This window comes from Paenibacillus sp. FSL R5-0473 (assembly GCF_038004565.1).
GTDB classification, from domain to species: domain Bacteria; phylum Bacillota; class Bacilli; order Paenibacillales; family Paenibacillaceae; genus Paenibacillus; species Paenibacillus amylolyticus.
The window spans coordinates 1,672,474-1,730,144 of sequence record NZ_JBBORL010000001.1; the positions used below are offsets into that span (position 1 = coordinate 1,672,474).

The window sequence follows — 57,671 nt, forward strand, 5'->3', positions numbered from 1 at the left end:
GATGACGTTTCGCTTCAAAAGCATCCTTGCCCCACGCATATATGCCGTGGTTACGCAGCAAAATTCCTGGTACGTTGGCATCAAGTACACCTGGCACCAATTCAGCGATAGATGGAATATCCGCAAAGTTAGGCAGGACGGGTACACGAATCTCCGCATTTTCTTCCCAGATGTTGAAAGCCTTGATCAATTCGATTCCTTGAATCGGTACGTGTCCATCTGCTCCAAAGAATTCACTGATCAGGTTGTTAAACACGGTATGCACGTGGAATACAGCACCACAACCCGTCAAACGATAGATTTCACAGTGAATCAATGTTTCGGCACTTGGTTTCAACGTTGTTGTTTCAATTGCTTTGCCGTGTTTGTCCACAAAAAGAAAGTCTTCCGGAGTGCGAAGTGATTTGTCTTTGCCTGAGGCGGTAACCGCAAAATAAAATTGCTCCGGGTCAAAGTCTCCTACACGCATCGACAGATTGCCACTTGTTCCGGGGAACCAGTTACGACCGGCAAACAACGCTTTAATATCAGCCAGTTCTTCAAGGACCTGACGTTTGTGTTCCAATGTAATCTTTTCAAAGCCCATCGTTTACAGCACTCCTTGTGTTTGCTTCTGTTTCATATCTTCGATGATATCGTAAAAGGTAGCGAATGGCACATGGTCTACACCCAGCTCAATACATTTGTCCGTTAAAATAGAGCGGGAGTAGACGAGGTCGGCAATTTTGGCACCTTCAAAATCCGTCAGACTGTCTCCAATGAGGATTCGATTGTATTGTTCTTCCGGGAAGGTACGAATGACTGTTGTTTTGCACATGCCGCAGCCATTCTCACAAGGAGGCTGGCAGGGATTCGGCCATTCAATCTTAATGGTTTCACCCGAGAAGTCAGCTCCGTTGCAATAGACATGATCCTGCGGGATATGAAATGGTGCGAGTAACGGTTCAATGAAAAAGTCCATACCACCGCTGCTCACATTGAATTCGATATCTTCGCTGCGAACGTAGTCAAGAAACTCGCTGAATCCTTCACGGATCCCCGCTTGTCCAAGCACAAATTCCACAATTTCATCTTTCTGCGATGCAGGCAACAGAGCAAACATGGCTCCAACACCTTCACGCAGCGAGATTTTTTGCTCAATTGTATCTTTCATAATCGCTTCAATGCCCTCAGGCTTGAAATGTTTCATGATTGCGACAATATTGTCCGAGAGCGTAATCGTACCGTCAAAGTCACAGAAAATGACTGTTTTTTTATCACTTCTCATCGTTCGCCACCCCACAGATCCAATGCACTTTTTAGCTCCGGATGCTCGGTTGCATACTGCGCGAGTGGAATGGAACGTTGAGCTGCCTCAATGGCTTGCAGGAATGCACGTCCGCCTGCCTCAGTGCCCATAGGATGTCCATGAATACCGCCACCAGCATTAACGATGACATCCGTGCCAAAGTCGCGCAAAATGAGCGGTACAAGGCCTGGATGGATACCGGCTGAAGGCACTGGCATACTGGTTCGTACTGGCAGATCGGCTGTCAGTAATTGCTCCGTGATCGCCATATTTTCTTCCTTCGGCATCGTAACCGAACCATAAGGAGAAGGGAAGAGCACCAGATCGGCACCTGCAAGACGCATCAACTGACCAAGTACAACCGAAGCCGACATGCCGTAATGTGGTGAAGGATACAGTGCTCCCGCAAGAGCAGGATGAGCCATAATTGGCACATTGATGTCAGGATCACTGCTGAGTTCATGCAGCACATCATATCCGTAAGACAATACGTTGAATAACAGGGCATTGGCTCCTGCACCAATAGCGCGTTCAGCTTGTTGCTTCAGACGAGATGTAGGTCCTGTAAGATTGGTTGCATACAGAAGTTTCTTGCCGGTCTCCTGGCGTGCCTGTTCGGCAGCTTTCATGCAGACCTCGACTCTTTTTTCGATAGGTGTCAATTTATTTTCGAACAGAATCTCATCGTCCTTGATCAGATCAACGCCCCCAAGGGCCTGACGAATAAATTGTTCACGCAGTTCATCTGCATCCAGTCCGATAACTGACTTAAAGATACTCATTAACAGTGGACGATCATGCACACCAAGCAGATCACGAACACCATTCAGTCCAAACTTGGGTCCCGGGAATGCACTCAGGAAGCCATCCGAGAAACCAAGCTTTGTTAATTTGATCCGGCCATCCATTGAGATTTTGCCAAAGACCGTCACGAGCAGGGCAGGGATATCACGGCTGAAGTTAACATCAGGATATCCGATGGTAATATCGGCGTAACGCTCACCCGCAGCCATTCCTTCAGCTTCATTTACTTCTACGTTGATTACTTCACCCAGATGTTTCTGCATCGCTTCACGCTGGGCTTGCGGCAACTCAGTCCAACTACCCACGGTCATGCCAATCGCGATAGACTGAGCCTTCTTGCGAAAGTCTGCATGATCATCATGCAGACGATATGTGGCTGTGCACATGTTATTCATTTTAAATCCCCTTCCAAAGCAGCTCCCATCTCCCGTGAGCGCTCTGCACAGCGGTTGACGGCTGCGATTACATTTTCAAAGAAATCTCCTTCGTCCAGCGTTTTCAGTGCTGCCTGGGTTGCCCCTCCCGGGGATGTCACATCACTACGAAGCTTCATCGGTTCCAAACCGGTTTGTTGTACCATACGTGACGCGCCCAGCACCGTCTGAACAGTAAGATCACGAGATTGCTGGCTGGATAAGCCACCACGAATACCTGCGGCAATCATGGCCTCCATTAAATAGTATACATAAGCAGGGCCGCTTCCGGAAATCCCAGTGAGCACTTCGAGTTTATCTTCAGGTACGATGGTTACGATACCAACCGCTTCAAACATGGTCATCACCGTACTGCGCTGTTCATCCGTAATCTCCGCAGAGAAGGCAAGCCCGGTTGCACCGAGTCCAATGGTACTGGATGTGTTCGGCATGGTTCTCGCGATCGGTTGTTTACGACCAAGCAAGGACTGCATCGTGCGGATTGATAATCCGGCAATGACAGATACGATCAGTTGATCCGGTGATAACAGTGGCCCAAGTTCGCGCAGCGCTGCAGCAGCATCTTTGGGTTTCATACAGAGTACAATGACCGGAGTGGAGGCAAGGTGATCCAAGGATTGCGAGGCAGTTCCGGTATGTACAGCATAACGGGTGCTGAGCTCCTCCTGACGTTTCTGGTTGCTGCGGTTCAGCATCGTAATATCCTGAGGACGAACGACTAGGCGGGAGATCAGTCCGCGCACGATGGCTTCAGCCATCGCGCCTGCTCCGTGGAAAGTAATCTTCTGTTGTAGTAACGTCTGTTGCTCTTGACTCATATTTATCGTTCCTCCTATATAACTGGTGCTGGGATATTATTGACGAATCTGTCCATTGCCTGTAATCCGATATTTGGTTGACGTGAGTGCTGGAAGTCCCATCGGTCCACGTGCATGCAGTTTCTGGGTACTGATTCCGATTTCGGCTCCATAGCCAAATTCAAATCCATCGGTGAAACGTGTGGACGCATTGTGATAGACGGCTGCTGCATCCACATCATGCATGAAGCGCTCTGCATGGGCTGTATCCCGGGTTACGATACACTCGGAATGTTTGGTTCCGTAATGTGCGATGTGCTGCATCGCTTCATCCAGGTTCTCGACCACCCGGATATTTAAAATATAGTCGTTGTACTCGGTCGCATAGTCTTCCTCGGTTGCCTCAAGGACAGAAGGAACAAGACGGCGCACCGTGTCGCAACCTTTTAAGACCACATTGGCCTCACGGAATTGCTCGGCAAGAGCAGGCAGATGCTCTTCCGCGTATGCGGTATGCAGCAGCAACGTTTCCATGGAGTTACATACGGATGGACGTTGTGCCTTGGCATTGATGGCAATTTCGGCTGCCATAACTGGATCGGCTGATTCATCCACATAGGTATGGCAAATGCCCGCTCCAGTTTCGATGACAGGTACCGTTGCGTTGGCAACCACATTACGAATGAGGGAAGCTCCTCCGCGTGGAATGATGACGTCCAGCAGTCCGTTCAACTTGAGCATCTCATCTACGGAAGCACGATCTGCATCTTCAACCAATTGCAAAGCATCAGCAGGCATGTCTGTCGTTGTGAGTGCCTGATGCAGCACCTCCACAATTTTACGATTGGAGGACAGGGCAGAGGAGCCGCCGCGCAGAAGCACTGCATTACCTGTTTTGAGACATAATCCGGCTGCGTCTACAGTTACATTAGGACGAGCTTCGTAGATGATGCCAATCAGGCCAATCGGCACTCTTAATTTTTCAACATGTAATCCGTTTGGACGGGTAAATGTCTCTAACACTTCGCCGACTGGATCAGGCAGATCCGCAATCTGACGTAACCCTTCAGCTATGCCTGCGATCCGCTCCTTATTAAGGGCGAGTCGATCCAGCATGGATTCCGGCGTGCCTTGTTCTCTGCCTCGTGCCAGATCTTCGGCGTTTGCCGTAATGATGGAATCCGTCTCCTTAATCAAAGCATCTGCCATGACACGCAGGGCCGTATTTTTCTGTTCTGTATTCAATCGGTTCAGCTGTGGAACCGCTGCTTGGGCTTTGCTGGCTTTTTCTCTGACTTCACTCATCGTAATTCCTCCTCATATATATAAAGTTGAGTATTCCAACCACTATATAGCTTCATGTTTATTTTAACGTAATCCATTCGTCTCTATGAATAACTTCAAGTCTGTGGATGCTAGCGAGTTGTTTCATCACTTCGCCACTGGGAAGTCCGGCAATGAGTCGAAGCTGGTCATCATCATAATTGACAATACCGCGACCGAGCAAGGTTTCATCCATACCAATGACCTCTACGACGTCTCCTGCATGGAAAGTTCCCAGTACCCGCTTGACGCCTACAGGTAGAAGACTGTGGCCCCCATGGACAAGTGCTTCTTCAGCACCATCATCCACAACGACGGTTCCCAGCGGAGTAGACATGAAGCCAAGCCACTGCTTTTTACGGGATAGCGAAGCGAGTCGTGTCTCAAAGTAAGTTCCTTTGCCCGTGCCCTCAACCGCCTTCTGCATATCTCCAGGTTCTTTCACACTTCCCACGAATACAGGTACGCCTCCACGTGTTGCAACCTTGGCTGCATCAACTTTGGATCGCATTCCGCCTGTACCAACCGATGATCCTGAACCACCGGCAAAAGCATAGATCTCCGCCGTTATCTCGGGGATGCGGTCGTAACGTACGGCAGAAGGATCTTTACGCGGATCTGCGGTGTACAGGCCGTTGGTATCCGTAAGAATGATCAGATGCTGTGCCTTCACCAGGTTTGCAACCAATGCGGACAACAGATCGTTATCACCAAACTTCAATTCGTCCACCGACACTGTATCATTCTCATTAAAAATCGGAATCACTCGCTGTTTAAGCAGTTCTTCTACGGTCATGCCTGCATTACCCATACGTTTACGACTGTGAAAGTCTGTACGAGTTAACAGAATTTGCGCCGTAGTAACGCGGTGCGCTGCAAAAGCCTGTTGATATGCCTGCATCAGTAATGCCTGCCCAACGGCCGCTGCGGCTTGTTTCTCATGTAGCAGTTTGGGGCGCTGAGGGTAGCCGATCTCCCGGAATCCGGCCGCTACCGCTCCTGAGGTGACCAGAAGTACTTCATGGCCCTGATCAGCCAATGCTGCAATTTCTCCGGCAAAAAAAGTAATCGAACTGCGATCCAGACCGCCTTCTTCCGTTGTAAGCGAGCTGCTTCCAATTTTAACTACAATACGTGAAGTCATGGTTTCACTTCCTTAAACATGATTAATAAGTGCTTCTGGAGCAGGCTTTAGCGGGTACAAAAAAAACTTCCGCCCTTTAGTTAAAAAGGACGAAAGTTCGTTACTTCCGCGGTACCACCTTTATTGATGATTAGATCATCCGGCTTCATGCCCTGTAACAGAAGGCACTGTCCTGCACGTAACAGGCCGCTCAGGGGTAGGTTTCAGAGAAGAGCCGCGGTAAATTCTTTCAGCAGGGTGGAATTTACTCTCTGGGCGCGACTGATATTCTCTTACTGGTCCCGTCATCACGTTTCGTTCAATATTTCTTATAACATACCATGGAAACTTGGCATATGCAAAGGGGGTATCGTCCTGTAAATTACTTGAATAAATTCAGCTTGCCAATCCGCTGGGCAGCTTCGCGTAATCGGTTTTCATCACTTAACAGCCCCGCGCGAACATAGCCTTCGCCATGCGAACCAAAACCAATACCTGGGGCTACGGCTACCTTGGCTTCTCGCAGTAACAAGTCTGCAAATGAAGCGGAGGTATAACCTGGAGGTACAGGTAACCAGCTGAAGAATGAACCTGCGGGTTTCGAAGCTTGCCAGCCAATCGAGGAAAGAGCGTCATAAAATGCATTGCGACGGGATTCGTAACGTGAAACGAGCGAAGTAACACATTCCTGAGAGCCAGTAAGTGCTTCCGTTGCCGCAGCCTGAATTCCACCGAAGAGACTGACATAGATATGATCTTGAAGCAGATTGATTTTAGAAACAATCTCCGCATTGCCAAGCGCGAATCCAACACGCCATCCAGCCATATTGTACGTTTTGGATAACGTATAGAATTCAATGCCCACTTCTTTGGCACCAGGGGCTTGCAGGAAACTTACGGGACGATGTCCGTCAAATCCAATTGCACCGTAAGCAAAGTCGCTGGCTACTACGATTTGATTTTGAATGGCAAATTCAACCGTATCTTCGTAGAACGAAAGGGGTGCCGTTGCTGACGTTGGGTTGTTGGGATAGTTCAGGAACATCAGCTTGGCCTTCTCCCGATCTTCGGCTGTAACAGCTTCGTAATCCGGCAGGAATGCGTTGGACTCCAGCAAAGGCATAAATGACATGTTTGCTTTAGCGAGTGCAACACCAGACCAGTAATCCGGGTAGCCGGGATCTGGAACGAGAACGGTGTCCCCGGGGTTAAGCAGGACCTGAGGTAACTGAACCAATCCGGTTTTTCCTCCGAACAGAATGGCTACTTCAGTCTCGGGGTCCAGATCAACGTTGTAATCTTCCTTATAACGTTTGGCGACAGCTTCCTTCAGGAAAGAGTACCCTCTAAAAGGGGAGTATTTGTGGTAGAGGGGATTCTCAGCCGACTCTTGCAGAGTTTTCACAATATGAGGTGGTGTAGGTGTATCCGGGTTCCCCTGACCCAGATTAATCACGTCATGTCCACTTGCGATTTCACGATTTACATTTTGAACAAGGGTAGCAAAAAATTGCGTTGGCAGCTGTGTCATCATATCAGAAGTCGGTATCTTAAAAGCTGAACGAGCAGATGTATGGTCTGATTGGGTCATTATATTCATCACTCCGGTTATTAATAATGGCAAATAGTTCTCATTAATTTATCACGCAAATCCCGAGCTGTATAGAGGGAAATGCACTTGAATATACAGTACATAGGAGCAAAGAGCGGAGTATTGTACAAAACTGAAAGTGCTCATTTAGTTTTGTCCATTGAGCTGAGAGAAGCCATGTTTTATGATAATATCCGATAATGATAATCAATATCATTAATTTCTAGCATAACGCACATGATATAGGGGGAGAAATAGAAATGAAAAAGGGCATACGAAATACGGGAGTATTATTAACGATCACATGGTTATCCATCCTGCTACTTGCTTGTGGAAATCAGGCTGCAACACCTGCTGCTGGCGCAGATGATTCCAAAGTAGCCACAGAAACCACAGAGACCACGACTGCAGTGGAAGAGACGAATGAGGGCGAGACCCGGATATTCAAAGACTGGACTGGCCACGAAGTTGAGATTCCTGTAAATCCGAAGCGAGTTATCTATCATGGAGAAGTTACAGGGGATCTGCTCGCGCTTGGTGTTGTTCCTGTCGGCATACTTCGTCAAGAGGGAACCGTATTTGATGATCAGGTTGCTCAGGCAGAAGATGTAGGATTTCCGATCAGTGTGGAAAAGGCGTTAGACCTGAATCCCGATCTGATTATTTTTTCCAACAGTGACAAGGCTCAATATGATCAGATCGCAAAGGTTGCACCCACGGTTACATTTGATTCATTTGGTTTAATAGAAGATCGCATGCGTATCCTTGGCGATTTGTTGAATAAGAAGCAAGAAGCGGAGGATTGGATTACGGCTCATCAAAAAGCGACGGAAGAGATGTGGACGCAACTTCATGAGAACGGATTAAAAGAAGGGGAGACTGCTTCGGTATTCACCATGTATCCCGGGAATCGTCTGTTTGTCATGGCGGGTGCAGGATTGCCACAGTTGTTATACGGAAAAGACGGGCTGAAGCCAACCGCGGAAATCCAGAAAGTATTGGATGAAGACATGGGATTTGTAGAGATTTCAACTGAAAAATTATCTGAATTTGCCGGTGATCGGATATTTATTCTGGATCCTGTGACCGACGATGCGAAGCAATCCACCAAGGAATTGCTGGATAGTACAATCTGGAAGAACCTGCCTGCGGTGAAAGAAGGAAAAGTATATCGTTTTAATATCGTAAAAGCTTCTAGTGATGCTCTTTCCAGAGAGTGGCTGTTACAAGAGCTGCCAAAACAGATGATTCAATAATGGTGACGAGCTAGTGAGGCAGCAGTAACACCTTTGAGTAATGCAGTTATAAAAAAAGTGAAAGGGGCCTTCAACATTTCGTTGAACGCTCTTTTTTGCTGATTAAACTCATATCTGGATTATTGACTATCGCTCGCTTATAATCAGACCATACAGAATGATTGATAATTATTCTCATTTTAGAAAAACGAGGTGAACCGACATGCAGGCTTTGGATGCCGATGGGGGAGCGTTGTTCTTTTCAGCATTCATGTTTCGGCTGGATCATCTGGAACGTCGAATTGAACGACCTGAACAGGTGATGCTGGAAGTTGCTTGCGAGAAACATACCTTCCTGATCTGTGAAGAAGGGGATGGGCGTTTATATATTGGACATGAACAGTTTCCGTTTACTACGGGATGTGTTTATCCGCTTTCTCCGGGAGAGGGGTACCAGATTGAACATCGTAATAACTCGGAATTAAAATATATCATAATGGCTTTTGATGTTATTCATGTGTTGACGGGTGATCCCGAACTCTTTACCCGCCCTGTATTTGAGCACAGAAACCAATTGAATGGTTATCCCTATGCTCCGTTAAGTGGGCTGCTGGAGCAGATGTATGTCATTCGGAATTATAAAACAGATGCCGAATACAGTCATTTGAATGCACAGTTCCAAAAATGGATGGAGATGATCATTACCCGGTACACTTCTCCAAAGACGGAACAGAGTATGGAGGCAAGACTACACAGTACGATTCAGTATGTAGACGACCATTATGCTGAAGAAATCACTGTACAGAAACTGGCACGTCTTGCGGAGATCAGACCTGTACAATATACGACCCTTTTCAGACAACTCACGGGTCACAAGCCGCTCGATTATGTGAATCATGTTCGCATCAAACATGCCAAGGACTGGCTTCGCAAATCAGATGAACCACTTCGGGATATAGCGAGCCGCGTTGGGTTTAAGGATGAGTATTATTTCAGCAGGCGTTTTCGCCAAATGACGGGATTATCTCCTCGTCAATATGACAGATCGATTCAGCAGCAGAGACTGGTACAGGATTGGTTGGGTCATGATGTGAATATTCCAGTAAATCCGGACCGAATTATGTATTACGGAGATTCCGCTGGGGATCTGCTGATGTTGGGCATTCAGTTACTGGAAGATCGGACATATGACGCGGTCGCTCCAGTTAATGTGGAAGCCGCTGTTATCATGAAGCCGGATTTGATTATTTTTGATAGCAGCAATGAACAGCAGTATGAACAACTTTACCGGATTGCACCGACGCTTGCTTACAATTCACATGCCACGTTGGAAGAACGAATGCGCAGATTGGGCAACTGGTTTGGCAGACAACCGCAGGTTGAACAATGGCTAACCTCCTATGCGGAGCGTACTGAGCAGATGTGGGCGAAGATCCATACTGTGATTGAAGAGGGGGAAACGGCATCCGTATTTACATACCATCGGGGTGCACGATTATTTGTTATGGGCAATATCGGTCTGGCGCCTATGTTATATCATCCAATGGGATTCAGTCCAGTTACCAAAGTGAAGGAAGCACTTGCGGCAGGTAGAGCCTATAAGGAAATTTCGGCTGAAGCGGTACGTCAGTACGCGGGAGATCATGTGTTTGTTATGCTGCCTGAGGAAGTTGTGGCAAGGCAGGCTACAGAGATGCTGATGAAAAGTCCCAGTTGGCAGGCCCTTCCGGCTGTGCAGAATGGACGGGTATATCCTGTGGAGGAGTCAACATGGAATGTGGGTGATGCACTCACGAGTGATCGATTGTTGACCCTGCTCCCTGAGTTGTTGTGTGCAAGTTCATAATAAAAACAGGCTTGCAGTCCTCAAGAGGATCAAGCTATGATAGCAGGTATTACGGTTCAGAGGAGTGCTTGTCATGACAGAAAAACAACAGGGAGAAATGCGTGTAGCCCTGATTCAGGGCGATATTCAGCTCGGAGACCCTGAGGCCAATCATAAACATATGCAGATGTTGCTTAAGCGTGCGGTAGAACAATATCCGGATCTGGGGCTGGCTGTGTTACCTGAGATGTGGAATACCGGATACGCTTTGACTCAAATTCATGAACTCGCTGACCCGGAAGGCCAGAAATCTCGGGAATGGCTGTCTGCTTTTGCTCAAAAACATCAAATTTCCATCGTTGGCGGTTCGATTGCCGAGAAACGGGATGGTCAAATATACAATACAATGTACGCTTATGATCGTGAAGGAAAACAGGTAACACGATACGATAAATTACATTTGTTCCGTCTGATGGACGAGGAGAAATATTTACAGCCTGGTGTGGAACCTGAAATTTTTGAATTGCAGAACGGTCTTACAGCGGGTGCTTCGATCTGTTATGACATCCGGTTCCCGGAGCTTGCCCGCACCCTTGCTTTGAATGGTGCCAAGGCATTGATTGTACCCGCCGAATGGCCGAAACCTCGTCTGCACCACTGGCGTACGTTGCTTACCGCACGAGCGATTGAGAATCAGATGTATGTGATCGCATGTAATCGTGTAGGTAAAGGGGGAGAGACCGAATTTTTCGGACATTCCCTCATCATTGATCCTTGGGGTGAGATTGTGGCTGAAGGTGGCGAAGGGGAAGAGATCGTGACCGGAATTATTCGTCCATCTCTGGTAGATGAGGTTCGCGGACGTATTCCCGTATTTGAAGACCGTCGACCTGGCGTTTATTTTGGCGGAAAATAAAAACTGAAATAAAATTCTTCAGAAAAAGTGTTTATTCTTCCAGGACGCGGGTAATGATAACTATCCCGTTACCAAGGAGATGATCAATCAATGGACAACCATGTGAAAGATACGCTCAGGAGACTGGAACAGGATAACACAAGGGAAGATCACTTAAGGGCATTCTTAGAGAATGGAGCAGGAGGGCTATCACCCCCTGATTCAACTGTTCAGGACGAAGGCCGTGTAATGAATCAGCAAAACAGGCTGACAAGCGATCGTAATTTGCGTAAATAAACCGCCAGACATGAAGTTTTCTTATGTACGTTTCTACGTTAACATTATAAATTAGCATTGTAGCTAAACAACTTAACAAGCAACATTGTACTGTAAACAGTTACTGTGATTGCAATGTAAGAACTCTATCCTGCGGATGCGGGAAACGAGTATATGACAAAGGCTTGGCCCATAAGGGTCAAGCCTTTGTTTTGGTTCAGTACCATATGTCTCCATATCCATAGGAGAAATTCCTTAGTCTCCCTTTGACAGTTCGGTCACGGTTTGTTGAAACGTATGGATGAATGCTTCGGCTGCCTTCGACAGCACTCTTCCTTGACGATAAGCCACAACAAGTGTTCTGCTAGGAGTAGGCTCAGCAAGTGGCACATACACAGGCACGAACTCACTGCGCGGCGCACGGGCGATAAAGCGTGGAACCAGTGTAATGCCCATACCAGTGGCGACCAGCGACTGAACGGTTTCAATATTTGTGCTCTCAAACACAACTTGGGGATCAAAACCAGCCTGCTCACAGAGATCAAATGTAAGTTTGCGGAAGCCCTGCCCTTTTTTCAACACAACAAAGGGTTCATCCCGAAGCTCTTCAATTCGCACAGGAAGCGGATGTTCCGGATCTGCCCTGCGTGCCAAAGGGTGATTCGGGGGAACTGCCAGATCAATCTTTTCCTCTCCAATGGCAACATAGGCGAGACTTGGCTCTTGTAAAGGAAGAGATAACAGACTGAGATCTGCTTTGCCACTTGCTGTCAATTTCTCAAGCGTAAGCCCGGAGTCTTCCAATAAGGTAACCTCAATCTCGGGATAAGCTTGTTGAAACGCAGGAAGCACGTGTGGGAGCAGGTGTGATCCCGTGATCGGCATGCTGCCTACAACGACTTTACCTTTGCGAAGCTGGGAGATATCGGACATTTCCTGACGCAATAGCTCCACGGCATCTACGATCTTCTGGGCTTGCTCGACAAACGTAACACCCGCATGGGTTAACTCCACGGTACTGGTATTACGCTGAAACAGTAGCACTCCCAATTCTTTTTCCAATTTGGATAATTGCTGGCTTAATGAAGGTTGAGCAATATGCAGCTTCTCTGCTGCCCGGGAGAAATTGCGTTCGGCCGCAATTTGCAGCGTATATTGAAGTTGTCTGAATTCCATCGTCATCGGTCATTCCTTTCGTTATGCCACCATTATATCATTACAGATGAAGAAATCATTAATTTCGCTTAACCGCTTGCACTCCATCAGAAGAGTTGTTATACTAATTTTGAAAACGCTTAATAAGAACCACTTACCCGGGTAAAACAAAATCAACGTTTTCATGTGTACCAGTTTCAAGTGTTAGCACAGAACCATTTCAAATGTTCATATTCTTTTTCGTTCATATAATTGAATAACATTCATCCAACGATGGCGTGTTACTGTTCGGCAGGCAAGACCTAGATTGGGTGGGAAGAGTTTCTCTTTTCCTACCCTTTTTAGGTCTTTTTTTGTTCCCATCAAGAAACGGAGGTGCACCATGAATTACAAACAATTAGCCCAATCGATTATGGAGCTGGTCGGTGGCAATGATAATATCAACACGTTAATTCATTGCTCTACCAGGCTCAGACTTACCCTGAAGAATCCGGATATGGCGAAGACCCAAGAAATTAAGAGCCTTGATGGTGTTATTGGCGCAGTGAATAGCGGCGGACAATATCAGGTTATTATCGGTAATGACGTCGCGTACGTCTACAATGAACTTGCCAAGATGATGGATACTCGGCAATCAAACGAAATTCAGGAGAAACAAAAAGCGGATTATAGCCCCAAAGGACTGTTTAATACTTTTGCCAGTGTCATTGCAGGCATTTTCCAACCTATTATCCCAGCCATTGCTGCCTCGGGCATGCTTAAGGCACTGTTGCTACTGGCGACCGTGACCGGCCTGATGTCTAAAGAGAGCCAGACATATACCGTTTTGAGTGTCATGTCTGATGCTGCCTTTTACTTTCTTCCGATTCTACTGGCCTATTCCAGTGCAAATAGATTTAAAACGAACCCCTTTGTTGCCGTTCTGTTTGGTGGAATCATGTTACACCCGAATATGATTGGTCTGCTTGGCGGTGAAGATCCGGTGTCCTTTATTGGCATACCTGTTGCATCCGTTCAATATGCGACATCCGTGGTACCGATTATTTTAACGGTCTGGTTCATGTCTTACATTGAAAAGTTCGCGGACAAGATCTCACCAGGACCAGTCAAAATTTTCCTTAAACCTTTGATTGTTATTCTCATTGTCGCTCCAGTTGCCCTGATTGTACTTGGACCTCTGGGGATGTATCTCGGAACGGGAATGTCCAACCTGATCTATTGGATTCAGGATAAGATTGGATGGTTGACCGTTGTCATTATGGCTATACTGATGCCTCTGATTGTCATGTTCGGTATGCATAAAGTATTTTATCCCATTATTTTCGCAGCCTTGGCTTCACCTGGATATGAAACACTGGTGCTGGTCGCGATGCTGGCATCCAATATGGCGCAGGGAGCAGGCGCACTGGCGGTGTCATTCAAAACCAAAGACATCAAGCTGAAACAAGTCGCTTTGTCTGCAGGAATTTCAGGTGTATTCGGTATCACGGAACCTGCTCTGTACGGTGTACATTTAAGGCTCAAGAAAACGCTGTTTGCCTGCATGATCGGCGCCGGAGTCGCTGGGTTGTTCGCAGGTATTGTGAATCTCAAGGCATATGCTGCCGTGGGTCCGGGGATTGCATCTATGCCTATGTTTATCAGTGAAGATCATATGAATATTATCTATGCGATCATTACCATGCTGATCTCTGCCATTGTCGCGTTTGTCGCTGTATATGTCATTGGATTTCAGGATGTTGTTCCAACAGCAGTGTCGATAGCAGGCAGTCCTACAACCAAAGCGAGAGGCGAATCTGAAATCCAGCCATCCAAAGGGATCAAATCGAAAAAGATCGTTTTTGCTCCATTGGAAGGTAAAGTTCTGCCATTAAGAGAGGTGAAGGACGAGGCCTTCTCGCAAGAAGCTATGGGACAAGGTATGGCCATTCAGCCAAGTGTTGGCAAGGTGTTTGCTCCGTTTGATGGTACCGTTGAGACGGTGTTCCGCACTAAACATTCCATCGGTCTGAGATCGGTAGAGGGGGTAGAACTTCTGATTCATGTCGGATTGGATACGGTGAAACTGAAAGGCCAGCATTTTGATGTAAAAGTGAACGAAGGAGAACAGATCTCTCATGGTCAGCTCCTGATCGAATTTGATCTTGAAGCTATACAAGCCGCAGGTTATGACACAACGACCCCTGTAATTGTGACCAATTCATCAGATTATCTGGAGATACTGGGCAATGAAACTGTGGCGACAACAGGACCGGGGAAACCATTAATTACGGTGTTATAACCCGCTGAAATATGAATGAAAGGCAGGCAGCCTGATATGGAAGTCATAAAAATACTGAATTCGAGCATTGTTCTTGCCAGACGTGGTGAGGATGACAAGGAAATTATTGTGATGGGAAAGGGCATCGGCTACAGGAGCAAACCGGGAGATGTCGTGGGGGAGGATGAGATCGAGAAGATCTATGTCCTTGAAAATGAAACGATCTCTTCGGATCTCACCGCCCTGATGAAGGAAACGCCAAAAGAATATCTGATTCTGGCTGACGAAATCATCTCCCATGCCAAACATACATTGTCCCGCCATCTGAGTGATCATCTCTATGTCGCATTAACAGATCACCTGTATATGGCCATGAAGCGATTCAAGGACAATATGACGATCCAGAACCGAATGTTGTGGGAAGTTAAAAAGTTCTATCCGCAGGAGTTCAGCATCGGGTTGCATGGTCTGTCTCTCATTCAAAAACAGCTTGGACTCTCCCTGCCTGAAGAGGAAGCGGCGAATATTGCCTTTCATCTCGTTAATGCGCAGCAGAATGATGACAATATGAATCAGGTCATGATGATGACCAATACCGTCAAGGATGTACTCAATATTATCAAAATTCACTATCACGTGGAGCTGGATACACACAGCATCAACTATTCACGCTTTTTGACCCATTTGCAGTTTTTCATTCAACGGCTTTTTGAGCATAAAACATTAAACACACAGGATCATGAGCTCTTTGAACAGATCGCGAATAAATACCCGCAGGAAGAAGCCTGCGTACTGCTAATCAAGGATTATATTGAAGCTCGGTTTGAACATACGATCTCCAATGAAGAGATGATGTATTTGATTATTCATATCAATCGGGTCATGAGTCGCAATTGAGCAAGAATGAAAGAATTACAGAGATAATCCAAGGAGGAATACACAATGACCAATACAACAAGAACGTTTCCAGAAGATTTTCTATGGGGAGGAGCGATTGCTGCCAATCAGGCAGAAGGAGCGTGGAATGTGGATGGCAAAGGTCTGTCTACAGCGGACATTGCTATCTATCGAAAAGGTGTAGCCAAGAGTGAGTATAAAAAGCATAATGCGATCAATGAAGAACAGATCAAAACTGCGATGGAGTCTAGCTCGGACAGAGAATATCCGAAACGCAGAGGCATTGATTTTTACCACCGCTATGAGGAGGATCTGGCCCTGTTTGGGGAGATGGGTCTCAAAACGTTGCGCTTATCTATTGCTTGGACCCGAATTTTCCCGAATGGCAACGAAACTGAGCCGAATGAAGCCGGTTTGCAGTTTTATGACCGCGTTATTGATGGTATGCTGAGACAAGGGATTGAACCTTTAATTACGTTGTCGCATTATGAGATGCCGATGTATCTGGTGAATCACCACGGTGGATGGACGGATCGGAAAGTCGTCGAGTATTTTGTTCACTTTTGTAAAACCGTGTTCACCCGTTATAAGGACAAAGTGAAGTATTGGATTACATTTAATGAAATTGACAGCATTGTTCGTCATCCGTTTACGAGTGGTGGTATTGTTCCGGAGCGTTTCGAAAATGTGGAGCAGGCTGTATATCAGGGGTTACACCATCAATTTGTAGCGAGTGCACTCGCAGTGAAATACTGTCATGAGATCATTCCCGGTTCCCAGATCGGATGTATGCTTACCAAACTGACAACGTACGCTCATACATGTAATCCCGAAGACGTACTTGTTGCTTCCCGGGATAATCAATTCAATCTTATGTTTACGGACGTACAGGTGCGTGGAGCGTATCCGTACTTTACGAAGAGATTTTTTGCCGAAAAAGGGATTAACCTGGATATGCTTGAGGGGGATGAAGAGATTCTGAAAGTACACACTGTGGACTTTATCTCATTCAGTTATTATATGTCCCTGGTATCAAGTGTGGATGGCGACCGATTGGAGCAGGTGAGTGGCAATACAACTGGAGGGGTGAAGAACCCGTATCTGCAAACGAATGATTGGGGCTGGCAGATTGACCCGGTAGGTCTGCGCATCTCACTGAATGAACTGTATAGTCGTTACGAGGTGCCTTTGTTTATCGTTGAAAATGGAATTGGGGCGGTAGACACGATTGAAGCGGATGGTAGCATTCAGGATGATTATCGTATTGAGTACTTCCGCTCTCACATGGAACAGATGCATGAAGCGATTCTGGACGGTGTTGAACTTCTGGGCTATACCAGTTGGGGAGTGATTGATCTGATTAGTTATTCTTCTTCAGAGATGGAGAAACGATATGGCTTTATTTATGTAGATCAGGATAATGACGGCAATGGAACACTGGAGAGAAAACGCAAGAAGAGTTTCTATTGGTACAAAGATGTGATTGCGAATAACGGTCTGTAATACAGTAGTCGGATAAGTACTCTCTATTAGAAGGCGTTGATATGATAATTTTCATTTCATAACAGAAACTAGCAAAGCAGCTCTGGATTCAGGGCTGTTTTTTATGTTCTAGATAAAAAGCATTGACAGCGAAGCAGCGGAAACGTAGTATAAGACTTATCTGATAATGATAATTGTTATCAATTGAAACCTCTGCGACGAGCAGTGGTTTATTTGTCTTTCTCTCATTATAGGTTAAACCTATTACATCTATAGATATTATATCTTGGAACAATGAAGGACAGGGTGATATATTTATGTCATTCAAGAGCTTCACTTTTTAAAGAAAACAGAGGCTCTTCCAAGGAACGAACTTATAATGAGGTGAAAATGATGAGTAAAAAAACGATGTTTGAGAAAATTTGGGAAAATCACGTAATTCATCAAGAAGAAGGCAAACCAAGCATTCTGTATATCGATCTGCATCTGGTGCACGAAGTAACTTCTCCACAGGCATTTGAAGGTCTTCGTCTCAGCGGACGTAAAGTTCGTCGCCCTGAACTGACATTTGCAACAATGGACCACAACGTTCCAACGAAAGACCGTTTCAACATTACAGATCCTATCTCCAAACAACAAATTGATACACTTTCGCAAAACTGCCGTGATTTCGGCGTGAAATTGTATGATCTGGACACGATTGATCAAGGCGTTGTGCACGTTATGGGACCTGAACTGGGTCTGACTCACCCGGGCAAAACGATTGTATGTGGTGACAGTCATACGTCCACACACGGTGCGTTTGGCGCACTGGCATTCGGAATCGGAACAAGTGAAGTTGAGCACGTTATGGCAACTCAATGTTTGCAACAAGCAAAAGCCAAAACGATGGAAGTTCGTTTTGTCGGCAAACGTAACCCGGGTGTAACCGCAAAAGACATGATCCTCGCAGTCATCGCCAAATACGGTACAGACTTTGCAACAGGTTATGTTATTGAGTACACAGGCGAATCCATCCGTGAGTTGAGCATGGAAGAGCGTATGACGGTCTGCAACATGTCCATCGAAGGTGGAGCAAGAGCAGGATTGATCGCTCCGGATGAAACAACATTTGAATATCTGCGTGGACGTGAATACGTACCAGCGGATGCCAAATTCGACGAAGCTGTAGCAGGTTGGAAACAGCTTGTAACCGATGAAGGTGCCGAGTTCGACCATATGGTTGAAATCGATGTAGAGACATTGATTCCGCAAGTAACTTGGGGAACAAGCCCTGGCATGGGAACCGACATTTCTTCGAAAGTTCCTGTTCCGGCTGAATTGCCTACAGAAAACGAACGCAAAGCGGCTGAAAAAGCGCTTGAATATATGGGACTTGAACCGGGAACACCAATCGCCGAGATTCCAATTGATTATGTATTTATCGGTTCATGCACCAACGGACGGATCGAAGATCTGCGTGCAGCAGCACAAGTGGCTAAAGGTCACACGGTATCTAGTCAGGTTACAGCAATTGTTGTACCAGGCTCAGGACGTGTTAAAATTCAGGCTGAACAAGAAGGTTTGGATAAAATCTTTACGGAAGCCGGATTTGAATGGCGTGATGCGGGATGCAGTATGTGTCTGGCGATGAACCCGGATGTATTGAAGCCAGGTCAACGTTGTGCTTCGACGTCCAACCGTAACTTTGAAGGACGCCAAGGACGCGGAGGACGTACGCACCTGGTATCTCCGGCAATGGCAGCAGCAGCAGCAGTTAAGGGTCACTTTGTGGACGTACGGGACTGGAATTTCAAAACAGAAGCAGCGATCTAATCTATAACAGACAGAAGGGAGAACGTTTAATATGGAAGAATTCAAAACATTACAAGGCATCGTTGCACCGGTAGACCGGGTCAATGTAGATACAGACGCAATCATTCCAAAACAGTTCCTGAAACGGATTGAACGTACCGGATTTGGACAATTTTTGTTCTATGAATGGCGTTTTGATGAAGAGGGCAACAATAATGCTTCCTTCGAAATGAACAAACCTCGTTATGAAGGGGCATCCATCCTGATCTCACGTGCCAACTTTGGCTGTGGATCTTCCCGTGAGCATGCGCCATGGGCGATTTTGGACTATGGATTCCGTTGTGTCATCGCTCCATCTTATGCAGACATCTTCTATAATAACTGCTTTAAGAACGGAATCTTGCCAATCAAGCTGTCAGAAGAGCAAGTTGAAGACTTGTTCCAACGTACAGCGACACATGAAGGCTATGAGATGAATGTAAATCTGGAAAACAAAACGATTACTGATGCATACGGACTGCATATCGATTTTGATCTGGATGAGCACCGTCGTCAATTCCTGTTGCAAGGATTGGATGATATCGGTCTGACACTTCAACATGATGATGAAATCGCTGCTTACGAACAACGCCACGCGGCAAAACTGTTCGGTTAATCGTTAAAGTATTGCATAACAGAAAGCTTCTGCTCGCCAAAGGGACCTTGTTCCCATCGGTGAGACAGAAGCTTTTTGTAATTTCAGAAGCTAAATTAGCTTGATAAGTAGCTATACATAGAACTCCTGAATTTTCTTGGCCGAATACTTCAACAGATACAATAACAGCCGACTAAATAGAGAACCTAAAAATCGATTACTGAGGTAGCTCCAATGGGTCGTTTTTTGTATTCAGAAAATAGACATAGATATAACAAGCCAAATGCACGAAATTCACAAGTGACCATACCATAAGCCATATGATTGGAGTTGATAGCGTAGTCCAGATGCCAAACCAAGGCAGCACACGTCCTCCGCCGATAAACGTAACCAAGGGGGACAGAGATAAGAGAATTAGAACCGGGATCAGTCTACCGACCGTGATCATAATCAATTTGCTGATCGTTAGGCGTTGGTTGCTCCGACGTATGCGGAAATAGCCGTAGATGCCCCATGCAAGCGTAGCGATGATCAGCGCAATCATAATCATTTCCATATTCCGACCGTTTACAAAAGAGGTTTGGGGTTCCTGCCCCCTCATAATATCCGCTATTCCATCAATAAATGCCGAGTAATTCACATAAGCGTTTATACCAGAATTAAACATTACGGCAATGCCCATTTTCTCGTTCAAATAAACCAGTTCTTCGGACTTGTAGGTCCAGAAAATGCCGCTGTGGGAGATCGTTTGGCCGCTAGACGCATCTTGGTTTGCAAGCCAGCCCATGCCGTAAGGACCAATCGCTCCTGCGGCATGATATTGTTTCATCAGCACAGGGGAAACGAGGCGGCCATTATATTGGGAAAGCATCCAAAGGGACATGTCCTCTGCGGTTGAAACGATGCCGGCGGGGCCCTCAATGAACCAAAGCGGTTCGGATTGACTTATAGCGCGTCCCAAGCTCAGGTAATGTCCTAGAGGGATAGTATTATTCTCATAGAATTGCTGCGTTGTATTGACACTGAAGGTATGATTCATTCCTAACGGTTCAAAAATATGTTTTTTCAGATAATCCGAAAAGCGCTCTCCACTAACATTTTCCACGAGGTTCGCCAGCAGCACGTAATTGGGATTATGATAGCTGTAGGCTGTTCCGGGGATATGGGCAAGTTGAACCGTGTTTAATAATTGGTTCGCTTCAGCCAGTGATTGGAATTGCGGAGTCTTTGTCATATCGGGATTAATCTTGTCATTGAGACCACTTGTCTGATTCAGTAAATGACGGACCGTGATATCAAGAACGTGGGGGTCCTGTGGAGAAAGCTCTGGAAAATAGGAAGCGTAAGTCGCATCCAAGTCGATCTGACCCTTGTCCACCAGCTGCAGAACGGCTAATGCAGTAAAGGACTTGCTTAGTGAAGCAATGGGAAAAGGGGTGTTGCCCGTAACCTTCTGGCCGTCCGCCAATGTCCCGTAGCCTTTTGCGTAAAAGACCTCATCGTTATTGGCAATCGCCAGTGAAGCAGCCTTAATGTAATTGGCCTTCATGCTCCGATTCATATATTCGTCGATCTCCTGCAGCACTTCTGTCCTGTCTCTGGCTTCATTGGCGGATAAGGGGGACGCCCACGCGGTACATAACAACAAACAGCTAATTGTGATATACATTCTTTTTTTTAGTTTTAGCATGATAACACTCCTTGAATTCAAGATAAGGAGATGTTATCAGATCATTTTCAACTATTTATCAACTTGGGTCCCAATACTTGCCGTGACGCTTCCACCTCCGTTAGGACCGTTTGCAATCTGAAGACTACCTTCATGTTTTTCGCAAAATACCTTGCAAACGTAAAGGCCCAGCCCGCGATGTTCGCTCGCATCCCATACTTCGCCTCGGTAAAAAGGGAGTATAGCCTTACTCAGGGCTTCGTCAGAGAAACCAGTACCGTCCTCTGAGACGGTAATCTTCATAATACCTCCCTGAACGTCATAATGGACGTTCACTTGACTGGTTGCGTATCTCGCCCCATTAGCCACTATATTCTCGAAAATCTGCATGACGAGATAGGGATCTACATGTACTGAGGCATTATCATATTCCACGGATGAGACGAAACGTATACCGAACTGTTTCGCGATTTGTTCAGCGCTGCCATCCAGCAAAGCCGTCAATGAAATCGTATCCATCGATTGGATGTTCAACGGCACATCCTCCAGCCTCTGAATGGAGTTCATGGCCTCTGCATAACTCTCCAGACGCAAGATGTGAAGGTTCATAGTATGGATCAAGTCCAGCACCTTTTCTTCCGACAACTTCTTCTCAGGAAGATAGGTGGAGAGAAGCTCGGCGTTTCCTTTTAACACGGACAGGGGTGTTCTCAGATCATGGGCAAAAATAGCATTGATCTGCTTGCGCTCTTCAACCGAACGCCAAAGTGTCTTAAGGTTTTTTTCCAATTGTGAGCGCATGTTTTCAAATAGCGCGATCAGCTCGCCCATCTCATCCTGGCTGTCATAGGAAATGCGGAAGTCTAGATCGTTGGCCGAAATGTTCTTGGATGCTCGTTTTAATAGCTCCAGCGGACGTTTTAGCTTCCATCTGTAAAATAGAACGGCCATGGTGACAATACCAGTCGCTACGGTGAGCAGAACCGCCGTGACGAGGGAGGGCATCACCCAATCCGTTTCTTCGAAACGCAGCCGCAGGTTCTCCGCCCAAGCAAACTCCATAGTTATAACGGCAAGCACGGCAATGAGTGTGACCACACACAACAGCATAAAAGATTGTAGCAAGGACAATCGCTTTAAAACAGGAGTCTAGTCATGAACTTGGCCATTTGTACCCTACTCCCCAAACGGTCTCGATTTGATTATCACAGCCGTATTCCTTTAATTTGTAGCGAATTCGCCGTATATGCTCTGCGATGACGTTACTGTCACCTTGCTCGTCCATGCCCCAAATCTTTTCGTATATGCGTTCCTTTCCAAACACCATATCAGGATGCGTGGACAGCAATTCGACAATATCAAACTCTTTTTTGGGCAGTGAAATTCGCTTATCCAGGTAGTAGAGCTCCCTGGCCGTATAATCAATGACCAATTCATTGTTAAACCTTACCGAAGATTTAGTTTGGATTCGTTGTTCCCTGCGTATATGTGCTTCGACCCTGGCGCCCAACTCGCGAATGCTGAAAGGTTTCAGGATATAGTCATCGCCTCCGGCACGAAATCCCGCTATTTTATCAGCATCTTCGATTCGAGCCGTTAAGAATAAGATAGGGCAAGAGACAAAGTCGCGAATTTTTTCACATAATTGAAGGCCGTTCTGTTCAGGCATGTTGATATCTAACAAAACGAGATCGGGTTGTTTTTCCACTTTCCGCAGCGCTTCCCTGCTGTCCTTGGCCGTCATCACGGAATATCCGTTAATTTCAAAATAATCAGTCAGTAGCTTTCGAAGATCTGCTTCATCGTCCACGATCAGTATTTTAGGCATCAAGTCTCAATCTCCTGTATTCAAGTATTTGAACTCAGCATAGCAAAAATGGATGAGGAATGTAATTTCCATATGATTTCGGGTACTGGACGAATGGAGAAAGTAACCTTTTTGCCACTCAGTTTCCGACTAAATATGACAACGTTGTAACCGGATGATCAGACAATATCTGATAAACTGATTAGTAGATTATGGAAGGTTACATATTGTCATTGATGTAACGCTGCAGAGAATCAGGTCGGATGTTCAAAAGACAAAAAGAATGGTGGATGAGGTATGAAAAAATGGTCGGCAGCAGTCGTTTTTCTTCTGTTCCTATGTTTATTCCCAATCATGGCCCATGCAGACACCACGCCCTCGATTGTACTCGACGGTGTAACCATTAACCAGCAGACGGGTGCACCTGCAGAGAATATTGGGAAAACGGTCATGGTTCCAATTCGAATTGTATCCGAGAACCTGGGTTATAAGGTGAAGTGGGAGAAGGAAACTCAGTCAGTCCAGGTTCAAAAAGGAAACAGCATGATTCAAATGACGGCTGGCAAAGATGCAGCTACAGTGAATGGAAACGTGGTGAACTTGGATTCGCCCCCACTGATCAAACAGGGAACTACGCTTGTTCCGTTACGCTTTGTTGGGGAAGGCATGGGTCTGCGTGTTGGCTGGGACAATGGAACCAAGACAGTAAGCCTATTTAGTATTCCTCCCGTAGTTGAAACGGAAGGTGACAGTGACCCCGTCGAGGCACCTGTCCCGGATGGTTTGACAGAGCTTCAAGGCATCAGCTTCAGCGGAGATCGCTTGATTGTAGCAACAAACGGTAATATTAGCCCCAAAGTATCCAGTATTGGTGGGCCAGACCGAATTATTGTTGATCTGCCTTCAGCGACATTTTCTGAGGAATTCATTCAGGGACAAGCCTCTAACCCAGATGGGAGTGGACAGATTCTCGTTACGGATTCATCAATAGTTTCCAAAATCCGTTACGCCATGTTCAGTAAATCGCCTTCTACCGTGCGTGTCGTTCTGGATCTGAATCAGACGGCTACAGCCAAATGGTCTGTTGGAGATAACAATGTCTTGCTCGTTGACCTGACAGCCACGAGTGGAGAACCGACAAGCCAACCGGCAGTACCTACCAATGATGGCAAAACGATTGTGGTCATTGATCCGGGACATGGTGGTCGTCAATCGGGTGCAGTGAGTTTGTCAGGAGCTTATGAGAAGGATTTCAATCTGGCTGTAGGACTGAAGGTACAGGCAACCCTTCAAAAATACCCAAATATTCAAACGGTCATTACACGCCAGGATGATACAGAACTTTCGCTCAAACAGCGTGTGGATATTGCAGAATTGAATCAGGCAGATGTTTTTGTATCCATTCATGGAAACAAATTCACTACACCGGTACCAAACGGCATTGAAACGCTCTACAGTCGTAAAGAAAGCAAAACTTTGGCTGACACTCTTCACAAATATGTGTTACCGGTAACAGGACTCAAGGATCGTGGGGTTAAAACGGCTAGTCTGCATGTGACGCGTGAAACAACCATGCCTGCTGTGTTACTTGAACTTGGTTTTTTAAGTAACCCTACAGATGAAGCAGTCATGCTCACGGAAGAATACCAGGACAAATGTGCACAGGCGATTGTGGACGGAATTGTTGAATTTTTGGGACTGTAAATTGAATTGTGCGCAAATATGAAGGTTAGGGTATTACGTTGTTTAGAGATGTATATTTGATAAATAAGGAAAAAAGAAGACATTAAAATGTAAAAAAAGCTTGATCTTACAACGTTTTTTTTCTGTTATGTTGGAATATATTCGCAACTTTTGAGAGCGAGGGGCGTCTAATAGGTGTCTGGTAATGCCCAAGCGGTCAGTCGGAGTTGGAAAATGACAACATGCGGCAAAAAAATATGAGAATGGTAGGGGTGAAGGATGAAGAAGTTCGGTTTTTTGGTACTGTTATTTGTCTTTGGGCTCGTATTCCCGGGCTATAGTCACGCAGCAACAGACACGAAAATTATCCTAGACGGAAAAGAAATCGTACAGCCATCGGATACAAAAGCGGAAATTATCAACAGCAAGGTGATGGTTCCGATCCGGGTTGTGTCCGAAAATCTTGGATATAGCGTGGAGTGGAAGCAGCAAACTCAAACAGTGACTATTAGCAAAGACAACACTGCCATGCAGATGATTGTTGGACAGAAGACGGCAACGGTGAACGGCAGTAACGTAAACTTGGATGCCCCGCCACTCGTGAAAAATGGTACTACGCTCGTACCTCTCCGATTTATTGGTGAGGAAATGGGTCTTAAGGTGGGTTGGAACAATACCACGAAGACGGTAACATTAGTTACCCAGAATTCAGGTTCCGGAAACGGGACAACCACACCTCCGAACTCTGGCAATGAAGGCGGAGGATCGGATCAAGAAGGTCTTGTACTGGTGAACGGCATCAGCTTCAGCGACAACCGCTTCATGATTGCAACAAGCGGAAGTACGAAGCCGAACGTCTTCACGATGACAGGACCAGATCGAATCGTTATAGACTTGCCGAATACCGCATTTGCTGATTCGTTCAGTGAAGGACAGGCTCTAGACAGCAACCAGAATGGACAACTCGTCGTTAGCGGCTATCCGGATGTGTCGAAGATTCGTTACTCGTTATACAGCAACAGTCCATCTACAATTCGTTTTGTAATCGATCTGTCCAGTTCAAAAGGGTACAGTGTGCAAAATGATTCCGGACTGGTTATGATTAACCTCGACAATCAAAGTGGTACACCTGCCCCTCCAGTTGGTAATAATGGCAAAAAAGTTGTCGTTATCGATGCAGGTCACGGAGATCAGGATCCTGGGGCAATCGGTGTAACTGGTAAACGTGAAAAAGACTTCAATCTGGCAATGGCTCTGAAAGTGGAAGCCTTGTTGAAAAAAGAATCCAAAATTGACGTTGTGTTAACGCGCAGCGATGATACATTTTTGGCATTGAAAGAACGTGTGAAGATTGCACAAGACATAAAAGCGGATATTTTCATCTCCATTCATGCTAACAGTGGCCCTACTGCTGCGAACGGTGTAGAGACATTCTATACACGCTCCAACAGCAAAGCACTTGCTACAGTGATGCACAAGTATCTTTTACAGTCTTCCGGACTGAAAGATCGTGGAGTGAAAACGGCAAGTCTCCATGTGACCCGTGAAACGACAATGCCAGCAGTTCTGCTGGAAGGTGGATTCCTTAGCAATAAGAGCGACGAAGCAGCCCTGTTCACTGAGAGTTTCCAGAACAGTGTTGCCAAAGGGATTGTTGCAGGAATCAAGGAGTATCTGGGAATTAAATAAGGGACAAGCCCTTATGTTGAGGAGGCGGAGTTAGAATGAACAAGAAAATATGGATTGCAGCCTTGCTGGTAACGGTTATGGCAGTTGCTGCTGGATGTGGAAGCAAGCCAACAGCTGCTCCGAATCAGACGCAAGGCGCAGGAACTGAAAACAATGTAACCGAGGTTGAAGGCGAAACAATTACTGAACCGGTAACTGCTGAGCCTGAAGAGAATACAACGCCTACAGAATCGACGGAAGGCAGTTCGGAGGAAGAGACTACAACTACTCCGCCAAGCGAAACGTCTACGGAGAAGCCGGCAACTTCCGAAAGTAATGAAAAGAAAACGATCACTGTATTCTATACGGATGAAGAAGAACTGGAGTTGCACAAAGCTTCGGCAGAGATTTCATACGCATCGGATGATGCCAAATATAAAGCTGCCTTTGAATCACTGCAACAGAGCAAAGACGCTAAACTGGTTCCGCTGTGGTCTAAAGAAATTGAATTGAAGTCTGTTCAGTTCAAGGATGGAGCTCTTACGCTGGATATTCATATGCCAGATACGGCTCGTCTTGGAGCAGGTGGAGAGTCTTATGCGCTGGATGCTCTAAAACAAACGTTCTTCCAGTTTGATGAAGTAAAATCACTTGATTTACTGGTGGATGGTCAGCAGACAGAGAGTCTGATGGGCCATGTGGATCTTGAACATCCAATGACAAGATCCGAATAGGCTGTACAGCATGCTGTTGTACCGGGAATCCACGGAATATGGGTCGTTTTACATGAGAGAGGGGAATCATAGGTGACTTTTAAATATAACCATACATCACACTCTAAAAAAGTAGTATCAGCCGTGCTTGCAGGCATGATGGCCCTTAGCGCCGGCGGAGCTGCCATGGCAGCAGAATCAACAGAAACGGGGCAGGGTCAGACTGCTGCAATAACAAATACGGCTGCACCAACTGGTTTGTTCAGTGACATCAAGGTCGGATACTGGGCTGAGAAACATGTGTACAAACTGGCATATCAAGGTATTCTTCTCGGTAACAACGGCCTGTTCCGTCCAGGAGACGCGGTAACACAGCAAGAAGCTGTAACGATGGCAATCCGTTTTATGAATCAAGAGGGCCAGTTGAATACCGACACGGCTGCGGCATTACCGACAAACATGGAAGTGGGAAATTATTTCAAGCCATATGTCGCGCTGGCACTTCAACTGGGACTGATTGACAAAACGGAAGAATCAACGGTGGATGTATCCAAGACCTCCTGGGGTCAAAAACCGGCTTCACGGGAATGGATTACGAAATTGTTAATCCGTTCATTGGACAAGGATGCTGAAGCGAAGGCACAAAACAATCAATCTACCGGATTTGCTGATAATGCAAGTATTTCCGAAAGTGGTAAAGGTTATGTCAATCTGGCTGTTAGCCTGGATCTGGCCAAAGGTGTTGAAGGCAACAAATTCAATCCAACTGGTTCCGTAACCCGTGCTCAACTGGCTACCTTCTTCAGTCGTGGTGAATCGTTAACGGATACAACGTACCCGAACACATCCACGGGTTATGTGACAGGATTGAAAGATGGGCAGATCACGCTGGTTGTGGACGGCAAAGCCGTTAACTTCGCAGTGAACAGCAGTACGCCTTACTTTACGAAAGACAGTGAAACTCGTGCTTCCGCCACAGATGTGAAGCTGTATACAAAAGTTATGGTTGTAGGTTCTGCAGGTGGGGCTTCCTATGTGGAAGTTGTTGATGCTACACCGCAGGTGGAAAGTGTTGAAGGTACATTTGCACGTTCATTGTCTGGTAATAAAATTGGTATCTTTGTGGGCGAGAATTACGAAACGTACAGTTATGATGAGGCAACTGCATTCATCGATCAGAATGGTAATGCAATCAAACTGTCCGATATTACGGCAGATAGCATCATCGAAGTACAGCGTGAGACGTTCTCGACTGACAAAAAAACAGTTGCTATTCGTGTGAAATCCGGCATTGTTAACAAGAGTGACAATGGCGTAGTTGCTGAAGTATCCACTTCTGGCAAAACGATCAAACTTGTCAATGCAGCGGGTGCAACAGAGCAGTTTGCATACAATGACAATCTGCTTATCACATATCAAAACCGTATCATGTCAGTGGCTGATCTCAAAGCCGGCAGTGCCGTGAAATACACCGTAAAGGACAGTGTTTTGCAAACTATCACATTGTCTCAAGGTGTGGAGCAATCTGTGCGCGGAACATTGGTTGAGATCGGTGGCAACCAGTCCACGTTAACGTTCAAACGTGAAGGGGGTTCCCTTGAGGCGAAACTGCTGACTGAAAAGCCGGAAGTTATTATTAATGGTATTCAGGATGCGACGCTAAATGATCTCATCACGGATGCAACGAACGGGGATCAGGTGGAGTTGTCATTGAACTCTGACGATCAGGTAACACGTATTCAGGTGATTGGACGTCAAATGGAACCTATGAACGGAGTAACGGTTGTATCTTACAACAGCAAAACAAAGGTACTTACCGTACTGGACAACAACAAAAAACCGTTTGTATTTACATTGGATGAGAAAACCAAAATGGATTACAATACGACCAAACCTACACTCGCTGGTCTGGAGTCGATTTTGAATGATGGTCGCAAATTGGATCTGACCTATGTGGGAACACGTGCGTTGTCCGTTAAAGTGATTTACAAGTACGAAGGTACGATCAGCAACATTGACACAACGGGCAGAAAAATCAGTGTGTTGTCTGGTAATCAGACGATTACAGTGCCTTATACTACCTTACCTACGGTTGAGATCTATAACAAATCGGGCGCAAGTCTGGGAGATTTGAAGATTGGTGACAAAGTGACCGTAACGCTTGGAGCAAATCAGGATGTAGTGCAGAAGGTTTCACTGAACACTGTGGCTCAATTCGAAGTGGTTGCCTTGGAAGCAAATAGTCGTATTCGAGTAAAATCCGATCTGTTGACAAGTCAGTTCTACGTGGATCAAGCCGTACTGACAGGAGAGAGTGGTCAGACGATCACGCCTTCACAACTGACAGCAGGCAACCTGATTAATGTAACGTTTGAAGGAGTTACGCCAAAAGCGGTTCAAGTCGTGAAGCGTACGCTGGCTGAAGTTACAGCGGTGGATGCTTCATCTGTAACGCTCAAACAGTTTAACGGCCAGACTGAAACCGTGCCTGTTAGCGGTTCGGTTAAAGTCGTAAAATCTGGCTCCACATTAACTTCACTGACTAGTCTTACGGTCGGAGATCGTGTGGAAATGACAAAAGATACGGATAATTCCACACGCTTCAGAGTACTAACTGTCATGAGCAAACAATTCTGGTCTTATGATGGCGTTGGTAACCAGATTTTGGTTAAACGAGAAACGACAGCAGACACAAACTATCGTTTTGCACTCGGATCAAGTGTATTTGTTCACCAGGGTGACAATACTTTAAGCGTGCAATCTCTCAGAGATAATGATAATATTGTATTGTATCTCCTGAACAATGTTATTCTTGAGATTCAAAAACAGTAATCGTTTCTTTTCGAGGATCAAAAGAATGACCGTCTTGATACGGGATCTTTCCCGCATCAAGACGTTTTTTTTGCAAGCTTTTTGAGGTCCCCGCAAAGTACTCGGATGAAGCTTCGAAGTAAGGCTCCGCAGAGTGGAGTCATTTTGTGGGAGGTAGCTCTTCATGAATGCAGCGACGGTTAGACATATACTCGAAACTATGGAAGCAATGTTTCCTGATGCACATTGCGAATTAAATCACAGCAATGCATTTGAATTGACGGTAGCTGTCCTTTTGTCTGCCCAGTGCACCGATGAAACGGTGAACAAGGTAACCGCAGATTTGTTCCAGAAGTACAGAAGCCCAGCAGATTATCTGGCGGTTCCTCTCGAAGAGTTGGAACAGGATATTCGGCGAATCGGTTTGTACCGGAACAAGGCCAAGCATATTCAGAACATGTGCCGAATTTTAATAGAGCAGTATGGCGGTGATGTACCGCAGGAACATGATCAGCTTGTGACGCTACCAGGTGTCGGGCGGAAAACCGCGAATGTAGTTGTTTCCAATGCGTTTGGAGTACCGGCAATTGCGGTAGATACTCATGTGGAACGTGTATCCAAGCGGCTGGCGCTTGCAGGTTGGGATGACTCCGTACTTGAAGTCGAAAAGAAACTAATGAAGCGCGTACCCCGGGACGAGTGGACTTTAACTCACCACCGGTTTATATTTTTTGGACGCTACCATTGCAAGGCACAGAACCCTGCATGTCATATCTGTCCATTGCTGGACATATGCAGGGAAGGGAAAAAACGTATGAAAACGTCCCAAATCAGGAAAGATAAGGAACGTGTCACCACCCGAAAACGAAAAATAAATTAATGAGCAGAAAAGGATGAATAATCATGAAATGCATTTCCGTGTATACTGACAATTTTGAGGCCTTCTCCGATATCTTTGAACAAATCGTTGAACAGGAAATGGCTGAAAATGAAGAAAAAGAAGTAGAAGGCATCACAGTAAGCCACTCTGGCGACGTGCCTGAACATTATCTGGAGCGTATGTCCGTTAAACCCGAAGTTGTTGTTATGAGAGACAAAGGCAGAGACATTACAATTCTGCAACATGGACAAGTATTTGAAATCTTGCTGCCTTCCATGGAGAACGCAGTTTCATAAGAAGTGATTACACTATTGGTTCTGTTGTATTAATGTCATGAGGATCGTTGTGGTTAAGGTGATCGCATCGCATTCATGCAACAGACACTTGGCGTAAGCATTTGCTAAATACCGAGTATAAAACGTATTACAGATAAAACCGACTTGTTCGGTTTTATTTTTTTTAGATTATAGAACTTATACGTTCATTTATGTATATTCAATTCCAACCGTTCAAATTCAAACTTGATAATGTTAAAATAAATGTTGTAAAAGAGATAGACGTCGAAACGGATGTCAAATTAGAGGAGCCAGGGGGAAGGCCAGTCATGTCCAGAACAGATTACCCAAAAGAAATGGCCAAACCTCTGCTTCCGCTGCGTGAAGCGATGGAGCAGACAGGGGACCATACGGCTGTACAGGCTATAACGGATTTAATCAGCAAGGCGGAAATGAAACATCTGACGATTGCGTTCTGTGGTCATTTCTCTGCAGGCAAATCGAGTCTCATCAACAGTTTATGCGGTAAGCGGGTGCTGCCTTCAAGTCCCGTGCCAACAAGTGCAAATGTGGTATCCATACGTAATGGTAAGCCAAGAGCGCTTATTTATACTACTCCAAACGTAAGCGCTGACAATGGAGCAGGAACACTTGAAGTTTCTCCAGAGGAATTGGAGGCGTATTGCAAAAATGGCGGAGCGTACAGCTCAATTGAGGTATGGGATGATATTCCGCTGCTGAAAGATGATGCTGTCCTGCTGGATACACCAGGTGTGGATTCAACAGATCGCGGACATAGTCTCGCGACCCATTCCGCGCTCCATCTGGCGGATGTGGTCTTCTATGTCATGGACTACAATCATGTTCAGTCCGAGACGAATCTTTCATTTGCCAAGAGTCTGTCGGATTGGGGCAAACCATTGTTTTTGATCGTGAACCAGATCGACAAGCATCGGGAACGTGAGCTTTCTTTTGACCAATATACCGAAGGTGTCGAAGCAATATTTGCAGCCTGGGAAGTCAGATATGACGGACTGCTGTTTACTTCCCTTCGCGACAAGGAGCATCGCTACAACCAATGGGATGTGCTTCCGGAACTCATTGGACATATGATGCAAGAGAAGGAAGCGTTAATTACGCACAGTTTGGCAAGTTCGGCCAGTCATGTAACGGAGCAACATCTGACACGAGAAGCGGAGAAACGTGAAGACGAAGAAAATTCTCTGCTGGATGAGATCGGTGGCAAGGAAGGAATTGAACGTTTGGAACGGGAGCTGGAGCTTCTTGATCAACAAGCAGCAGACATTCGTAACGGGCCTTCGCGAGTGCGCGAGAAATTCCGGGCAGAGCTTGAACCTCTTCTGGCGAATGCAAATCTTACTCCTGCGGATATTCGTGCGTCTGCTGCTGCCTATTTGGAGAGCCGCAAACCGGGCTTCCGGGTGGGTTTGTTGTTCTCAGGTGGCAAAACCGAGCAGGAGAAACAACGCCGTGCTTCTGAACTGGTGCGGTTATTACAGGATCAGGCTTCCGGACAAGTGGAAGTACATATTCGTACGATGCTGAGGCAGCTGGGTGAATCCCATCAGCTATGGGGAGCGGAGTGGGAGCAAGCGCTTAATACGGAGCTGCCTGCTGTAGATGAAGCACTATTGGAGATGAAACGTAGTACGAGTGCAGAGGTATCTCCAGAGTATGTGATTCAGTTCAGTAAAGATGTGCGGGGCGAGATTGAGGCCCGCTATCGCAGGTCGGCCATGATGCTGGCCGACCGCATGTTGGAGGCGCTGGCAGCGCGAGGCGAAGCCGCGCTCCAGGCGCTGGACGCCAGCCGCGCAGCGCTGCTGGCGCAATCCGCGGCGGCGGCGCGCTACACGGCGCTCCAGCGCAGCGCCGCCGCAGAGGCAGCAGGGCTGCGCAGCCTGCTGCCCGATGCGGGCCCCCTCCCCTCCGGGCTATTGCCGGACGTGAAGGGCCCGCACGTGCCCGCGGTGCCTGAACCGGGCGAAGCTCCCGGTTCGCATGCGGGCACGTCAACGTCTGTGGCTGCGCAGCCACAGACGCCAGAGGCACCGCCAGCGCAGCGCGCAGTAGCAGCGGCGGTGCCTGGGCCATCGTCGGCGGCAGGCGCTGAACGCCGCCGACGCCTGGACGCAGCAGCGGCACGGCTTGAAGCCGCTGCTGCGCTGGTAGAGCCGTACCCCGCCATGGGGTCGGCGGTACGGGATCTGCGTGCACGCGCGGCTTCGCTTGCGGGCGGCACGTTCACATTGGCGCTGTTCGGAGCATTCAGCGCCGGCAAATCCTCCTTCGCCAACGCGTTGCTGGGCGAAGCTGTACTACCCGTCTCGCCGCATCCAACGACAGCGGCGATTAACCGAATCATGGCTCCTGCCGGTGGCGCGGAGCATGGAACAGCCCGGGTCCGCATGAAGACCCGGGACGCCTTCCAGGAAGATCTCGGCTATTCCTTCCGATTACTCGGACTGGGTGAGCCTGGAGCGGAGTGGCAGAAGCGAGTACGCTCCCTCTCGCCACAGGATGTGCATCCGGCGGGGCGCCCGCATTACAGCTTTTTGCAGGCAGCGGCAGCCGGCTGGGAAGAAACAGCGGACCAGTTAGGTCAGGATGTGCTGGTGGATCTGGACGGTTATCGTAACTTTGTCGCAAACGAGAAGAAGTCCTGTTTTGTAGACAGTATCGATCTCTATTACAGTTGCGATGTAACTGAACAAGGCATTGTATTGGTAGACACACCAGGAGCGGACTCCGTGAATGCTCGTCATACGGGTGTAACCTTCAATTATATGAAGAATGCGGATGCACTCATTTTTGTAACGTATTACAACCATGCTTTCTCACAAGGAGATCGACAGTTCCTGAATCAGTTGGGACGTGTTAAAGATAGTTCTGCCATGGATCAGATGTTCTTTGTTGTAAATGCCAGTGACTTGTCTTCCTCTGAGGAAGAACTGGAGCAGGTTCTCGATCATGTGAGTACCCAACTGCGCAGTAATGGAATTCGGGCACCACGACTCTTCCCGGTATCCAGCATACTGGCGATGGAAGGCAAAATGGAAGGGGACTCGAAGCTGCTTGAGCAATCTGGTTTTAACCGTTTTGAGGAAGAGTTCAACCAATTTGCAGGCAGAGAATTAGCCGATCTTGCTGTAGGTGGAGCTTCCGAAGAGATGGCACGTGTGATTCAGCGGCTGAAGAATCGTGCAGAGGATGCGGCTCAGGGTGAAGAAGTATTGAAGCAGCGGCGGGATGAACTAGGGACTATTCAGGGACAGTCACGTCAGCGCATACAGCAACTTGCAGCAAGATCCATGAAGGAAGAACTGTCACAGGAAACAGCAGAATTACTCTTCCATGTGCGGCAGCGGCTTGCCTATCGCCTTGGTTTATTCATGGCAGAAGCATTCCATCCATCCGTACTTCGGGAGGATCGGGGCAATCTGAAGATGGCTTTTGCAGCCTGTGGACGTGAACTGTTACGCATGATTGCCATTGAACTGGAGCAGGAACTGCTTGCTACCACCCTCAGACTTGAACAGGCGGGTCAGACCTGGCTGATGAAGCAAGTTACGGAATGTATAGATGAGGTGAGGCAGTTATCAGGGGGCGTGGATGTGTCACTGCCACTGAACGAACGCTGGAGTACACCTGTGCTTGAAGAAGTTCGTCTGGAAGAACCGTCTGGATGGAAAAGCTATTTGAATTATTTCCGCAATCCGAAACAGTTCTTCGAAGGAGATGGACGTCAGCGATTACAGGAGGCACTTGATCCTGTCCTCAAACAGATGATCATTGAAGTTCTTCCTGCTGCGCAAGACAAACTGATTCAGTTTTATGACAACCAGATTTGTCAATCCTTGCAACACCAATCCCGTCAGTTGGAAGAACGTCTGGACGAGGCGGTAAGTGGAATTCAAGATACACTGGAGAGCGGAATTCCGGCGGAGCAATGGACCAGCTTGTCTAACCAACTGGAACAGATTGAACGCAGTTAAAATCACGGCATAACGCGTATTCTCTGGAAGTCTTTGTAAAACAAAATGAATGATACAGCAACACATTGAAAATGTTGCGAAAATCAACCCAAAAGGGCCCCTGCCGAAAAGGCATATAGGGAGCCTTTTTTTGGTACGAACAACCTGAAATAAAGAGAATATTCAAACATTTGATTGAAAGGTGGGTATTTACCTTCGTTAATGCGTCAATAAGCTGAAAGCAGGCAGAATATGGTCTGTTATTCGCTTTGCCGCGAATGGGGTACGGTGATAAACTTCATAAATGTTCATAGTATTTTTGAACGACATAAGAGGAGGAGAAACATGGATGTTCTTAGGCAACTGCAAACCTTTTTTTGGGAAAAGCGAACGTATTTATTTGTATCAATCTTGTTCCTCGCCTTAGCGACCGCACTTGGGTTGGTGTATCCGTACATGCTGAGGATACTGATTGATGACATCATTGTTCCGCGAACTTTTGAAGACGTTCCCATAATTGCCTTGACTGTGTTAGGTGTAGTTATTTTGAAAGCGGGAATGCAGTTTTTACACGGTTTTTATGGAGGACGCTTGGGTAACTTCCTGGCGTACAGACTTCGTAATGCATGTTACGAAAAGCTTCAATTTTTATCCTTCCGTTATTATGATACGGCCAAGACAGGTGATCTGATGTCCCGCCTCACGGGAGATTTGGAAGCCATCCGTAACTTTATCGGATTTGGTTTCGCCCAGATTCTTAACATGGTTTTCATGGTCGTATTTGGCGCAATCATGATGATGACCATGAGTTGGCAGCTTACGCTGTTCACGCTCATATGCATCCCATTACTTGCCTTCGTTGCGCTGAGATTCGAATCCAAAATTCACCCTGCGTTTCAGGAGATGCGGCTGGCGCTCAGTTCACTGACAACAGCGGTACAGGAGAATATTACTGGCGTACGTACGGTAAAATCCTTTGCACGTGAGCCTTATGAAGTGGAGAAATTCTCCATACGTAATGAGCGTTACAAAACAAATCAGATTCATGCCGCAACATTGTGGAGTCGCTATTTTCCGATCATGGAGATTCTTGCTTCGGTGAGTATCGTGCTGTTGCTGGTGATCGGTGGAAGAATGGTTATACAGAAGACGCTGACACTCGGTGAACTCGTTGCCTTTTTCAGTTTGATCTGGTACATAATCGGTCCAATGTGGAACCTTGGGTTCCATATCAACAACTATACGCAATCCAAAGCTTCAGGTGAACGGGTGCTCGAGCTGCTGAATACGCCAGTGGATGTGGAAGAAACGCAAGATCCAGTCATTGTTGAGGCAGACCAGGTGAACGGCCATGTGACATTTGAATCCGTTACCTTTGCCTACGGCAACAAAATGCCAGCAGTAACCGATATTAATTTTGACGCTGCACCCGGTTCTGTAATCGGTTTCCTCGGGGGAACAGGGTCAGGTAAATCGACCATCATTCAGCTTCTGATGCGTGCCTATAACGTGAACTCAGGAACGATCAAGCTGGATGGCAAAAACATTAAAGACATAGGCATCCGCAGTTTGCGGAGTCAGATCGCTTCTGTTTTCCAGGAAACATTCCTGTTCTCATCCAGCATTCGTAATAATATTTCCTACGGGCTTAAGAATGTCACCATGGATGAGATCATCCGTGCAGCCAAGCTGGCCAAGGCTCATGACTTCATTATGGAGTTCCCGGATGGATATGACACGGTGGTTGGTGAGCGCGGTATGGGTTTATCGGGTGGACAGAAACAGCGGATTGCGATTGCAAGGGCTTTGCTGAAAAATCCGAAAATTCTGGTACTTGATGATGCAACCAGCGCCGTGGACATGGAGACAGAACACGAGATTCAGTCCGGTTTCCAGGAAGTTATGCGCGGCAGAACGACATTTATTATTGCACACCGGATATCTTCACTACGACATGCAGATGAGATTCTGGTGCTCGATGAAGGCCGCGTGGTACAACGTGGCAAACATACCGAACTCATTGAAGTGCCTGGACCATACCAGGATGTTTATAAAATTCAATATGCAGATTATATTGCCCGCGGTAAGCGGGAGGCTGGGGAGCAGGTGAATTCATGAGTGCCGAAACGATAGCAGACAGGCGCGAGGCAAAAGTGGCCTCTGAGAAGAAACTGAATGAACGATTTGTGTATCAGGATGATGAAATTATTGAAAAACCGTTTAACTGGAAAGAGTTCGGACGTTTATTTGCATACATGAAACCTTATGCGAAACAACTGTTACCACTCGTTATTCTAATGATGATCTTGGGTACCATTACAAAATTGTCCGTACCTTTTCTGATCAGTCTGGCGATTGACCGTGCCATCGCACCGGCAACTGGGTTGCCAAGCATGACTATGCTTTATCTTATTGCAGGCTCCATATTTGTGTTGTATCTCATCCAGTGGGCTGCCAATACGTACCGGATCAAATTGACAAACATTATCGGACAGCGTGTTATTTATGACCTTCGCTCGGATCTGTTCAAGCATATCCAGAAGCTGTCCTTTAACTTCTTTGACAAAAGACCGGCAGGTTCCGTACTGGTACGTGTTACGAATGATATTAACTCCCTTCAGGATCTATTCACTAACGGTGCAGTTAACGTCATGATCGACTGCGTACAGTTGCTCGGGATCATTGTGATCTTGCTGTTGATTAACTGGAAACTGGGTCTTGCCGTGATCATTACGGTTCCAATCATGTTTATCATCTCTACCAAACTGCGGGTGCTGATCCGTCGGGCTTGGCAGGATGTGCGTATGAAGAACTCTCGTATTAACTCCCACTTGAATGAATCCATTCAGGGGATTCGAGTGACTCAGGCTTACACACAGGAAAAAGAGAACATGAAATATTTTGACAACATGAACCTGTCCAGCAAAAAGTCATGGGATAGAGCATCAGCGATGAACCAGGGCTTTGGACCGCTGATTGAGATTACCGGCGGATTCGGTACATTAATCCTTTTCTGGTTTGGTGCTTACCTGATTCAGGAAGGTCAGTTGACCGTGGGATTACTTGTCGCTTTTGCCAACTATGTCGGCAACTTCTGGGACCCAATCAACCGTCTGGGACAGATGTACAATCAGTTGCTGGTTGCAATGGCATCATCGGAGCGTATCTTCGAATTCATGGATGAAAAACCAAGTATTGCGGATAAACCAGGTGCCAAGCCACTTCCTTCTATTAAAGGAGATATCGCATTCGAAAATGTGGTGTTCGAATACGAGAAGGGCAGACAGGCGCTGAAAGGGATCAGCTTCTCAGCGGCTGCGGGACAATCGATTGCACTTGTTGGTCATACGGGCTCAGGTAAAAGTACGATCATCAATCTGATCAGTCGTTTCTATGATATATCCGGCGGACGTCTCACCATTGACGGACAGGATGTGCGGGATGTAACGGTAGAGAGTTTACGCAGCCAGATCAGCATTGTATTACAGGATACCTTCATCTTCTCGGGTACGATTCGTGACAATATTCGATTTGGACGACTGGACGCAACGAATGAAGAGGTGGAGGACGCAGCCAAAGCAGTCAATGCACATGAGTTCATCATGAAGCTGCCTGGCGGATATGATACCGAAGTAGAGGAACGCGGGAACGTATTATCCATGGGACAGCGACAACTGTTATCCTTTGCCCGTGCGCTGCTTGCTGATCCACGCATACTGATTTTGGATGAAGCTACAGCCAGTATTGATACGGAGACAGAGCTTAAAATCCAGGAAGCGTTGAAGGTGCTGTTGCAGGGAAGAACGTCCTTTATGGTCGCTCACCGTCTCTCAACCATACGGAATGCAGATAACATTATCGTCCTGGATCATGGTGAAATTAAAGAAGAGGGTAACCATGAGCAGCTTATCCAAAAACAAGGCGTGTATAATGGATTAATAGAAGCTCAATACAGATTTTTGTGATGAAACCTTCGGACGCCTGTGAAGCGTCTGAACACATATGAACTTATAACACTCTGGCGCTCTATAGCCTGATCTTTCAATAATAAGTGCATCTTATTCATTGAAGACAGGTTAGAGGATAGCCGGAGTGTTTTTTTTATTCGTTAGTGTGGTATGTTATATTTTTGAAGAATGAAATCAATACAATCGTTCATGGCTGGAGGGAGATCAATGCAGATGGACAACAACGAAATAAATTCAAAGCATTTGGATCACCTGGATCATATGAATTTTAGGCTCCTTCACGTGAATTATACGAGTGATCCTGCGACGGAGTGGCTTCTGAGGAAACACTTCATTGAAACATACATGTTATTATTTGTAGCCAGTGGGCAAGGGTGGTTAAAGATAGATGGCAGTTTCATTGAATTAAAGGCGGGCGGACTGTACGTAGGCTTCCCGGGGCAACTGGTTGAGGCAAATGTGCATTCGTTGGATGAACGAGGCGTGTATCACATGAGTTTTGATGTCATGTACGCACTGGAGCAGGAGGGTGGAACAGCCTTGGATATGATGAAGCAAATTTTACGTAATGAAGTGAATGGCGAGGTCAGCTCATCTTCACCGGTTGCTGTTGGCGTGATCTGTCAGATGATATACCACCACACATTGAAGAAGGATGGTTTGCAAAGGTACTATGGTCAGATTCGTTTTCAGGAACTATTGTACACCATGTTTTACGACGTGGCCTTTACCGAAAAGACGGACCTGGCTTCACCAATTGAACATGTCAAAGGTTACATGGAGCAGAATTATTCGAAGAGATTTACCATTGAGGAATTAGCAAATGTGGCACGAATGAGCCCTCGACATTTCATGCGTTTATTCAAGAAAAGGTATGGTTACAGTCCAGTGGACTATCTAACGCTATACCGAATTAAACAAGCCCAGATCTTAATGAGAAATGATCACAGTTATCGACTCAAGGATGTGGCATCGTACGTGGGTTATCAGGATGAGACGTATTTCCGGCGTAAATTCAAGCAAATCTCTGGCATTCCACCAGCAGCGTTTATACGTAATAGCAAACAAAAAATTGCTGCAGTTCATTCTGTGAGCATTGGTATACTGCTTGCATTGCAGATCATTCCCTGTGCCGCGCCGGCAAGTCATCCGTGGACATACTATTACCGACGTAAATATGAAACGGACAAAGTTATGCCACTCGCAGAGAGTGAGACCACCTGGCTGGAACAGCTTCGATTAGTTAAACCTGATTATATTATTACTGTTGGGACGGAGTCTGAGGATTTGCAAAGACAGCTTCATTCCATTGCTCCTGTGTGTGACCTCCCGTGGGAAAAAGGAGATTGGAGAGAACATTTGAGATATGTTGCAAGCTTTTTGGACAGGTCTGATATTGCAGAGGTATGGCTTCAAAGATATGAAGAGAAGGCAACGACCATAAAGGACCAGCTTGAGGATTTCATACGAAAAGACAGATTAGTTGTACTCAAAGTTTATGGTGAAGCGTTGCAGATGTTAGGCCCAAGGAGCATTGCTTCCGTTTTTTACGTTGATATGCAAATGGAGGGTCCCGAAGGAGTTGAGACTTATTGGGAACGGGGCACAGTGACCATTAAGGAGTTATCTGTTCTCAACATCGAAAGAATATTACTGATTGTGGGTGATGATGAGACATCCAGGCAGACATGGTCTGCTGTGCGTAAGTCTGAAGAATGGCTTGCGTTGTTAGCGGTACAGAATGGCAGAATGGATATGCTTTTGTCGAGCGTCCTGCTGGACTACACTGCGTTTACTCATGAGCTTATGTTGGATGAAATATTAAAGTTATGGCAAGATCGTCCATAGCAAAAAGTCTGAATAGTCAATATCATACCTGAACATATTTTAATATACTTACTTCTATATCAAATGATAATGATAATTATTATTAATTAGACGTTGTCATAACTAAATGCCATATAGGGGGTACATAAAGAATGAGATTCAGATGGTTAACGGTACTATGCACCATGATGTTGGTGCTCATTATTTCGGCTTGCGGTGCAGCAGGCAACGAAGCATCCTCGAGCGAGGGACAAGAAGCGGGTACCGCCAATTCTTCAACAACAGAAACAAGTCAGGTAAAAAAAGTGACTACGGAAATGGGAGAAGTTGAAATTCCGGTGAACCCACAAAAAATAGTTGGTTTGTCCGTTGTATATCCAGAATTTTTATATTCACTTGGCATCGTACCCATTGCTGTACAGAACTACCATGAGGATTTTCCTTCTTACTTGCAAGAGCCATTTGCAAACACGATGAAAATGGGAATAGGAAGAACGCCTAACTTTGAAGCCCTGATGGAGGCAGCTCCGGATTTGATTATCGCCCCTGACTGGTGGTCCAAAAAGGACTATGATCAGCTTACTCTGATAGCACCTACCGTACTTTTGCCACAGCGTGATGATTGGCGCGATGAACTGCGGGATATGGCCAAAATTCTGGACAAAGAAGAACAGGCAGAAAAGGTGATTCAGGATTTGGTGGATAAGGAGAAGGTAGCTGCTGCCAAATTGGATAAGCTGATTGGTGAGGAGACTGTTCTCTACATTAGAGTGATGGAAAAAGAAATCGTACTTCATGGGGAGAACCTTGACCGAGGAAACTTTGTCCATAAACGATTGGGAATGAATCCACTTCCTAATTTCCCGAAAGATCAAACTGCCATGTCCGTATCCTTGGAAGTACTGCCTGAATACAACGCAGATCATCTGATCGTTCAGCTGGATGATGAGACTAATCCGGAAATTAAAAAGAAATTTGAAGATATGTTATCTTCATCGTTATGGAAAAATCTGAAAGCAGTCAAGCAGGACCACGTCTATATGGTGGGTGGCAAGGAATGGTTCAATCTGGGAATGTCTCCACTTGCCGATGAATATGTCATTGATGATATTGTTGCTGCTTTTGAAGCAAAAAATAAATAAGGCAAACGGTTCATGTTACACATATCTCTAAATTCACTACTAAATAACAGGATGTGTCCAAAATGAATAAGGAAGATATCTATGACTTGACCATCGTCGGAGGCGGACCGGCAGGATTATATACGGCCTTTTATGCCGGGATGCGTGATATGAGAGTTAAGATCATTGACGGCAAAGACCAACTTGGTGGTTTTCTGCATACCTATTCCGAAAAAACTATTTGGGATGTGGGTGGCCTGCCACCAATGAAGTGTTCAAAGTTGATTGAGTATCTGGTTCAGCAGGCGAATACCTTTAATCCAACGGTTGAATTGAATTGCAAAGTAGATCGGTTCGCTCGACTGGACAACGAGATTTTGGCTCTGTATACTGCTGAAGGCGACATACACTATACGCGTACAATCATTGTTGCAGTGGGCCGCGGTATCGCAGAAATTCAGAAATTGGAGCTTCAGGAGCCGATTCAATATGAGCATGAGAATCTTCATTACACCGTGCAAAATCCAGAACATTTTTCCGGGAAGCGTGTGCTCATTTCAGGAGGAGGCAACAGTGCAGTAGATTGGGCAATTGAACTTGCTCAATTTGCACGGAGCGTAGTGGTCGTCCACCGAAAAAATGAGTTTCGTGCAATGGAACGCAATGTTAGCGAGATGAACAATGTAACGGATGTCAGAACACCATATAGCATCACACGGCTTCATAATCATGGTGAACGTATCCATCAGGTTGTAATTACGCATATGGAGAGTCACGAAAATGTATTGATAGATGTGGATGAAGTCGTCATTAGTCATGGATATAAAAGCAATTTAAGTGATCTTGCCAGTTGTGGCTTAGAAATGGACGATGGAATGGTTCTAATGAGTCACCATGCACAGACGAGTCTGCCAGGTGTTTTTGCAGCAGGAGACTGTGCGACGCACGATAGCAAAGTTAGGCTCATTGCAGGAGCTTTCAATGATGCGATCGTGGCAGTTAATAGTGCGAAACAATATATGACGCCAGACGCACCCAAGATGGCTTATGTTTCTTCCCATAATGAAATCTTCAGAGAAAAAAATCGACAAATCCCAAGTCTTTAAACTTGGGATTTGTTTGCGTATTTCGATTCACTGGAGTATTAAAGTCTGCTCTTTTAACATTTCCTTAATTTTGGGAGGAATGGAAGGAGTATCGAATCCGTGAGCAGTAATTGTAAAATTTGATCGAAAAAACACAAAAAATCTTGTAAAATTCACAAGAAAAATAGGGAGCACTCTTGCAATCTTTAACCAAAACCCCGAAAATAGAGAGACAGATATAGAAGATTTCTCTTTGGGAGGATTGGAAAGAACATGTGGGGTGCTCCTTTTACGGCTCAAGCCAAAAAAATGCTGCTACTAGGCAGTGGAGAATTGGGAAAAGAGGTCGTTATTGAGGCCCAACGACTGGGAGTAGAGACGATCGCTGTTGATCGTTATGAGAACGCACCTGCAATGCAGGTCGCGCACCGGTCTTACTGCATCGACATGCTGGATGCCGAAGCTTTGAAACAATTGATCCGTAAAGAAAAACCTCATTACATCGTACCTGAGATTGAAGCTATTGCAACAGAAGCTTTACTGGAGCTTGAGGAAGAGGGATTTTGTGTAGTACCTACTGCCCGAGCTGCACGTCTAACGATGGATCGCGAAGGCATCCGTCGGCTTGCAGCCGAACAATTGAAACTTCCGACAGCTGATTACCTTTTTGCGGACAACCTGGAACAACTTCAGGAAGCCGTACGTGAGCTTGGCACACCTTGTGTCATTAAACCATTAATGAGTTCTTCCGGCAAAGGGCAGAGTGTATGCCGAACACCGGGCGACGTAGAGGATTGCTGGAACATTGCTCTTTCGGGGGCTCGTGGCAAATCTGTTCGTGTTATTGTGGAGAGCTTTGTGCAATTTGACAGTGAGATTACATTACTTACTGTTAGGTCTGTATCAGGCACCGTATTTTGTCCTCCGATTGGTCATATTCAGAAGGATGGGGATTATGTCGAATCCTGGCAGCCTCATGCAATGACTCCTGAGCAATGGCAGCAAGCTTGTCATATTGCCAAATCCGTCACGGATGAACTTGGCGGGTATGGACTGTTTGGAGTGGAGTTGTTCCTGACCCCGGATGGTGTTGTGTTCAGCGAGGTATCTCCTCGTCCACATGACACAGGTATGGTTACAATGGTGACGCAAGACAGTTCCGAGTTTGCGCTGCATGTACGTGCAATTCTTGGTTTTCCGGTCACAGGTGTACATCTGTTGACACCGGGAGCTTCAGCAACGCTGAAGGCTAATGATGAAACATCTGACTTTACTGTAGGCGGGATTGAAGAAGCTCTGGCTCTTCCTCGTACTCAGATTCGTGTATTTGGCAAACCTGAGACCAAAGTAGGACGCCGAATGGCTGTAGCCTTAAGTGCTGGTCAAGATGTGGAAGAAGCTCGTAAAACAGCGGTGCAAGCCGCTAATATGCTGAAAGTGGAGGTAAATCATGTCCAATAATGTTGAGGCCCCTGTACTGATGATCCGAGAGTGTGAACTACGAGATGCTGAAGCGGTAACGGGACTGATGCGAGAGGTCAGCTATCCGACAACAACCAATGTCATGAAGGAACGTATTGAATGTTTGGAAACCAATCCAAACGCATGCATGCTTGTTGCCGAAGTGGATGAACAAATTATTGGTGTGATTGGCTTGCAATGTGTGCAAAGTCATGCCTATCCAGAACCTGCCGCACAAATTACTTCCCTGATTGTAGGTCAAGAACATCGTGGTGGTGGGATTGGCCGTCGTCTGATGGCTCGTGCCGAAGATTGGGGCAGACAGCAAGGTGGTAAACAACTGTTTGTCACGGGTGCAAACCGTGAAGTGACTTCAACAACGTACTCTTTTTATGAGCACATTGGTTTTCAGAAAAGAGGTTATCGGTTCAGTAAAGTTCTTCTATAGTATAAAAAAAGTTTCTTCTATTGCATGGAAATTCTCATGATATCCTGATCTGCACAATCTGGTGTGGTGAATGATAAATAGATGGTGAAGCGACATTCGACTAGCATTTTTAGTCCGAATGTCTTTTTTTTATGCTTTTGTAAAATCTGTAACATTCTAAAAAATGACAAAAAAGTTACTTTTCCATATTTTATAGGTTCACAATCTCCTGTCGAATTGATATACTGCTAGAGTATTAATTACAAAGTTGTAATAACTAATCTTAAGGAGATGAATGAATTTGAAAAAGAAATGGATGAAAACTGTCGTAACGAGTAGTCTGACAGCCGTACTGGCCGTAGGGGTAATGCTTCCTGCTTCCGCGTCTGCTGCAGATTCAACATATAAGACTATCACAACGTACAAAATTACAAGCACAGACAGCTTGAAAGCTTACATTGAGAAATGGCTCAAACAAAATGGATACACCGTATCCGAGGGGCAAATTGTAGAGAAACCTGCTACGCAGCCTGATCAAACGACGAAACCTGCTGAGCCGACAACAAAACCAACTCAACCAACAACTAAGCCTGAGCAACCGACTAAACCAACACAACCAGCTCAAGAAGAAAAACCGGAAACTACACCGGCTAAAGATCCTTCAAACACGGGTAACACAGGTAATACAGGTAACAATACAAGTAATAATGGTAGCGAAAGCACACAATCCGACTTTGCTACTCAAGTTGTAAAACTTGTGAACGCTGAGCGTGCTAAAGCAGGTCTGAACGCTCTGACTTCAGATGCACTTCTGGACAAAGTAGCTGTTGCTAAAGTAAAAGATATGAGTAACAATAACTATTTTGATCACCAGTCACCTACGTATGGTTCTCCGTTTGATATGATGAAACAATTCGGAGTAACTTACAGCTATGCAGGTGAGAACATTGCCCAAGGACAAAAAACACCACAGGAAGTGGTTACAGCTTGGATGAATAGTGAAGGTCACCGTGCCAATATTCTGAGCAAAAACTTTACGCATATCGGTGTAGGTTTCTACAACGGATATTGGGCACAAGAGTTTATCGGTAAGTAATCGATTTATAATGAAGAAAGTATGATTTTCTTTTCCACAAGGTTATGCCAGTACACAGTTCATATCTGTGTATGGCATAACCTTTTTTCCGTAAAATGACATATAAAAAATGAATTCTGCGAATGCAGCGCCAAAGTTTGCAAATTAACGACAGAACATTTATGTTATTTAGGAATAGCATCATCAGGGCGTGTCTGAAAACTCCGAAGTAATCGGATTTTCAGACACGCCTTAATGTAAAGTCATTATAAATTATAAAATTATAAAGCACCCGAACTGGTGTACATGAGTGGAGATGTGATGATGAAAAAGAAAAAAAGCCTGGATTCAGCACCCTGGATCTGGAGAACTGTCAGTACAGTATCCATCTTGGCAACTTTGTTGTTGTTATTTGGATTTGGTTACGCCATAAAAGACGTGATTTTCCCCGAGGGAGATTCGGCATTAACTACAGGCCAGGAGGCAACTGCTCCATCTAAGGATATCGAGGGGGAACCGGCTGTCGTGGAAGATGGCAAGATTCGGATGGCCGTCATCGGTGATTCTCTGGCAAGAGGCACGGGCGATGATGAAGGACTCGGTTTTGTGAGACGTGCAGGGAATCTGCTTAAAGATAAAGGATATGACGTTCAGGTTCTTAATAATCTGGGTGTAAACGGTTTGAGAACAGATGCTTTATTGGGAAAACTCGATGAGCAAGGCGTACGTTACGTCTTACAACAATCCAATTTTATCTTGCTCTCGATCGGCGCAAATGATTTGTTCCAGGGAGGACAAGTTCTACAGGGGGAAGATCCGCCAACAGCAGAGCAGCTGGCAGCGGCTTTGCCGGAAACGTCGAAGCGCCTTCAAGAGATATTGAAGAAAGTCAAAGAAATTAATCCCGATGCGCAGATTGCGTACATAGGGTTGTACAATCCATTTGGCGATGTGAAGGAACTGGAGAAGTCAGGTAATGCAGTGGTGGCTGCATGGAACGATGCTGCACTGGCTATTTTGAACAATGAGGACAAGATGACACTGGTCCCTACATTCGATTTGTTTGAAAATCATCTGGGGGAGTATCTCTCGTCAGATCATTTCCATCCCAACGGACAAGGTTATGAGCAAATTGCAGTTCGGATTGCACAGGAATTCCAGGCAGATACACCGGCAGAAGGGAGCGGAAATTAAATGGCAGAGCAGCAGTATGATTCCGTCCTATCCGTACAGAATCTGAAAAAGCGGATCGGACGCAAATGGATCATTAAGGACGTTACATTTGACGTAAAACCTGGTGAAATCTTCGGATTTCTCGGTCCCAACGGTGCCGGCAAAACAACTACGATACGGATGCTGGTCGATCTGATTAAACCAACAGAAGGAAAAATTAAAGTCTGTGGTTATGATGTGAATCGGGACCCTGAGCGTGCTTTGAAGTATGTAGGCTCCATTGTTGAAAATCCGGAGGTATATACATATCTGACAGGGTGGGAGAACCTGGAGCATTTCGCTCGCATGCAACCAGGTGTGGACAATGAACGAATTCAGGAAGTTGTAGATATTGTGCGTCTGGATCAGCGGATTCACGATAAAGTCAGAACGTACTCATTGGGTATGCGTCAACGGCTCGGTATTGCACAAGCGCTGCTTGGGCGACCGCGTCTGCTTATTCTGGATGAACCGACAAATGGTCTTGATCCAAAAGGGATTAAGGAACTTCGTGTCTTTATTAAGCAACTTGCCAGCGAAGGTATGGCTGTATTTGTCAGCAGTCACTTGTTAAGTGAGATCCAGCTTCTCTGTGACAGAGTAGCCATTATCAGTGCTGGGCGTGTGCTTGCTGTTGGAGGTGTAAGCGAACTGATTGAAGATCATTCGAAGTTGGCTATATGGCATGTTTCACCACTGGAGCAAGGCAAAAAAATGTTGCAGGATGCAGGCATTGCTCTGGTAGGTCGACCTGCGGATGTGATGGATGATACCATTGTTGCGGGCCTTGGTCCCAACGCTGTGGTTGCCGAGATGCACGAAGATCGAATTCCTGATATGGTGCAACAGATGGTTCAAGCTGGTATACAGGTTGAAGGGGTACAGCGGATTCAGCCTACGCTTGAGCAACTATTCTTAAAAATGACAGAAGGTGAATCCATTGAGTAATATCATGCCGCTGATCCGCAATGAAACGATTAAGATGGTGAAGAAAAAACGGCTTTATATTATATTTATTGTACTTGCGGTCCTCGTACCGATGTTTACGTATGCCCAGATGAAATCTGCGGAGAATAATCGCGACAAGTTTGGCGGCGATTGGCGTCTTGAACTGCAACAGGCCATCACAGACAATCAAAATTCGCTCGGTAGCGATCGGGTACCTGAAGAGTACAAAAAATATAGAACCGTATATATCCAGCAGATGCAGTATTATCTTGAGAATGACATCAATCCCAAAGAACCGGGCGGTGTCACCTTTACGCGGGAGTTCATGAACAACGCGGTTGGATTGTTTATTCCACTGTTAATCATGGCTATTGCTTCAGATCTTGTTTCTGGTGAACGTACGACAGGTACGATTAAAATGCTTTTAACGCGTCCGGTTAGACGCTGGAAAGTGCTTTTGAGTAAATTAATTACGCTGATTATGTTTGTTTCGATCATAGTGGTATCAGCCTACATTATATGTTATGTCATATCGGGTGCGGTCTTTGGTTATAAAGGCTTCAACATGCCAATCTTCACAGGATTCAAAGTTGTGGGAACAGATGTCGATATGTCGGCAGTGCATGCTGTAGACCAGTGGCTGTATATGCTTATGCAGGCAGGACTAATCTGGTTTGTGAGTGTAATTGTGGCTATGCTTGCATTTATGGTATCCGTGCTTGTGCGCAGTACTGCTGCAAGTATTGTTATCATGATGGCCGCTTTGATTGCAGGAACAATCTTGACCAGTATGGCAGCGTCCTGGCAGACCGCGAAGTATTTGTTCATGGTTAACCTCGAACTTCCGAATTATTTGTCTGGCGGGTTACCTCCAATCGAGGGTATGAATTTAGGTTTTTCCCTTATTGTGCTTAGTGTTTGGGGCATTGCTTCACTCATTGTGTCATTCCTTGTCTTTACGAAACGGGATATCTTGAATTAAAATGGACAAGGATAAGAAAACATCTGTTTGCATTTTAGGCATTTTTTTAGTTGCAAGTTAAGAAGGGGGAGCATGAATGGTCGAGCAAATCGATATGTCGGCAGGTTCGACAGGCGGAGGACAGGGGTCTTCAGGCTACGACGCGGACGACATTCAAGTACTTGAAGGGTTGGTAGCGGTACGGAAACGGCCGGGGATGTACATCGGCAGCACCAGCACTTCAGGTTTACATCATTTGGTATGGGAAATTGTCGACAACGCTGTCGACGAACATCTCGCCAAATTCTGCTCCAAAATCGATATCACGCTGCATAAGGACGGTTCTATTACGGTTCAGGATAACGGAAGGGGAATTCCGACAGGTATACATAAAACAGGGATTCCTACTCCCCAGGTCGTGTTTACGATTTTGCACGCAGGCGGAAAGTTCGGTGGATCAGGATACAAAAAATCAGGCGGTTTGCACGGTGTAGGTGCGTCAGTTACTAACGCATTGTCCGAGTGGCTTGAAGTCGAGATTTTCCGTGATGGCAAGATTCATCGTCAGCGATTCGAGTATTGGAAGGACAAAAAAGGGATTGAACATGTCGGTGAACCGGTCTCCGGTCTCGAAGTGTTAGGCAATACCAATCGGACAGGTACAAAAGTTACATTTAAACCGGATATTCGGGTGTTCCAGAGCGGTATTCAATTTAATTATGATACATTGGCAGAACGTCTTCAGGAGATTGCTTTTCTGAATTCGGGTCTGAGAATTGTGCTCAAGGATGAACGTTCGGGCAATCAGGATGAATACATGTATGAAGGTGGAGCAAGCCAGTTTGTTGCTTTTCTTAACGAAAATAAAGATGTGCTGCATGATGTTATTCACTTCTATGCGGAGAAGGATGACATTGAAGTCGAAGTGGCAATCCAGTATAACGCGGGTTATACCGAAACGCTGGCTTCGTTCGTGAACTCGATCTCTACTCGGGGTGGCGGTACACATGAGACCGGATTCAGGGCTGCGTATACTCGTGTAATGAATGACTACGCGCGCCGTACCAGCATGATCAAGGAAAAAGATAAAAACCTTGAAGGCAATGATTTGCGTGAAGGTATGATGGCCGTCATCAGTGTCAAGATGTCAGAGGTTGAGTTCGTAGGTCAGACCAAGGATCAGCTCGGCAGCGCTTCCGCTCGAAGTGCAGTGGATTCGGTCGTGTCCGAGAATATTCAACGGTTCCTGGAAGAAAACCCGCAGGTAGCGCAAACGTTAATTCGCAAAGCGGTCCAAGCCTCCAGAGCCAGAGAAGCAGCACGCAAAGCACGTGATGATATGCGCACAGGCAAGAAACGTAGCGAAAGTTCCAACCTGAACGGCAAACTAACGCCGGCGCAATCAAAGGATTTTACCCGAAATGAGTTATTTATTGTCGAAGGGGATTCCGCAGGTGGTTCTGCCAAACAGGGACGTGACTCGAAGATTCAGGCTATTCTGCCGCTCAAGGGAAAACCGCTCAATCCGGAAAAATCAAAGCTGGCCGACATTCTCAAAAATGAAGAATACCGCGCCATTACAGCGGCGATCGGGGCGGGCATAGGAACCGAATTTGCAGTTGAAGACAGCAATTATTCCAAAATTATCATTATGACCGATGCGGATACGGACGGCGCACATATTCAGGTGTTGCTGTTGACCTTCTTTTATCGTTATATGAAGCCTTTAATTGATGCAGGCAAAGTATATATTGCTCAGCCGCCATTGTACAAACTTACTCGTAAGTCTGGTAAGCTTGCGAGTGTTCGATATGCATGGACGGATGAAGAACTGGCTAATTATATGAAGGAATTCGGTAATAATGTTGAGCTTCAACGTTATAAAGGTCTTGGTGAGATGAATCCGGATCAACTGTGGGAGACAACAATGAATCCGGAAACTCGTGCGATGCTGAAGGTACAGATTGTTGATGCAGCAAAAGCAGAACGTCGTGTATCTACGCTCATGGGTGATAAGGTTGATCCGCGGAAACGCTGGATTGTAGAGAACGTCGACTTTACAGAGTACGAAGAATAGAAGGTGCTTGGAATGAGTCCATCAGAACAATTTATGCCGGCCTTTCTCGAAGAGGTCGTTGGGGACCGTTTCGGTCGCTACTCCAAATATATTATTCAGGATCGAGCCATTCCGGATGTCCGGGATGGGTTGAAGCCAGTACAACGGCGTATTTTATACGCCATGTACGATTCAGGTAATACGCCTGACAAGACTTACCGCAAGTCTGCCAAAACCGTTGGGGACGTAATGGGTAATTATCATCCACATGGTGACTCCTCCATCTATGAGGGCATGGTGCGGATGGCTCAGCCATGGAAAATGGGCCATATGCTCGTGGACGGTCATGGTAACTGGGGATCACAGGATGATGACCCGGCAGCGGCGATGCGGTATACGGAGGCCCGTTTGTCGCCCATCGCGATGGAGATGCTTCGCGATATCGAGAAACGGACGGTTCTGTTTAAGGATAATTTTGATAATACGGCCAAAGAACCGGTTGTATTGCCATCCCGTTATCCGAACTTGCTGGTTAATGGTGTCAGCGGTATTTCCTCCGGATTTGCAACGGAGATTCCTCCACACAATTTGCGTGAAGTCATTGATGCTTCGATCGCTGTGATGGAGAAACCGTCGATTGAGCTGGACGAAATCATGATGTTTATGAAGGGTCCTGACTTTCCAACAGGCGGATTGATTATGGGCGGTGACGGCATTCTGGATGCTTATCGCACAGGTAAAGGACGGATCTATATCCGGTCCAAAACCGAGATTGAAAACATGCGCGGTGGCAAACAGCAGATCGTCATTACCGAAATTCCTTATCAGGTCGTGAAATCTCGTCTGGTTACAGCGATGGAGAACATCCGACTTGAGAAGAAGGTTGAAGGTATTGCCGAAGTGCGTGATGAGAGCGGACGTGAAGGTCTGCGAATCGTGGTTGAGTTGAAAAAAGAAGCGGACGCACAAGGTATTTTGGCTTATTTGCTGAAGAAAACCGACCTGCAGGTCACCTATAATTTCAATATGGTTGCGATTGTGAATAAAGCACCTCATCAATTAGGATTGAAATCGATCCTCGAGGCTTACATTGCCCATCAGCGGGAGGTTGTAACCTTCCGTACCCGGTTTGAGCTGGAGAAGGCGCAAGACCGTGCGCATGTGCTCGAGGGCTTGGTAAAAGCACTTAACATCCTTGATGAGGTCATTGCGGCCATCAAAGCGTCGAAGAACCGTCAGGATGCCCAAAACAACCTGATGTGGATGTTTGGATTCACGGAACGCCAAGCAGATTCCATCCTTACGTTGCAATTGTACCGTTTGACGAATCTGGAGATCAATTCTCTGGAGAAGGAACTCGGTGAACTGATGAAAAAGATTGCACAATTACAATCCATTCTGGATAGTGACCGCAAACTCATCGGAGTCATCCGCAAGGAATTGATGGAGATTCGTGAGAAATATGGCATAGACCGTCGTTCTGCGATCCAGGGTGAAGTGGAAGAACTTAAGGTTAATCTCGAAGTACTTGTGAATGCGGAAGATGTATTTGTTACGTTATCCAAAGAGGGATATGTGAAACGTACAGGCATGCAGTCCTTTACACGTTCTGGTGGTGAACGGAGCGGAAGTGGTGTGAAAGACGGCGATTATATCGCTCAGGTTCTGGAAGTAAATACGCTTGAGAACTTGCTTGTCTTTACGAGGAAAGGTCAGTACTTCCTGTTACCTGTTCACCAGGTACCTGAATTCAAGTGGAAAGATCCAGGCACAGCCATTGTGAATGTCATTCCTCTTGCGAAAGATGACCGTATTGCAAGTGTGCTTGCTGTAAAATCCTTTGAAGAGCCAAATCACAGTCTGGTCTTCGTTACGCGAAGAGGACAGGTGAAACGAACGGAGCTGAAGGATTACGTTACCAAACGTTCCGGTGCAGTTGCGGCTTGTAAAGTGGGCAAGGACGATGAAGTGTTATCTGTACATTTAAGTACAGGTGGTCAAGATATTATGTTGATTACAAAAGAAGCCATGGCGATTCGTTTCCGAGAGGATGAGGTTAATCCAATGGGACGTGTATCCGGTGGTGTTCGTGGTATTCAGTTAAGAGATACAGATGAAGTTGTACTGGCTTTATGGGTAGAAGGAGATGAAGGTGAAGTTGCCGTGTTGTCCGATCTGGGATATGGTAAACGATCATTACTTCTGGATTACGCTATACAGAGCCGTGGAGGCAAAGGGCTTGCCACATTTGAGTTCAAAGAAGGCAAACGTGTGAAACCGAATGGTAGCCGTATTGTCGGAGCGTTTTATTGCAAAGAGCAACGTAAGATCACTGTAATGACCAAAGAAGGCCAAGTGTTCCCGATCTCTTCGGAAGGTGTTCCGATTACAGAGCGCAAACATATTGGCAAGCTAATCGTTCATGTGGACAAACAAGACGAGATCGTTGAACTTCTAAGGGATTTCAATGAGAATCAACCAGCATCATCTTCATAAAAACAAACAAACGAGACTTTTCGCAGAACAGCTAATCCTGTCATGCGAGGAGTCTTTTTTTGTTGTTCGAAGGCGGATTAGAAGAGGGCATTCATGCGAAGTTTAACAACCTTCGTCGATTACGGTCGATCGCTAGGAAATTGAAAAAAGGCAGCAGGAATGCGGCTTTGGAGCGCGAAAACTTAAGCAGGTGAAGTGATAACCGGTTGCAGAGAGGAGCGATGGAAGATGTATAATTCCGATTTTGCCAAGTGCTGGTCCAGGTTGACCAAAGATTATAAATTGCATATGGATCAAGAGCTGGCACCCTCATTAACGGAGGCTCAGCTGGCTGTTTTGGAGGTACTTGAAGACCATCAGAAGATGAAACCTTCGGATCTGATTCCTTATCTGTCAACTACGCCAGCTGCTGTAACCATGCTGCTCGATCGAATGGAGAAGAATGATCTGATTCGCAGGAATCGGGATAATCAGGATCGACGCATTGTGTGGGTATCTCTATCAGAGAAAGGAAGAATGGAGACAGAGCGGGGAATTACCATCCGTAATGAATTCATGAACTCTGTTCTCAGTAACATTTCGATGCACAATCAACAATTGCTGGTATATCTGTTAGGCAAAATGACAACACCCAAGACCAAAGAGCCTGCCTTATCTACTTCGGTATGATACCATGCTGATTCTTCTGAATAACCATAGGAATGCCTGCTCGTTTCATGCAGGAGCCCTATGGTTATTTTATTTACAAATTACATATGCTACACACTGTGTCCAGGTTAGTTGGGTAAAGGCATGGATGTAACACAGTTAGTATGTCCTAATATTATTTTTGTGAATTCATATGTAAAGAGTTGACTATGTAAATATTTTTGTTATAATAAATAATTGTTCCCCTGATATTTCGTGTACGAAATATTATATTCCAAAAGTAAAAGGGTGAAACAATGACTGATACGTATGAAGTATTCTATATTATTAATTCGTTCCGCCAAGTGAATCAAATGCTTTTTCGAGCATTTTGGAATGAAAACAAGGAGATCGAGCTGACTTCGATCCAGTTTATGGTGTTATCCATCCTGAGGGAGCGTCCTTCCATTGGCATCAATGAAGTGGCTGAGCTATGCCATATGGGCAGTAGTTCCATGAGCGCTGTTGTGGAGCGGCTCGTCAAAGGCGAGTATATCGTTCGGACACGTTCGGATGCTGACCGCCGATCCGTTAAGCTTCAGATTACGGATAAAGGGGAACAGGCCCAACAGGAAACGCACCATTTGTGGATGGAAAGAGTGTCACCCATTCTGGATATATCGAAGGAAGACCTTGAGCACCTACTTAGAATTCATAGTCAAATGATTGAAAAGTTAGAAGGAAGAGAGATGAACAACATATGAGTACGACTACTGCTGCAGCTCCATCCTCAGCGATGGACAACATCAAGAAAGGCCCGATTGTAGCGGCATTGTTAATTGGTGCCTTTGTGGCATTCCTGAACCAAACCCTGATGAACGTAGCGCTTCCTAAAATCATGGATGACCTCGGCATCGGGCCAAACAAAGCCCAATGGTTAACTACGGGTTATATGCTTGTGAACGGTGTGCTGATTCCAATTACGGCATATCTGATTGCCAAATTTTCAACGCGTCAAATTTTCATTACAGCCATGACTCTATTTACCATAGGAACGTTAGTCTGTGGTCTTAGTCCAACCTTCACCATTCTGATGGTAGGTCGTGTCATTCAAGCGGCAGGTGCAGGTATCCTGATGCCTCTGATGACCGTTGTATTCCTGACCATCTTCCCAATTGAGAAACGCGGTCAGGCCATGGGAACCATGGGGATTGCGATGATTCTGGCTCCTGCGATTGGGCCTACACTTTCAGGTTATGTGGTTGAGCATTATTCCTGGAGATTGTTGTTCTACATCATCTTGCCATTCTCTATTATTGCAACGGCAATTGGTATTGCTTTTGTCAAAAACGTAACACGTCAGTCCAGACCTAAACTGGATTATCCAGGCGTTATTTTATCTACACTTGGTTTTGGTAGTTTGCTCTACGGATTCAGTGATGCGGGTACCGATGGATGGGGCAGTGCAATTGTCATTGGATGTCTCGTCGTAGGTGCGATATCCCTGATTCTGTTCGTTATTCGTCAACTGACAACAGATCATCCGCTCCTTGAGTTCCGTATTTTCAAGTACAACATGTACACATTAACAACGATTATCAATATGCTCGTGACAATGGCGATGTTTGCTGGTATGATCCTGCTCCCTATTTTCCTGCAAAACATTCGTGGATTCTCACCAATTGAATCAGGACTTCTGATGATGCCCGGTGCGATATTGATGGGGATTATGTCTCCAATTACAGGTCGCATATTTGATAAAGTGGGCGCACGCTGGCTTTCGGTTGCAGGTCTTGCCATTACGGCAATTACAACTTTTGGACTGAGTCGCCTGGCAATCGATACTACCTACGGCTACATGATGTTTATCTACACGGCTCGTATGTTCGGTATGTCGATGCTGATGATGCCAATCCAGACAGCAGGTCTGAATCAATTGCCTCAACGTCTGAACGCGCATGGTACAGCGATGTCCAATACATTGCGTACAGTTGCCGGTGCGATCGGTACAGCCATTCTGGTTACTATCATGAGTAGTAAGCTCAAAACACATCTGGCGGATGCAGTGGCTGCTGGCCAAGTTGACCCTAATAATAAGACAGTGATGTTAGCAGCTACAGCAGATGCAACGATTTACGGCGTTAACTATGCATTCATCGTGGCTACCGGAATGACCGTGGTTGCTTTGATCATGGCGTTCTTTATTCGGAAAACAAAACCAGCTGTTGAGCCTGTTACTGTAGAACAGGAAAAAGCGACGGCTACAGCATAACGAATATCAGATAAAACCAAAAAGAGAACTCTAACAGTCGAAGGGGTAACCCTAACTGCCTGAGTTCTCTTTTTTTGGTGTGCGCGATAGGAGGAGAGTACTTTATTATTCGGGCTGGATCGTTGGATCGATAAGAAATACAGGATCGGGCTCATGACCGAACTGTTTGAGATTAATGGTTCCGTTTAGTTGAAACTCCACACCTTCGCTAATCAGTTCTGTTTCCTGCATCATGCGCGAGTGTTCGTCCGGTATGGAGATTTCTCCTTTTGCATTGACGACACGGTGCCAGGGCAGACGTTCCTTGCGGCTCATCGAGTGCAGAATACGTACGACTTGTCTCGCGGCTCTTGGACTCCCGGCATGGGCTGCAATCTGACCGTAAGTCATCACTTTACCTTCGGGAATCGCCGCGATGATCGCAACGACTTGTTTGGTAAACGGGGTCATCATGATGTCTCCTCTCTGTATTTTAGTTATGCAGCTGAAAATATAAGAAAACGTGTCGTTCAGATACAGAATCTGAACGACACGTTGTATGGACAGATGTAACCTGATCCTGTGCACTTATAGAGGTTGTTCGATAAAACCGCTTTTGATCCCATCTTATCGGTATTGAAAACCAGTCTTTTTGAACACGTATTTATTGAGATTGTCCAAAAGCTTTTTGGTACACAGCGTCTGGCCATTCTGCCCAGGGGAATTCTCTTGCAGGCAAAGATTGCAGAATAACTTCTTCCTTAGTAACTGGATGAGGAAAAGCAGCAATCGCAGACCATAGAGCAATCTGTTGCCCGAGTTTATTCACGCTTGCGCCGTAC

Annotated in this window: 45 protein-coding genes (2 of these 45 only partly in view); 32 read left to right on the forward strand and 13 right to left on the reverse strand. The window is 46.0% G+C overall.

Translation table 11 applies throughout. The features are described 5' to 3' along the window. From MKY28_RS07395 to MKY28_RS07425, 7 genes are all read right to left on the reverse strand, one after another. Positions 1-586, reverse strand: the 5' portion of a protein-coding gene (locus MKY28_RS07395) for a methylthioribulose 1-phosphate dehydratase (RefSeq protein WP_076317453.1). It extends 68 nt beyond the left edge of the window; the window shows 586 of its 654 coding nt (coding positions 1-586); it begins with the start codon at positions 584-586; the stop codon falls past the left edge of the window. Positions 587-589: 3 nt separating this feature from the next. After that, positions 590-1,267 (reverse strand): 2-hydroxy-3-keto-5-methylthiopentenyl-1-phosphate phosphatase, encoded by a 678-nt coding sequence (locus tag MKY28_RS07400; protein WP_340935437.1) that lies wholly within the window; start codon positions 1,265-1,267, stop codon positions 590-592. Further along, on the reverse strand, positions 1,264-2,487 hold the full coding sequence (locus tag MKY28_RS07405; RefSeq protein WP_047843536.1) for a 2,3-diketo-5-methylthiopentyl-1-phosphate enolase: 1,224 nt from the start codon (positions 2,485-2,487) through the stop codon (positions 1,264-1,266). Before MKY28_RS07405 ends, MKY28_RS07400 begins: the two co-directional genes overlap by 4 nt. Continuing rightward, positions 2,484-3,344: a pyrroline-5-carboxylate reductase gene (proC, locus tag MKY28_RS07410; RefSeq protein WP_036671976.1), complete on the reverse strand. Its 861-nt coding sequence runs from the start codon at positions 3,342-3,344 to the stop codon at positions 2,484-2,486. Before proC ends, MKY28_RS07405 begins: the two co-directional genes overlap by 4 nt. Before the next feature lie 36 nt (positions 3,345-3,380). Then, positions 3,381-4,628 (reverse strand): glutamate-5-semialdehyde dehydrogenase, encoded by a 1,248-nt coding sequence (locus MKY28_RS07415; RefSeq protein WP_340935438.1) that lies wholly within the window; start codon positions 4,626-4,628, stop codon positions 3,381-3,383. A gap of 58 nt (positions 4,629-4,686) precedes the next feature. After that, on the reverse strand, positions 4,687-5,790 hold the full coding sequence (gene proB, locus MKY28_RS07420) for a glutamate 5-kinase (protein ID WP_340935439.1): 1,104 nt from the start codon (positions 5,788-5,790) through the stop codon (positions 4,687-4,689). Between the two features lie 361 nt (positions 5,791-6,151). Then, positions 6,152-7,360: a pyridoxal phosphate-dependent aminotransferase gene (locus MKY28_RS07425; RefSeq protein ID WP_340935441.1), complete on the reverse strand. Its 1,209-nt coding sequence runs from the start codon at positions 7,358-7,360 to the stop codon at positions 6,152-6,154. A 260-nt stretch (positions 7,361-7,620) separates the two neighbouring features. Here MKY28_RS07425 and MKY28_RS07430 point away from each other — a divergent pair, with 260 nt between their 5' ends. From MKY28_RS07430 to MKY28_RS07445, 4 genes are all read left to right on the forward strand, one after another. Next, positions 7,621-8,616 (forward strand): ABC transporter substrate-binding protein, encoded by a 996-nt coding sequence (locus tag MKY28_RS07430; protein ID WP_340029076.1) that lies wholly within the window; start codon positions 7,621-7,623, stop codon positions 8,614-8,616. Between the two features lie 202 nt (positions 8,617-8,818). Then, entirely contained in the window at positions 8,819-10,441 is a 1,623-nt protein-coding gene (locus MKY28_RS07435) for an AraC family transcriptional regulator (RefSeq protein WP_340935443.1), read from the forward strand. A gap of 73 nt (positions 10,442-10,514) precedes the next feature. Continuing rightward, positions 10,515-11,336: a carbon-nitrogen family hydrolase gene (locus MKY28_RS07440; protein WP_340935445.1), complete on the forward strand. Its 822-nt coding sequence runs from the start codon at positions 10,515-10,517 to the stop codon at positions 11,334-11,336. Positions 11,337-11,426: 90 nt separating this feature from the next. Next, positions 11,427-11,612: a hypothetical protein gene (locus tag MKY28_RS07445; protein WP_017687767.1), complete on the forward strand. Its 186-nt coding sequence runs from the start codon at positions 11,427-11,429 to the stop codon at positions 11,610-11,612. A 234-nt stretch (positions 11,613-11,846) separates the two neighbouring features. On the opposite strand, the gene MKY28_RS07450 is transcribed toward MKY28_RS07445, so the two are convergent. Beyond that, entirely contained in the window at positions 11,847-12,767 is a 921-nt protein-coding gene (locus tag MKY28_RS07450; protein WP_076318119.1) for a LysR family transcriptional regulator, read from the reverse strand. Positions 12,768-13,128: 361 nt separating this feature from the next. Between MKY28_RS07450 and MKY28_RS07455 the strand changes: the two genes are divergently transcribed. The 5 genes from MKY28_RS07455 to leuD all read left to right on the forward strand — a co-directional run bounded on the left by MKY28_RS07455 (position 13,129) and on the right by leuD (position 19,834). After that, the gene (locus MKY28_RS07455; protein ID WP_076317461.1) at positions 13,129-15,027 is read left to right on the forward strand and encodes a beta-glucoside-specific PTS transporter subunit IIABC; all 1,899 of its coding nucleotides are present in this window, start codon (positions 13,129-13,131) and stop codon (positions 15,025-15,027) included. 36 nt (positions 15,028-15,063) lie between these two features. After that, positions 15,064-15,903, forward strand: a complete 840-nt coding sequence (licT, locus tag MKY28_RS07460; RefSeq protein ID WP_036671969.1) for a BglG family transcription antiterminator LicT — start codon at positions 15,064-15,066, stop codon at positions 15,901-15,903. A gap of 45 nt (positions 15,904-15,948) precedes the next feature. Further along, a complete protein-coding gene (locus MKY28_RS07465) occupies positions 15,949-17,406 on the forward strand; it encodes a glycoside hydrolase family 1 protein (protein WP_076317462.1) in 1,458 nt (485 codons plus the stop codon). Between the two features lie 372 nt (positions 17,407-17,778). Continuing rightward, entirely contained in the window at positions 17,779-19,200 is a 1,422-nt protein-coding gene (gene leuC, locus MKY28_RS07470; RefSeq protein ID WP_074095602.1) for a 3-isopropylmalate dehydratase large subunit, read from the forward strand. A gap of 31 nt (positions 19,201-19,231) precedes the next feature. Further along, complete coding sequence (gene leuD / locus MKY28_RS07475) at positions 19,232-19,834, forward strand: 3-isopropylmalate dehydratase small subunit (protein WP_036607574.1); 603 nt, start codon at positions 19,232-19,234, stop codon at positions 19,832-19,834. A 196-nt stretch (positions 19,835-20,030) separates the two neighbouring features. On the opposite strand, the gene MKY28_RS07480 is transcribed toward leuD, so the two are convergent. From MKY28_RS07480 to MKY28_RS07490, 3 genes are all read right to left on the reverse strand, one after another. Next, positions 20,031-21,482: a serine hydrolase domain-containing protein gene (locus tag MKY28_RS07480; RefSeq protein ID WP_340935452.1), complete on the reverse strand. Its 1,452-nt coding sequence runs from the start codon at positions 21,480-21,482 to the stop codon at positions 20,031-20,033. Between the two features lie 72 nt (positions 21,483-21,554). Continuing rightward, on the reverse strand, positions 21,555-22,592 hold the full coding sequence (locus MKY28_RS07485) for a HAMP domain-containing sensor histidine kinase (protein ID WP_340935454.1): 1,038 nt from the start codon (positions 22,590-22,592) through the stop codon (positions 21,555-21,557). A gap of 43 nt (positions 22,593-22,635) precedes the next feature. After that, positions 22,636-23,310, reverse strand: coding sequence for a response regulator transcription factor (locus tag MKY28_RS07490; protein WP_036607568.1), 675 nt, complete (start codon positions 23,308-23,310; stop codon positions 22,636-22,638). A 276-nt stretch (positions 23,311-23,586) separates the two neighbouring features. Between MKY28_RS07490 and MKY28_RS07495 the strand changes: the two genes are divergently transcribed. From MKY28_RS07495 to MKY28_RS07605, 23 genes are all read left to right on the forward strand, one after another. Next, on the forward strand, positions 23,587-24,993 hold the full coding sequence (locus MKY28_RS07495; RefSeq protein WP_076317517.1) for an N-acetylmuramoyl-L-alanine amidase family protein: 1,407 nt from the start codon (positions 23,587-23,589) through the stop codon (positions 24,991-24,993). Positions 24,994-25,251: 258 nt separating this feature from the next. Then, positions 25,252-26,661, forward strand: a complete 1,410-nt coding sequence (locus MKY28_RS07500) for an N-acetylmuramoyl-L-alanine amidase family protein (RefSeq protein WP_076250034.1) — start codon at positions 25,252-25,254, stop codon at positions 26,659-26,661. Positions 26,662-26,696: 35 nt separating this feature from the next. Beyond that, positions 26,697-27,374 (forward strand): GerMN domain-containing protein, encoded by a 678-nt coding sequence (locus MKY28_RS07505; protein ID WP_076250035.1) that lies wholly within the window; start codon positions 26,697-26,699, stop codon positions 27,372-27,374. A 72-nt stretch (positions 27,375-27,446) separates the two neighbouring features. Then, positions 27,447-30,185 (forward strand): S-layer homology domain-containing protein, encoded by a 2,739-nt coding sequence (locus tag MKY28_RS07510; RefSeq protein WP_076317518.1) that lies wholly within the window; start codon positions 27,447-27,449, stop codon positions 30,183-30,185. A 163-nt stretch (positions 30,186-30,348) separates the two neighbouring features. Then, positions 30,349-31,044 carry an endonuclease III gene (gene nth / locus MKY28_RS07515; RefSeq protein ID WP_036607558.1) on the forward strand — a complete coding sequence of 232 codons (696 nt, stop codon included), beginning with the start codon at positions 30,349-30,351 and terminating at the stop codon, positions 31,042-31,044. A 23-nt stretch (positions 31,045-31,067) separates the two neighbouring features. Next, positions 31,068-31,340, forward strand: a complete 273-nt coding sequence (locus MKY28_RS07520; RefSeq protein WP_017687779.1) for a hypothetical protein — start codon at positions 31,068-31,070, stop codon at positions 31,338-31,340. A 308-nt stretch (positions 31,341-31,648) separates the two neighbouring features. Further along, entirely contained in the window at positions 31,649-35,335 is a 3,687-nt protein-coding gene (locus MKY28_RS07525; RefSeq protein WP_340935458.1) for a dynamin family protein, read from the forward strand. A 324-nt stretch (positions 35,336-35,659) separates the two neighbouring features. Continuing rightward, positions 35,660-37,432 carry an ABC transporter ATP-binding protein gene (locus MKY28_RS07530; RefSeq protein WP_074095596.1) on the forward strand — a complete coding sequence of 591 codons (1,773 nt, stop codon included), beginning with the start codon at positions 35,660-35,662 and terminating at the stop codon, positions 37,430-37,432. Further along, entirely contained in the window at positions 37,429-39,279 is a 1,851-nt protein-coding gene (locus tag MKY28_RS07535) for an ABC transporter ATP-binding protein (RefSeq protein ID WP_036613270.1), read from the forward strand. The genes MKY28_RS07530 and MKY28_RS07535 overlap by 4 nt, the downstream gene beginning before the upstream one ends. A 348-nt stretch (positions 39,280-39,627) precedes the next feature. Further along, the gene (locus MKY28_RS07540; protein WP_340935461.1) at positions 39,628-41,130 is read left to right on the forward strand and encodes an AraC family transcriptional regulator; all 1,503 of its coding nucleotides are present in this window, start codon (positions 39,628-39,630) and stop codon (positions 41,128-41,130) included. A 131-nt stretch (positions 41,131-41,261) separates the two neighbouring features. Then, entirely contained in the window at positions 41,262-42,251 is a 990-nt protein-coding gene (locus tag MKY28_RS07545) for an ABC transporter substrate-binding protein (protein ID WP_340935462.1), read from the forward strand. Between the two features lie 62 nt (positions 42,252-42,313). Further along, on the forward strand, positions 42,314-43,336 hold the full coding sequence (locus MKY28_RS07550; protein ID WP_339194193.1) for an NAD(P)/FAD-dependent oxidoreductase: 1,023 nt from the start codon (positions 42,314-42,316) through the stop codon (positions 43,334-43,336). Positions 43,337-43,588: 252 nt separating this feature from the next. Next, complete coding sequence (purT, locus tag MKY28_RS07555; protein WP_036672920.1) at positions 43,589-44,776, forward strand: formate-dependent phosphoribosylglycinamide formyltransferase; 1,188 nt, start codon at positions 43,589-43,591, stop codon at positions 44,774-44,776. Beyond that, a complete protein-coding gene (locus MKY28_RS07560; RefSeq protein ID WP_017687788.1) occupies positions 44,766-45,224 on the forward strand; it encodes a GNAT family N-acetyltransferase in 459 nt (152 codons plus the stop codon). The genes purT and MKY28_RS07560 overlap by 11 nt, the downstream gene beginning before the upstream one ends. Positions 45,225-45,504: 280 nt before the next feature. Then, positions 45,505-46,299, forward strand: a complete 795-nt coding sequence (locus MKY28_RS07565; RefSeq protein ID WP_340935466.1) for a CAP domain-containing protein — start codon at positions 45,505-45,507, stop codon at positions 46,297-46,299. A gap of 303 nt (positions 46,300-46,602) precedes the next feature. Further along, a complete protein-coding gene (locus tag MKY28_RS07570) occupies positions 46,603-47,472 on the forward strand; it encodes a GDSL-type esterase/lipase family protein (RefSeq protein WP_340935468.1) in 870 nt (289 codons plus the stop codon). Beyond that, positions 47,473-48,438, forward strand: coding sequence for an ABC transporter ATP-binding protein (locus MKY28_RS07575; RefSeq protein WP_036613296.1), 966 nt, complete (start codon positions 47,473-47,475; stop codon positions 48,436-48,438). It abuts the gene before it with no gap. Next, positions 48,431-49,420, forward strand: coding sequence for an ABC transporter permease (locus tag MKY28_RS07580; RefSeq protein WP_036613298.1), 990 nt, complete (start codon positions 48,431-48,433; stop codon positions 49,418-49,420). Before MKY28_RS07575 ends, MKY28_RS07580 begins: the two co-directional genes overlap by 8 nt. A gap of 76 nt (positions 49,421-49,496) precedes the next feature. After that, complete coding sequence (gene parE, locus MKY28_RS07585) at positions 49,497-51,476, forward strand: DNA topoisomerase IV subunit B (protein ID WP_036613300.1); 1,980 nt, start codon at positions 49,497-49,499, stop codon at positions 51,474-51,476. A 12-nt stretch (positions 51,477-51,488) separates the two neighbouring features. Next, positions 51,489-53,951, forward strand: a complete 2,463-nt coding sequence (gene gyrA, locus MKY28_RS07590) for a DNA gyrase subunit A (RefSeq protein ID WP_036613303.1) — start codon at positions 51,489-51,491, stop codon at positions 53,949-53,951. A gap of 228 nt (positions 53,952-54,179) precedes the next feature. Then, positions 54,180-54,620, forward strand: a complete 441-nt coding sequence (locus tag MKY28_RS07595) for a MarR family winged helix-turn-helix transcriptional regulator (RefSeq protein WP_036613306.1) — start codon at positions 54,180-54,182, stop codon at positions 54,618-54,620. A gap of 275 nt (positions 54,621-54,895) precedes the next feature. Then, positions 54,896-55,342 (forward strand): MarR family winged helix-turn-helix transcriptional regulator, encoded by a 447-nt coding sequence (locus MKY28_RS07600; protein ID WP_036613308.1) that lies wholly within the window; start codon positions 54,896-54,898, stop codon positions 55,340-55,342. Continuing rightward, positions 55,339-56,850 (forward strand): DHA2 family efflux MFS transporter permease subunit, encoded by a 1,512-nt coding sequence (locus MKY28_RS07605; protein ID WP_339283182.1) that lies wholly within the window; start codon positions 55,339-55,341, stop codon positions 56,848-56,850. Before MKY28_RS07600 ends, MKY28_RS07605 begins: the two co-directional genes overlap by 4 nt. A gap of 105 nt (positions 56,851-56,955) precedes the next feature. Here the strand turns inward: MKY28_RS07605 and MKY28_RS07610 are convergent, their stop codons facing one another. Both MKY28_RS07610 and MKY28_RS07615 read right to left on the reverse strand, forming a co-directional pair. Further along, entirely contained in the window at positions 56,956-57,300 is a 345-nt protein-coding gene (locus tag MKY28_RS07610) for an MGMT family protein (RefSeq protein ID WP_036613313.1), read from the reverse strand. 193 nt (positions 57,301-57,493) lie between these two features. Then, positions 57,494-57,671, reverse strand: partial view of an RluA family pseudouridine synthase gene (locus tag MKY28_RS07615; protein ID WP_340935472.1) — the end only. 554 nt of this gene lie beyond the right edge of the window; the window shows 178 of its 732 coding nt (coding positions 555-732); its start codon lies beyond the right edge, outside the window — the gene reads right to left on this strand; its stop codon occupies positions 57,494-57,496.

Excerpts from the sequence above, each read along its gene's own strand:
- MKY28_RS07400 (WP_340935437.1), bottom strand. The coding sequence starts at position 1,267 with ATGAGAAGTGATAAAAAAACAGTCATTTTCTGTGACTTTGACGGTACG.
- MKY28_RS07405 (WP_047843536.1), bottom strand. The coding sequence starts at position 2,487 with ATGAATAACATGTGCACAGCCACATATCGTCTGCATGATGATCATGCA.
- proC (WP_036671976.1), bottom strand. The coding sequence starts at position 3,344 with ATGAGTCAAGAGCAACAGACGTTACTACAACAGAAGATTACTTTCCAC.
- MKY28_RS07415 (WP_340935438.1), bottom strand. The coding sequence starts at position 4,628 with ATGAGTGAAGTCAGAGAAAAAGCCAGCAAAGCCCAAGCAGCGGTTCCA.
- proB (WP_340935439.1), bottom strand. The coding sequence starts at position 5,790 with ATGACTTCACGTATTGTAGTTAAAATTGGAAGCAGCTCGCTTACAACG.
- MKY28_RS07425 (WP_340935441.1), bottom strand. The coding sequence starts at position 7,360 with ATGACCCAATCAGACCATACATCTGCTCGTTCAGCTTTTAAGATACCG.
- MKY28_RS07430 (WP_340029076.1), top strand. The coding sequence starts at position 7,621 with ATGAAAAAGGGCATACGAAATACGGGAGTATTATTAACGATCACATGG.
- MKY28_RS07435 (WP_340935443.1), top strand. The coding sequence starts at position 8,819 with ATGCAGGCTTTGGATGCCGATGGGGGAGCGTTGTTCTTTTCAGCATTC.
- MKY28_RS07440 (WP_340935445.1), top strand. The coding sequence starts at position 10,515 with ATGACAGAAAAACAACAGGGAGAAATGCGTGTAGCCCTGATTCAGGGC.
- MKY28_RS07445 (WP_017687767.1), top strand. The coding sequence starts at position 11,427 with ATGGACAACCATGTGAAAGATACGCTCAGGAGACTGGAACAGGATAAC.
- MKY28_RS07450 (WP_076318119.1), bottom strand. The coding sequence starts at position 12,767 with ATGGAATTCAGACAACTTCAATATACGCTGCAAATTGCGGCCGAACGC.
- MKY28_RS07455 (WP_076317461.1), top strand. The coding sequence starts at position 13,129 with ATGAATTACAAACAATTAGCCCAATCGATTATGGAGCTGGTCGGTGGC.
- licT (WP_036671969.1), top strand. The coding sequence starts at position 15,064 with ATGGAAGTCATAAAAATACTGAATTCGAGCATTGTTCTTGCCAGACGT.
- MKY28_RS07465 (WP_076317462.1), top strand. The coding sequence starts at position 15,949 with ATGACCAATACAACAAGAACGTTTCCAGAAGATTTTCTATGGGGAGGA.
- leuC (WP_074095602.1), top strand. The coding sequence starts at position 17,779 with ATGAGTAAAAAAACGATGTTTGAGAAAATTTGGGAAAATCACGTAATT.
- leuD (WP_036607574.1), top strand. The coding sequence starts at position 19,232 with ATGGAAGAATTCAAAACATTACAAGGCATCGTTGCACCGGTAGACCGG.
- MKY28_RS07480 (WP_340935452.1), bottom strand. The coding sequence starts at position 21,482 with ATGTATATCACAATTAGCTGTTTGTTGTTATGTACCGCGTGGGCGTCC.
- MKY28_RS07485 (WP_340935454.1), bottom strand. The coding sequence starts at position 22,592 with ATGCTGTTGTGTGTGGTCACACTCATTGCCGTGCTTGCCGTTATAACT.
- MKY28_RS07490 (WP_036607568.1), bottom strand. The coding sequence starts at position 23,310 with ATGCCTAAAATACTGATCGTGGACGATGAAGCAGATCTTCGAAAGCTA.
- MKY28_RS07495 (WP_076317517.1), top strand. The coding sequence starts at position 23,587 with ATGAAAAAATGGTCGGCAGCAGTCGTTTTTCTTCTGTTCCTATGTTTA.
- MKY28_RS07500 (WP_076250034.1), top strand. The coding sequence starts at position 25,252 with ATGAAGAAGTTCGGTTTTTTGGTACTGTTATTTGTCTTTGGGCTCGTA.
- MKY28_RS07505 (WP_076250035.1), top strand. The coding sequence starts at position 26,697 with ATGAACAAGAAAATATGGATTGCAGCCTTGCTGGTAACGGTTATGGCA.
- nth (WP_036607558.1), top strand. The coding sequence starts at position 30,349 with ATGAATGCAGCGACGGTTAGACATATACTCGAAACTATGGAAGCAATG.
- MKY28_RS07520 (WP_017687779.1), top strand. The coding sequence starts at position 31,068 with ATGAAATGCATTTCCGTGTATACTGACAATTTTGAGGCCTTCTCCGAT.
- MKY28_RS07525 (WP_340935458.1), top strand. The coding sequence starts at position 31,649 with ATGTCCAGAACAGATTACCCAAAAGAAATGGCCAAACCTCTGCTTCCG.
- MKY28_RS07530 (WP_074095596.1), top strand. The coding sequence starts at position 35,660 with ATGGATGTTCTTAGGCAACTGCAAACCTTTTTTTGGGAAAAGCGAACG.
- MKY28_RS07535 (WP_036613270.1), top strand. The coding sequence starts at position 37,429 with ATGAGTGCCGAAACGATAGCAGACAGGCGCGAGGCAAAAGTGGCCTCT.
- MKY28_RS07540 (WP_340935461.1), top strand. The coding sequence starts at position 39,628 with ATGTTATTATTTGTAGCCAGTGGGCAAGGGTGGTTAAAGATAGATGGC.
- MKY28_RS07545 (WP_340935462.1), top strand. The coding sequence starts at position 41,262 with ATGAGATTCAGATGGTTAACGGTACTATGCACCATGATGTTGGTGCTC.
- MKY28_RS07550 (WP_339194193.1), top strand. The coding sequence starts at position 42,314 with ATGAATAAGGAAGATATCTATGACTTGACCATCGTCGGAGGCGGACCG.
- purT (WP_036672920.1), top strand. The coding sequence starts at position 43,589 with ATGTGGGGTGCTCCTTTTACGGCTCAAGCCAAAAAAATGCTGCTACTA.
- MKY28_RS07560 (WP_017687788.1), top strand. The coding sequence starts at position 44,766 with ATGTCCAATAATGTTGAGGCCCCTGTACTGATGATCCGAGAGTGTGAA.
- MKY28_RS07570 (WP_340935468.1), top strand. The coding sequence starts at position 46,603 with ATGAAAAAGAAAAAAAGCCTGGATTCAGCACCCTGGATCTGGAGAACT.
- MKY28_RS07575 (WP_036613296.1), top strand. The coding sequence starts at position 47,473 with ATGGCAGAGCAGCAGTATGATTCCGTCCTATCCGTACAGAATCTGAAA.
- parE (WP_036613300.1), top strand. The coding sequence starts at position 49,497 with ATGGTCGAGCAAATCGATATGTCGGCAGGTTCGACAGGCGGAGGACAG.
- gyrA (WP_036613303.1), top strand. The coding sequence starts at position 51,489 with ATGAGTCCATCAGAACAATTTATGCCGGCCTTTCTCGAAGAGGTCGTT.
- MKY28_RS07595 (WP_036613306.1), top strand. The coding sequence starts at position 54,180 with ATGTATAATTCCGATTTTGCCAAGTGCTGGTCCAGGTTGACCAAAGAT.
- MKY28_RS07600 (WP_036613308.1), top strand. The coding sequence starts at position 54,896 with ATGACTGATACGTATGAAGTATTCTATATTATTAATTCGTTCCGCCAA.
- MKY28_RS07605 (WP_339283182.1), top strand. The coding sequence starts at position 55,339 with ATGAGTACGACTACTGCTGCAGCTCCATCCTCAGCGATGGACAACATC.
- MKY28_RS07610 (WP_036613313.1), bottom strand. The coding sequence starts at position 57,300 with ATGACCCCGTTTACCAAACAAGTCGTTGCGATCATCGCGGCGATTCCC.